The following is a 57,671-nucleotide window of genomic DNA, read 5'->3' as shown; positions in this document are numbered from 1 at the left end:
CTTTCACTGAATCCGATTCTTTGTATACCGTTTCGGCCAACGGCATTGTGTTGTCATTTAGTAAGCGAACCGGCATCTTGAAACAAGTGACCAACCGGAACGGAACGATCCCGTTCACCAACGGCCCGGTGTTGCAGGAAGGTGTCAACAATTTCAAAAATTTCACCCACCGCATGGACGGCAAAACCGTCGTCATCGAATCGACCTTTGACCGAAAAAGCAGCTACAACACGTTGCAATGGACCATTTACCCATCGGGCTGGGTCAAAATGCGGGTGCGGTATTTTCCAGATGGCTATTTTACGACGCTGGTGGGCGTCAATTTCTCGTTCCCCGAACGCGAGATGAAGGCCGTCAACTGGATGGGCAAAGGGCCGTATCGCGTCTGGAAAAACCGGATGAAAGGCGGCACATTGGGCGTCTGGAACAAGGCGTATAACAACACCGAAACCGGTGAATCGCCGGTGGTATACCCCGAATTCAAAGGCTATCACGCCAACCTGTACTGGTGCCGGTTTGAAACCACTGGCCAGCCTTTTACGGTGGCGACGGAAAACGAAGATGTTTTTTTCCGGCTGTTCACCCCCGCCTGGAAAACCGATCAATGGCACAATTACGAACCCCTCTTCCCGACGGGCGATCTGTCGTTCATGCAGGGCATCAGCAGCATTGGCAGCAAAACGCAGCGCAACGAAACCACCGGCCCAATGGGCATGAAGCATATTTTTTATGACTACGAAAAGGAACCCGCGCGCGCCAAAGAGCTGACGTTGTATTTTGATTTTTCCGGGAAATGAAAAAGAACGCCCCTAAATCCCGATCGTCGGCCCGGCCTAAAGGGGACTTCAAGCATCTGGATGTTTCGGCGTCCAAGTCCCCTTTAGGCCGGGCCGACGATCGGGATTTAGGGGCAATTGGCTTTATGAAACGACTCATAAACCTATTCATCCTCTCCCTGCTACCGAACTTCATTTTCGCGCAGCAAGCTGAAATCTGGGTGTCGCCAAATGGCTCGGATTTGAATGCGGGAACGAACGAAAAACCGGTAGCCAGTTTGCAACTGGCGCTTCGGAAGGTGCGGGAATTGCGTCGATTATCGGACCCGAGCGTGGCGAAAGGCGCGCATATTTATCTAAAAAGTGGCGTTTATGCGTTAAACGAGCCGGTTTTCATTCGACCGGAGGATTCGGGGACGCCAGCGAGTCCGACGGTGATTGAAGCGGCTCCGAATGCGAAACCGGTTTTGAGCGGTGGCGTTTCGATAAGCGGTTGGCAGAAGTTGAAAAATAGCGTTGCCGGTTTGACCAAAGAAGCCGTCGGAAAAGTCTGGGTGGCCGATGCGCCGAAAGTCGGTGGGCGGCTGGTTGAATTCCGGCAATTGTGGGTGAACGGCGAAAAAGCGACCCGCGCCAAAGATACGCCGTATCCGCTGATGAACCGGATTCTGTCGTGGAACAAAGCCGAGCAAACCTGCTGGATTCCGACCCCAAAGTTTGGCGATTTATCAAAAGCCGCCGGTCTGGAAATGCTGATTCACCAGTGGTGGGCGATTGCCAATCTGCGCGTAAAACACATTGACGTACAGGGCGATAGTGCCAAATTATCCTTTCACCAGCCCGAAAGTCGCATTCAATCGGAACATCCCTGGCCCGCACCCTGGATTTCGAAAGAAACCGGCAACTCGGCATTTTACCTGACCAACGCCGTTCAGTTCCTGAATCAACCCGGAGAGTGGTTTCTGGACACCAAAGCCGAAAAAATCTACTACATCCCGCGACCGACCGAAAATCTGGCCACGGCACAGGTCATCGCGCCATCGCTCGAAACGCTGGTACGAATGATCGGAACCGCCGACAGCCCGGTTTCAAACGTCCTGTTCAAGGGGATTTCGTTCCAGCATACGGGTTGGCTCCGCCCGTCGCAGCAGGGTCACGTGCCGCACCAGGCCGGGTTGTTTATGCTCGATGCCTACAAACTGAAAATACCGGGGACGCCCGACAAAAAAACACTCGAAAATCAGGCGTGGGTCGGCCGTCCGGCTGCGGCTGTGGAGGTGTCGTTTGCCCAGCAGACCGGTTTTGAGAATTGCCGGTTTGAGCATCTGGCGGCCACCGGACTGGATTACCACAAAGGCGGAAGTAACAATGTGATCCGGGGCAATCTGTTCAAAGACATCGGCGGAACGGGCATTCTGGCGGGTGTTTTTTCCGACGAAGCCACGGAAATTCACCGGCCCTATAATCCGGACGACGAACGGGAGATTTGCAGTAACCTACTCATCAGCAATAATTTGATTACCAACGTCACGAACGAAGACTGGGGATGTGTAGGCATTGGCGCGGGCTACGTTCGGGGCATCCGAATCGAGCACAACGAAATCAACGAGGTGTCGTATAGCGGTATTAGTCTGGGTTGGGGCTGGACGCCAACGATCAACGCGATGCGGAACAATGCGGTGGTTGCCAACAGGATTCACCATTTTGCCAAGCACCTGTACGATGCCGCGGCCATTTACACGCTGTCGGCGCAACCGGGTTCGCTGATCGCCGAAAATGCCATCGACAGTGTATACAAAGCCCCCTACGCGCACCTGCCTCACCACTGGTTTTACCTCTACACCGACGAAGGATCGTCGTATTTCACGATTAAAAACAACTGGACGCCGTCCGAAAAATTTCTGCAAAATGCCAACGGGCCGAACAACGTCTGGGAACACAACGGGTCGCAGGTTTCGGACAGCATTCGAACGAAAGCGGGGATTCAGAAACCGTATTGGTATCTGCTCAACGACAACGTGCAACCAGACTCCAACTGGCTGATTACCAAAGAAATGCCAGCACTTGTCGAGATAGTTAGCAACGACAGCAAACCGGTCGATGCACAACGTCTGAAGGCGGTTTTGATTCGTACGAAAATCCGGCCGGAAGCGCTGTACCAATGGCAAAACCGTTCGGTTATTTTCGACAAGATACAGGACGTTTCGGTGTTGACCGGGCGGCTCAAGTCGGCATTTCCAACAGCGACGATCAGGACGTACTACGATCTGGTCTACGAGTTCAACCGAACCCGTTGCGATGCCGGCCCGACGGCTGGCGAGTGGGATCATACGATTCTGACGGCCAATCTGGTGGCTGATGAAACGCTTCAGAAAGAATACATCGCCGACCATGCCACGCAGTTTGAGAAGTGGCCTGAGGTAGCGAAAGGCTTCTGTAACGCCGGTTTTCAGCAACTGCTGGTGTTTAAAAACGGGCGGCAATTGATGCTGGTTATCAGCATTCCCAAAGGCGAAAGTCTCGACAAACTCAACCCCAAAACCACCGAAAACAACCCGCGCGTCGATGCCTGGAACGCCCGCATGAAACGCTATCAGGAAGGCATTCCCGGCACAAAACCGGGCGAAGTCTGGGTCAATTTTCAGAAACCGTAAACCATGCTACGATTAGGAATTTTAGGATTAGGCGAAGGACGCAGCACCATGTCGGCGGCTTTATCGAGCCCGAACTACGAACTGGTAAACGTCTGCGATCAGAAACTGGAACTGTGCCAGCAACGGGCCAAAGAATTTGATTTTCAGCACTATACGACCAACTACCAGGATTTACTCGACGATCCGGCGATTGACGTCATCGCGATTTACACGCCCGATAAGTTCCACGCCGAACACACCAAACAGGCACTCCTGCACGGCAAGCACGTGGTCTGCACCAAACCGTTCATCGATGATTTGTCGAAAGCCAAAGCGTTGATCGACCTCAGCGAGCAAACCGGCAAAAAAGTGTTCGTTGGGCAGAGTTCCCGGTTTTTCGAACCGATGAAAAAGCAGCGGGCGGATTTTGAAGCGGGTCTGATCGGCGAATTAATCACCATCGAAGGCTATTACCACGCCGACCACCGCTGGTTTCTGGCCAAAGGCTGGTCGCTCGAAAATACCTTCAAATGGCTGTATGGCGGTCTCAGCCATCCGGTCGATTTCATCCGCTGGTATTTGCCCGACATTGAGGAAGTGATGGGCTACGGTATGCTCAGCGCCAACGGCCGGAAGGGCGGTTTGAAAAACGACGACACGATGCACTTCATTTTCAAAGCCACCGACGGACGCATCGCCCGCGTGAGTGGCGCCTACACCGGCCCTGTTCAACCCGTTGTGCGTGACTCCGAAATGAGCTGCATCCTGCGCGGTACGGAAGGCTGTAGTCAGGCCGACTACATGGATTTGCGCTACGCGATCACGACCAACACCGGCGACGAAATCGTGCAGACCTGGGAACACAAGCTGAAACACTATTTCCGGTTTGAGGGCAAAAGCCACCACGCGGGTGAGTACCAGAATTACCTCGATTATTTCGCGACCTGCCTCGAATCCGGGCAAACGGCCTACCCCGACATCCGCGAAGGCATCGGCACAGTGGCCCTGCTTCAGGCCATGGATAAATCATTGCAAACCGGAAAACCGGTGAAAATACGGGACATTTTGAGCGAATATGGGTTGTAGGTCTGCTATTTAGGCAGTTTGTCTACCCGTGTTTTTAAGCTGTAACACTCGTTTTTTTCGCTTGGCATTTCGAGTCTTAATCTGTTGCATGATTTCCCGAAATTCCACAAGTTCCTGCTCCGTCCACGGTTCAGACTTGGTTGACAGATCAATATCTATTGGTTCTTTTATCAGTCCCATCGTCTTAACTTTTAAAATAGTGTGCAATAAGTCTCAAGGCTGCGCTAGTTTCTATGAACATTCGTAATCCACGAAAATGAGTAGCCAGAAGCGATTCCTGATAGTGTTTGATTAAAGCGGACTTCGCATCAAAAGCAACAAAGCCTTCATAGCCTTTGTCAACTGAAACTTTACAGGCATAAGCAACGAGATTTCCCGGAACCCCAAAATAAACTTTGTTTTTCCCTTTATTGAATTTGGAACTCTCAATCAAATGCATGAAAACATGGTCTTGCTTGTCTTCAATACTAACAAGCCCCTGAATGATGGTAGGATTATTTACGGTCGTTAGTTTATAAACTTCTTTAGCCTTATCCCTAAGCTCTTTATGCCAATTAAAAAGCCAGTCCGCCCGCTTAATCTGTCTTGTATCCTTGTCAGTCAGCCTACTAATTTATGTATCGAAAACCTCGCCAGTCAGGGTGTTTTCAATCGAATTTGTTAGTCTGTCTATTTCAAAATCAAGGCCTGATCTGCGTTGTTTTTTCACTTATACGAATTTAAGAATTCCAAAGGTCTTTTCAAATGTATTGGTACCGTTTGGACTTTCCTAACATCTTTCCTCCCCATGACCTCCCTCATCGACCGCCTGACCTTCCTGGATTATTGCATCGTTTTGGCCTACCTGCTGATTCTGGCGGTGATTGGGTACCGCGCCAGTGTGCCGAAAAACAAAGGCGAAGACGAGACGCTGTTTCTGGCGAACAAATCGCTGGGCTGGGCCAGTATTGGCTTCAACATGTGGGGGACCAACGTGGGGCCTTCGATGCTGCTGGCGTTTGCAAGCATCGGCTACAGCACGGGCATTGTCGCCATCAATTTCGATTGGTACGCGTTCGTGTTTTTATTCCTGCTCGCCATCGTTTTTGCCCCGAAGTACCTGGGCGCCAACGTCTCGACCATGCCCGAGTTTATGGGGAAACGCTACGGCGAATCGACGCAAACCATTCTGGCGTGGTATGCCCTGATCAAAATCCTGATTTCGTGGCTATCGCTGGGCCTGTTCGCGGGCGGTTTTCTGGTGCGGCAGATTCTGGGCATTCCCATGGTGCAGTCGGTTACAGTGCTGGTGCTGTTTGCGGGACTTTTCGCCTATTCGGGTGGCCTGAAAGCCATTGCCCGCGTGAATATCTTCCAGATGATTCTGCTCATCGGCGTTTCGTTGACGCTCACGATTCTCGGCGTCAACAAAGTCGGCGGACTCGCTGCGGTTTTTCAGAAAGCACCCGCTTCGTACTGGAGTCTGATTCACCCGGCCAGCGATCCGAGCTATCCCTGGCCCGCTATTTTGCTGGGGTATCCGGTGGCCGCCATCGCCTTTTTCTGCACCGATCAGGCGATGGTGCAATCGGTGTTGGGAGCCAAAAATCTGGAGCAGGGGCAGTTGGGCGTCAACTTCATCGGCTGGCTCAAAATCCTGTCGCTGCCGCTGTTCATTCTGCCCGGCATTCTCTGTTTCATTCTGTTTCCGAACCTGAAAGACCCCGCCGAAGCCTACATGACGATGGTCACGAACCTGTTTCCGCCCGGCCTGAACGGGCTGGTGATTGTGGTGCTGATTGCGGTTCTGGTCGGCACGATTGGCTCGTCGCTCAATTCGCTGAGTACGGTTTTCACGATGGACGTTTACCGGAAGAAAATCAACCCCAACGCCAGCACGCAGCAACTGATCAAAGTCGGGCGACTGACCGTGGTGGTGGGTTGCGGGTTTGCCGTTCTGATGGCCCTGGCGATCGACAGCATCAAGGGACTGAATCTGTTCGACGTGTTTCAGTCGGTGCTGGGGTTTATTGCCCCGCCCCTGTCGGTGGTTTTTCTGCTAACGGTTTTCTGGAAACGCACTACGCGCACCGCCGTCAACGCCATTTTGTCAGTCGGTTCAGCGTTCAGTCTGGTCGTTGGTGTTCTGTATTTGTGGGTGTTACCGCCCGACCAATACCCTTTCTGGCCCCACTATTTGTTGGTTTCCTTTTCTATTTTTGCGGTATTATTGCTCACAGCCACTCTGATTTCAGTATTCGATAAAAATCCGTCCATCTACGTACCCCTCGCTGCCGAGATCCGGGTCAAACCGACCCGACGCGTCTGGATTGCCTGGATTTCACTGATGATCACGATGGGGATTCTATATCTTGTTTTTCACTAGCGGTCAACCGTTCCAGTTATGAAAAAAACCGCCTTCTTATTCCTTTTAGCTATTTGTTTTTCACGAACAACTCAGGCTCAGCAATCTAGTCCACAACCGCTTACGCTCTGGTATAAACAACCCGCCAGTCAGTGGGTGGAAGCCCTGCCCATCGGCAACGGACGATTGGGCGGTATGGTGTTCGGGGGCGTTGAAACCGACCATATCCAGTTCAACGAAGAAACGCTCTGGACCGGCGAACCGCGGGAATACCAGCGCGAAGGAGCATCCCAATACCTAACCCGGATTCGTCAATTACTCGCTGATGGCAAACAGGCCGAAGCCGAAAAACTGGCGCAGGAACAGTTCATGGGGCGTCAGAGCAACGAATCGGATTATGCGCCGAAGAAAACCGCCTGGCTCGCCAACGTCCGCAAGCTGACTGGTGCGCAACATCCGGCATCGGCTTCCTTTGATGACCGTTCCTGGAAAACCATGTCCGTTCCCACTCCGGAAGGCTGGGAACGGGCCGGACTGGAGGGCCTGGATGGCGCAGTCTGGTTTCGCACCTCGTTCGATTTGCCCGACGCCTGGGCGGGCAAGGACGTGATTCTGGATCTGGGCCGCATCCGTGATCAGGATTTTACGTATCTGAACGGCGAACTGGTCGGTTCAGACGAAGGCATTGCCAAAAACCGGCGGTATACAATTCCGGCGGCAAAACTGCGAAAAGGCAAAAATCAACTGGCGATTCAGGTCATCAACTGGTTCGACAAAGGCGGTTTTATCGGTGTCAAAACCGCTCAACCCACGTTTGTCGTTTATCCCGAAGGCTCGCAACCGGCCGACGGTGTTGCCCTTTCCAGACCGTTCAAATACTGGGTTCAGGATGACGCGCCCCCGGCATCACCCCGCTATCAGGCCGATTATCAACCCTTTGGCGACCTGTGGCTCCATTTTAAAGGCTCCGAAAAACCGGTCAACTACCGCCGGGAACTGGATCTAAAAACCGCCCTCTCCCGCGTTAGCTATTCGGCCAAGGGCGTAACGTTTACCCGTGAATACCTCGCCAGCGCCCCCGATCAGGTCATCGCCGTTCAGTTAACCGCCAGCCAGCCGGGGAAAATCAGTTTTGAAGCCACACTCACTAGTCCGCACAAAGGCGCAGCGGTTCGTACGATTGATAACCAGACCCTTGCGTTGTCGGTTCAGGTACAAAATGGGGCTTTGAAAGGCGAAAGTTTACTCCATGTTCAGACGAAAAAAGGCCAAATCACCGTATCGGGTAACAAACTTGTCATTTCGGGAGCCGACGAAGCCACGCTGTTGCTGACGGCGGGGACCAACTTCAAGAACTTCAAAGACGTTTCCGGCGACCCGGCAACCCTGAGCCAGAAACCGCTGCAAACCGCCCGTACCAAGCCATTTGCCGCGTTGAAAACCGCTCATACCCAGGACTACCAATCCTATTTCAACACCCTCTCGCTGGATCTGGGCCACACCGTCAGCGAACAACTCCCGACCGACGAACGATTGCAACGCTTCGAGAAAGCCGCCGATCCGGCGCTGATCGCGCTTTACGTGCAATACGGGCGGTATTTGCTGCTTTCGAGTTCCCGCCCCGGCACCCGCCCGGCCAATTTGCAGGGCATCTGGAACGATTTGCTCACCCCGCCCTGGGGCAGCAAATACACGACGAACATCAACTTCGAGATGAACTACTGGCCCGCCGAAATGCTGAACCTGTCGACTTGCCACGAACCGATGTTTGCGGCCATTGATGAGTTGGTGGAATCGGGTCGCAAAACCGCCAAAGCACACTACAACGCCCGGGGTTGGGTGCTCCACCACAACACCGACCTCTGGCGCGGAACGGCCCCCATCAACGCGTCGAACCACGGCATCTGGGTGAGTGGCGGAGCCTGGGTGTCGCGGCACCTCTGGGAGCATTACCGCTACACGCAGGACCGGGATTTTCTGCAAAACCGGGGCTATCCGATTCTAAAAGAAGCGGCTCAGTTTTTTGTGGATTTTCTGGTCAAAGATCCGAAAACCGGCTGGCTCATCAGCACACCTTCCAACTCGCCCGAACACCTCGGCCTGGTCGCCGGACCGACGATGGACCACCAGATTATCCGCGACCTGTTCAAAAACTGCATAGCCGCCAGCGAAATCCTCGGCACCGATGCGACTTTTCGCGACACGCTCAAAACGATGTATGGGCAAATTGCTCCCAACCAGATTGGCAAGCGCGGCCAGTTGCAGGAATGGCTGTCGGACATCGACGATCCGAACGACCACCACCGGCACGTGTCGCACCTCTGGGGCGTTCACCCCGGCACCGACATCACCTGGGACGAAACGCCCGGGCTGATGAAAGCCGCCCGGCAGTCGCTGCTGGAGCGGGGCGACGAAGGAACGGGCTGGAGTCTGGCCTGGAAAGTCAATTTCTGGGCGCGGTTCCGCGATGGCAATCACGCGTATACCATGCTCAAACTGCTGTTTCGCCCCGCCATTTCGCCCGAAGGGGTTACGGGTGGCGGCTCCTACCCCAACCTGTTCGACGCGCATCCACCGTTTCAGATCGACGGGAATTTTGGGGGTGCCAGCGGCATTGGCGAAATGATCCTGCAAAGTCAGGGTAAAACGATCGATCTGCTCCCGGCCCTGCCAACTAACTTTTCAACGGGCTACATCAATGGCATTTGCGCACAAGGCGGTTTTGTGCTGAACATCCGCTGGCAAAATGGGCAACTGAGCGGGGTTGACATTACTTCCAAAGCCGGACAGCCCTGTGTGCTTCGATATGGCGATAAACAGGTGCAACTGACTACCGGGAAAGGGAAAACGTATCGGTTGAATGGCGAGTTGAAGATAATTTGAAACAAAAAAATCAGACGATTGAAAAAATAGCCCCGGATTTTAATCCGGGGAAACGGGAAAACATCCTAAAATTGGTGAGAACCGTTTCAACGGTTTCAGGATGCCAAAACCGTTGAAACAGTTTGTGAAAATTGGAAAATTGCTTTGAACCCACGGTTTCAACCGTGGGCTGCTATTTTCATTCTATCCTTGTTTTCTTCTACGATAAATGTTCGGGAAAACCGGTTTTAATCAATCTTCAAACTCTCCGGTTTTCCTTCCTTCAACACCGGCGTTTTCACATGCCGGAAGTTGTTGCCGCTGACGGTGATGTCCCGGTTTTGCACCCCGGTCAATTTCAGAAACACCTCGGTACCCGCTTTCGGGAAGCAGTTGTGGACGAAAGCATCTTCCACATTGATCAGTTCCACCACCGGCGTACCGGGATGCAGATTGGCGGTTTTTAGCCCATCCAGTTCAAGCGTTTTTACCTTCTCGGCAATCATTGCGGAGCCACTCTTCGTGCTGACGGAGACGTTATGAAATTCGATGTTGCGGGCTTCCCTGATCAAGAAGCCGGTTTCGGATGTCACATTGAGGTCGGTAAACGTAATGTTGTCGATCGGCATTTCTTCCAGGCCACTCAGATACCCCGCCTGTTTGGCTTCGGCGGTGATGTTACTGAAATGGATGTTTCGAAATGCGGGTGTCCGTTCGGAAACGGGTTCCGGTTGCGTTTTGGCGTAGTGCATGTCGAGAACGATGGCCTGTTCCCGAATGTTCTTCATGATGACGTTATCGACGCGGATTTCTTCGACTACACCCCCGCGTCCCCGGGCGGTTTTGATGCGAATGCCGCGATCCGTACCGTCGAAAATGCAGTTGGAAATGCTGATTTTGCGAACACCTCCTGACATTTCGCTGCCGATGACCACACCCCCGTGTCCGGAGAGCATGGTGCAATTCGTAATGGTGTAGTTTTCGGCTGGCACATTCATTTTCCGGCCGGCCCGGTCCTTCCCTGACTTGATGGTGATGCAGTCGTCGCCCACGCTGATGTGGCAGTTGGAAATGTGTACGTACCGGCAGGATTCGGGGTTGATGCCGTCGGTATTGGGTGAAGGCGGGTTGGTAATCGTGACTCCGGTGACCGTCACGTTTTCGCAAAACTCGGGGTTAACGGTCCAGAACGGTGAATTCCGAATGGTAATGCCTTCGATCAGTACATTTTTGCAGTGCATGGGCTGAATGAACGGGGGCCGCAGAAAACCGCGTTCCACCCAACCCGGCAAGTCGGGACGCAGAATGTCTTTGTTCAGTCGATGAAATTCGTCCTGCCATTTTGACCCCGGCGAGATTTTCACCGTCACTTCCGAATACTTCCACCATTTTTTGCCGTGTCCGTCGATGAGCCCCCGCCCCCGGATGGCAATATTCTCGGCTTTATAGGCGTAGAAAAGCGGGGAGAAATTGGTCACATCCGTCCCTTCCCAACGTGAAGAAACCATCGGCAGGTAGTCATCGAAATTGTCGCTGAAATGGAGTTCGGCCCCGGCATCGATCAAAATGGTGATGTTGCTTTTGAGATGAATCGGACCTGTTTTGTATTTGCCGGGCGGGAAATAAATCGTCCCTCCTCCCCCTTTCACCGCCGTATCGATGGCTTTCTTAATGGCCGTTGTCGCGAGTTGGCTGCTGTCATTTTTCGCGCCGTAGGCCATCACATTGTGGTAAATTCCTGACTCAGCCAACGTACCGATGGCGGTGAAAACCGTCAGACAAATGCTTAGGAACAGGCGTTTTTTTCTCATTGAAATTTCATCAAACTCATTTTCCTGCTTTACGATCACCGCCGACTGGGGCTTCGGCCCCGGTCGGCGGTTGTTACTTCAACGGATCAAACGCCCCGCCCCAGGTGGTGTTCTGAATCAGTTTGGGGTTGTTGTCGATGGCCGACTGTGGAATGGCGAAGAAGTAATATTCCGGTTTCCAGTTGATAGCATATTTCGTATCCAACGGCTTGAATTCCAGCGTGAAATAGTTCGTGTAGGCCAGATCCAGGTTGATGTTGTCGCGGGTGGTGGCGAAATCTGCCGGAACGCCCGTCGTTTTCAGGCTGATCGTCACGCCCGTCCGCCGGGTGCCGTTCAGGGTTTTCTCGATCAGTTTCCACCGACGCAAATCCCAGAACCGCTTGCCTTCAAACGCAAACTCGATCTGCCGCTCGTCCAGAATCGCGCTGAACAATTCGGCCCGGGTCATGTTGGCTTTCAACCCGTATAAACCGTCGGTACCGGCTTCGATGCCCGCCCGTTTCCGAATGGCTTTCAATTGCGTATACGCTTCGTCCAGTTTATTGATGCCAACGGCACTTTCGGCCAGATTCAGCAACACCTCCGCAAACCGGATTTCGATCCAGTCGGTGCCTGAAAACTGCACGTCGCCAATCGCCGGGGTGGGGTTGACGGCCTTGCGGGTATAAAAACCGGTGTTTGTTGCCCTCGGCTCCACGGTTTTTCCGCCCGCAAAATACGTCCAGAGTTTATACGAATTGTTGCCGTTCAGGGGCCAGTTAACGCCGTTGTAGGCGATGGTTTTGTTGAACCGCGGATCCCGGTTTTTGTAGAACAACTGGTCGGTATACGCGTATTTCGTCGATTCACCCGGTTTTTTTCCGTCCAGCATCGGGAAGGCTTTCACCATCTCCCACGACGGCTGGTTAGACCCGCCACTTGTGCCGGTATAGGACGGGCGCGTCGCGTTGTCATAACCGTTGTTCTTCCGGGTCTGATCGCCCGTCGACGTATTGAAACCCGTCACAAAAACCGCTTCCGGGTTATTCACTTCCTGAAACCACAACTGATCGAACGACGCGTGCAGGCCGTAGCCGTTGGCCGTCAGCAGATCGAATGCCTGTTTGTTGGCGTCATACGCCGTCTGCCATTTCGCCACCGCATCCCCCGGATTGAACTGCGGGCTGGCGGCCGTCAGCAACACCCGCCCCTTCAGAGCCGCTGCCGTTCCCTTCGTAATCCGGCCCCAGTCGGCCGACGAGCTCCAGCGCCCCGGCACCGACGCAATGGTGGAATCCAGGTCTTTCACAATGGAAGCGAAGGATTCGGTCGTGCTGTTGCGGGGTAAAAACGCTTTGTCGCGCGCTTCGACGCCCACAGCCGCCAGGGGCGTCAGCACCAGCGGAACACCCCCATACAACCGCACCAGGTCGAAATACCGCCAGGCCCGGAAAAATTGCGCCTGCGCCCGGAGTTTGTTTTTTGTGTATTGCGGCAAACTTCCGGCGTTGACATCGCTCAGAAACATGTTGATGACCCGGATTTTGCCGTAGTTGTTGGTCGCACTCAGCGCCGTTCCAAAATCCCCCACTTCATTGATAAGCAGCGAGCCTTCCAGCAGTTTGCTTTCGCCAAACGACTCATCCGACAGGGTCGTAACGCTCGGATTCCCCGGCCCCAGGGTCGCAATACCGGTGGGTAAATTCTGGTCATAGACGAAATCGAGGTTCATCTGGGTGAGCGTCGAATCGTTGAAGATCAACGCCCCGCTGGTCGAACCCAGGTCGGTTTTATCGAGTACCTCCATGCAACTGGTCAGCACCAGCGACGAACAGCAAACGGCAACAATTTTAGGAAAGAGTTTCATGGTGTCGAAGGTTACAAGCCAAGATTGAGACCTAATGAGAAAGAACGCAGCACCGGATAGGCGTCGTAATTGCCCGCATACGTTTTGTAATCGAACGGATTGTACAGATTGAGCGGGTTGGTCGCCACCAGATAGACCCGGACATTGCTCAGACCCAGCCGACTGGTAAAACCGGTCGGCAAGCCATACGAAATATTGACGTTACGCACCGAAACCTGCGTGGAACTCCGGAACCAGAAGTCGGACTCAACGTTGTAATTATCCCGATAATAGGGACTGGGGTAGGCGGCATTTGGATTTTCGGGCGTCCAGTGGTTTGCCCAGAACTGCGGACGGTTGGCGGTGGGCGTGGCCTGTGAGCGGGCCGACGATTCGACCGAACTCTGGCCACCAAATGACCCACTGATGACAGCAGCCACCGAAAGTCCTTTGTACGAAGTACTGAAGTTAAACCCGAAACCGTAGTGGTTATTGGCTTTTTTCGTCAGAAACTGCATATCGGCATCGGTGATTTTCCCATCGGGAGCCGTGAACTGCCCCGATGCATCTTTGGGGCCGCGCACGTCTTCGTAATACAACATGCCCGGTCTGGGAACCGCGCCGAAAATGGTGTAGCCCGGGTATTTTTCCAGATACGAGTCCACATCCTGCTGGGTTCGGAACATGCCCAGGTAGTTGTAGGCCTTGAAGCCCATGTCCGACGACTTGCCGAGGGGGTCTTCGAAGGTGCCGATTTTGCCTCTATCGACATCGATTTTGATCTGTTTATTGTCGCTCCAGGTGAAAAACCCGTTGACTTTGTACGACCAGTCGCTGCCAATTTTATCACTCCAGCCCAATGAAATTTCCGTCCCGAAACCGTCGACGGTCGCGTAGTTTTCAGACGGCAACGTTGCTCCGACCAGCAGCGGAACCGACGAGGTCAGCGAGGTCAGCATATTGTAGCGGTGGTCGTAGAATGCATCCAGACCGAGCGACAGGCGGTTTTTCAGGAATTGCGCATCAATCCCGATGTTGTACTTCGTGTTATCGTCCCAGCGAGCCTGGCGGTTGGCCATCGCGTTGTTGGGCGCTACGATCAGCGGACGGTCGGCATTTCCACCAAAAACCGCCCCTTTTCCCGTCTGGATCGAGTAGCTGGTCAGCCAGTTATACGGTTTGGTGGCATCTCCGCCCAGAAAGCCCAGCGAGCCGCGCAGTTTCAGGAAATCGACCCAGCGAACGCCATCCCGAAAGAAAGGCTCCTCCGAAATGACCCAGCCAGCCGAGAACGACGGGAAAAGTCCCCAACGGTATTCGGGTGCAAATTTGGTGGACGCATCGTACCGGATGGCGGTTTCAAACAGGTATTTGTTGGCGTAATTGTAGTTGATCCGACCGGCGTAAGACAGAAAACCGACTTCCGACTGCGTTTCCGTCGTGGTCTGCGTGCCGGTGGCGTAGCGCATGTTGTCCAGCCCGCCGATGATGACGCCCTCGGCCATGGCCGCAATGTTGTCGGCGTGGGTTTCCGACTGCTCGAAGAAAGCAATAGCCGAAATCTGGTGTTTCCCGAACTGCCGGTCGTAATTCAGATACCCGTTGAGCTGGTAGGTATCCGTATAACCAGGATTGGCCCGCACGCGGTCGCCGTTGTTCAGCGTAACGATTTTGAGGACATCGCCCCCGTAAATGTGCTTGTGGTCGCCCAGCATCGAGAAGTTGTAGACATTGTATTTTGTTCCGTATTGCTTCCCGAAGCTGTTATCGACGGTTCGGCTATACAGCACCCGGGCTTTCAGCCCTTTCACAAACGGAATGGAATAATCCAGGTTGGCGGTGATGTTCAGGCCACTGCTGCGGGTCTGGGTGTAGTTGTTGGATTTCTGAATCTCGAAAAAGTGAAAAGCGCCAAAATCGTTGGAACCGCCGTTCGACAGCAAAACCGGCAGGCCGTTCACATACGGCGGAGCAAACTGGGGCGTATACAACAGGCTGCGCATGTCGTTTTCCGCGTTTTCGCCCCCCTGTTTCAGGTAATACATTTTCTTGTCCGACAGATCCCCGCTCAACGACAGGGCGGCTTTCAGATTTTTGGTCACCTGCATATCGGCACTCGCCCGGAACGTCCACTTGCCCGAATTGATGTTGTCGAAATTGGCATTCTGGGCGTTGTAGGAAGCACCCGCGAAATACGTCGCTTTCTCATTGCCACCGCTCACATTCAGGGCGTGGCGCTGAACGGTCGACGGTTTCCAGGCCTGCCGCAGCCAGTCGGTGTTGTTGCTTTTGAAATGCGCCAGTTCGTCGGGCGTATAAATGAGCGGGTCGGTCGGGAGTCGGCCAGCGGCATAATTGACGTCGTTCAGGTAGGTCGCGTGCTCAAATCCGTTCATCATGGTCGGCAGTTGGGCATCCGAAATACCGGTCGAACCGCTGTAACTGAATTTGGGCGTCCCGGCTTTTCCGCGCTTGGTCGACACCACCACCACGCCCTGATTCGAACGCGCCCCGTAAATGGCCGCAGCCGCGTCTTTCAATACCGAAATGGCCTCGACCTCCGACACGTCCAGGGCGTTGAAATCATCCTCCGAGCGCACCACGTTGTCGATAACATACAAAGGCCGCAGCGTTCCGCCGTCTTTCGATAAAACGATCGGATTCCGAACGGTAATCTGCGCATTCTCACCCGGCCGGCTGGTTCCACCCGAAACGCCCACGCCCGGCAATTGGCCCACCAGCGCGGCCGACAAACTATTAACGGGCAGATCCTGAACACTTTTCATATCGATGGTGGCAACGGCTCCCGTCAGACTGACCTTCTTCTGAACGCCGTAGCCAACCACCACGACTTCGCTCAACGCGGCCGCATCTTCTTCCAGTTGCACCGCAAACGTCGTGCGCCCTCTGACCGGAACCTCCTGCGTTTTGAAACCGATGTAACTGAAAATCAATGTTTCGTCGCCCTTCGGCAGATTGAGCCGAAACGTTCCTTTAATGTCCGAAACCGTACCGGTTTTGGTGCCTTTGATCAGGACGTTCACGCCCGGCAGCGGTTCGCCTTTGGCGTCTTTCACAACACCCGTAATGTTTTCCAGGGGAGACGCCGGTTTGAAAGCCGCCATCGCAACATTTCCTCCGGTGTTTGCGGCATAACAAACCGCATCAGAGAGCCATCCCAGCGTCAGCACGCAGAGCAACCTGCCGGTGTGCAGGAGGATTGTTTTCGTTCGTAAAACCGATGTCATAGGGTTGAAAGGATGGGAAGGTGCAGAGAACCTCCCGGTTGGTTGGAAAGGATTGACTTGGTTACTGTTTCCGGGCCTTTTCGGCCTCGCTCGCAATGCGTTCTTCCCAGGCTTTGCCCGCCTGTTTCAGGTCGATTCCGGCCGCCGACAGGTAGTTGTTGATCCGCCCTTTGTATTTGCCAAACATGGCGTGTTTTTCTTTCGATGTCCCTTCGTCCATCGCCCGCTCCCGGGCTTCGGTCAACCAGGCCAGAATTTGCTTTTTCTGCGCTTCCGTTAAATCAGGCAACATAGCCTGATATCCCTTGTAGGTTATCGGCAGGACGCCGTACGTCATACCGTCTTTTACCTGATCGATTTGCTGGCTGTTTAAATCAGCGGCTAAACGGGCCAGAAAATCCGTATGCAGTGTTTTTAATTCGCCAGTTATTTCACCTTCCAGTTTCTCTTTTTCGGCAAGTTTAGTCGCTGTCGGTGCCATTTCAACCCGATTTTTTATCGCTTCTTTCCGCCGTTCATGAATTGCGTTCAGATCCCGGTATTGCTGCGCGATACGTTCCTGAACCCGAGCCGATTTTGCAGGCTCGCTCAGGTTCAGCGTGGCCACAATCTTCGCAGCCCGTTCGGTAACCACCCGGTTATACGCGGTGTCGACACTGGCCGGAGCCGAAGCTTGCCCCAGGGTCGAAAGAGCGCCCATTAGCACAATCAAGCCACTGAAAAGAAAGGTTTTTGGTGTCATGGCAGTCGGAAATTAACAACGCAACAGGATGATTATGGACTCGGATTCACTGATTCTCGTCTGAGTAGCTTGTGTCTGCCATTTTCTTCGAAACCAGACACTAAAAGAAGACTAAATCAGGATTTTACAATACTATTCTACAACTGATTACAAAAATATAGTACATTTCAGGGGCATAGCTGCATTTTTTTGCCAAATTATTATAGGAAGTTATCATCGAATAAATATAAATAATTGGAGTTATTTCGTTTATTTTTGTATATCGGTTACCGAAACACATAGAATGAAAACAAAATGAACCGGAAACGAACGGTGTGGCCCGAACGGTTTCCGTCCTGATCCGGCGGAATGAGTGAACCCCGCACCAATTCAGTAGATCAGCCGGGATTCTTCTTTATAAAGAAGAGGGGTCAGCCTACCGACCCGGTCCGAATTCAGTAGACACGTTAGTACGCAATACGTATGAAGCCATTATTTCGAAAAGTGACGGATAAGCTGGAAAACTCCTACATTGTCCGGCACGATATTCTACCGCATTTCAAGAACATCTGGCACTATCATCCCGAGCTTGAATTGCATTATATTATTAAGGGCGAAGGGGTACGGTTTATTGGCGACAAAATCGCTAACTTTTCGCCGGGAGAGATTGTATTAGTCGGCGAAAACCTACCGCATACCTGGCGCAGTGGGAAAGAATATTACAGCAATGATCCGGATTTAACCATCGAAGTTATTGTTATTCAATTTCTGCCTGATTGCCTGGGCGACGATCTTTTAAAATTGCCGGAAGCGTATTTAATTCCCCGGCTGTTCGAAAAAGCAAAAAGTGGTATGGTCATCACCGGCCAAGCCAATGCCAGACTCGCGAACCTGATGCACCGGGCGCTCGACGCCACCAATCTCGACAAAATCATCATCCTGCTCTCCATCCTGCAAACCCTCGCGGAAACGGAAGAATATGAGCTGATTGTCAATGGCCGGGCGGTTTTTTACCAATCCGACGAAACCGATACCCAGCGGCTGAATACGGTTTGCAACTACACGCTCGCAAACTACAAAAAAGAGATTTCGCTGGAAGAGATTTCAGCCATCAGCAACCTGAGCGTAACGTCGTTTTGCCGGTATTTTAAACTGATGACCAACAAAACCTACTACGATTTTCTGATCGAGATCCGGATCAGCCACGCCTGTCGGGCCTTGATCGAGGGCAAAACCCTCACCGAAGTGATCTGCTTCGACTGCGGTTTTAACAACGTATCGAATTTTTACCGCCATTTCAAAAAAGTCACCGGCGTCACCCCTCTGGAATACAAACGCCAGTATCTCAACAAGTCGAAATCGCTGCTGAGCAAGGCGACTGTTTGAAATCCAATTGAAATAACGAAGTGTTGCCCCTAAATCTCCTGAAGGGGACTTGGACGCGAACCTTCCGGATGCAAAAAGTCCCCTTCAGGGGATTTAGGGGCAACACTTCAATATTCGTTATTTTCCAAGATTAAAACTTCCCCGTCACCGGCCCCACTTTTCCCGCCCGGATCACTTCCTTTCCATTCGAAAATACCCGAAACCCTTTGCCTTTGCCGTAGCGTTTTCCGGATTTGTCGTACAAAATCGTCAGGATTTTTCCGTGGTATTGCACATTGTCCAGACAAAACCACTCCCAGTGGTCGGGAATCAGCGGATGAATCTCCAGCAGGTGATCAGCGCGGGGTTTCAGCCCAACCAGGTCGCTGATGATCAAATCCGCAAAACCGGAGTGGTTATAAAATTTGCTGCGGGGATTATCGCCTTTTAGCCATTCACCGGTTTTTTCATCCTGGTATTCACCCAGATAAATCGTTCCGTTCATCGTGTGCGACCGGGCGTATTTCTGCAATTCATCGTAAAAAACCGCCTTCGTCATGCGCCCCTGATTTTTGTACTTCGTCAGCAAATTCGACAGCCCTTTCAGCGTTTGCGTCGTCGCGAACGGCCAGACCGCGCCATCCCATTCGCAGCCATGACCGGAACCGTGGGTCCGGAAAAGCGGGTGGCGACGTTCCGCTGTGGTCAGCCCCCAGGGTGCCGAAAAACCGGTCGTATCGGTCAACTGATCCCATTGTTGGGCATAGGCCGGAGTGTCGTTGGGCAGGTCAAAATACCAGGGAATGAAACCGATGGCTTCGCGGGCGTTGGCAAAACCGCCTTTTGCGGATTTCACCTCAAAAAACCGATCCTCCGCGTTCCACAGGCTATCCAGCGTCAGTTTTTTCAGCGACGCAGCCAGTTGCCGGTAGCGGTTTTGGAGCGTATCGTTGTTGACCAGAGCCGCCATGTTGGCCAGGGCTTTGGCATTGCCATACATGTAACTGTTGATGGTCGGACGCCGGTTTTTATCTTTCCGTGAACCACTGATCGATTCTTCCATCGCGTCCCGAACGTCAAATTGCCAGAACAAACCGCTGGCTAACTGCTTCTCCTGCTGCCACTTGCGGTAATCAACATCCAGCGCCAGCAGGTTCTTTTGAATAAAGGGTTTATCCAGATTGACCAGATACCGGTTGTAAACGGCGTCATCGACCCAGCTACTGAACGCGTGAAACCGGGGGGCGGTGTGTTTCGGATCGACGTAGAGCCAGAACGAAATGTAGTCATCGATGTACTGCGGATCATGCAGCCAGCGCCCCTCGTAAATGTGATGGCCCAACGCGCTGCTGATGGCGTTGTATTTGCCGGCGTGGTTCATTTTCGTGATGAACTCCGTAAAAATATAGCCTTCCGGCGTTTGCTTCAGGTGTTTCCGAAATGACCACCAGCGGTAATAATACACAGTTTGAAGCGTCGAATCCGGGCAGTCAAAAAGCGGAATGTTCCGGGAAAGCCAGTCGAACGACTGCGCATTCGGAACGTGGTTTATGACCGCTTCGTCATCGATGGAATTAAAGGAAGTTACGTAGTTTTTCAGCTTCTCCGTCGATAGCACGGTGGCCGACTGCGCGAGGCACCCAACGGTTTGCAACAACCCGATCAACCACACCACTCCGATCGTATTTCTGTATTTTATCATTAGCCGTTTTATGCCCGTTGCTTCACAAATATACTCTGTAAATTTGCTCGGTATCTCTACAATTTTCTCCCATAATTATACCATATTAGCTTTGCGTCAGCCAACAATCTGCCTTTCCAAAAACCGGCCATTAGCCGTTACACTACTGATTAACCTGCTGTTTTTTAGCGCGTTGACCAATGTATTTGCACAAAAAACCGGTATAAATCAATACAACACGGTTTGGACTAGTCAAAGCAAAAATTCTTCGGAATCGATGCCGTGTGGCGGGGGCGATGTGGGACTGAACGTCTGGGTCGAAAATGGTGATCTTCTCTTTTATGTGGCCCGAAGCGGGACCTTCGACCACAACAATACGGTGTTGAAACTGGGTCGGATTCGCCTGAAACTGGCCCCCAATCCGTTTTCCGAAGGAGCAACTTTTAAACAGGAATTGGTGCTGGACAAAGGGCAGGTGGAGATCACCGGCACCCGAGCCGGGCTGTCGGCAAAAATCACGGTTTGGGTCGATGTGTTCCGGCCGGTTATTCACATAGCGGTTTCCAGTAACCAGGCCGTCAAAGCCGAAGCGGCTTTCGAAAGCTGGCGGCATGTGGACCGGATTACGAAAGGCAAGGAAAACAACGCTAATTCGTACAAATGGGCACCCCAGGGCGAAGTCAAAACGTTGAAGGACTCGATTCAATTTACCGACGATGCGGTGTTATTTTATCATCGGAACGGGGCTGAACGCTCGGTGTTTGACGTTACCGTTCAGCAACAGGGGCTGGATAGCGTTAAAAATCAATTGTTTAACCCATTGGCGAACCTAACCTTCGGCGGACGCTTCTCGGGAAAAGGCTTAAAACCAGCCGGGACCTACCGGGGCAAGTACCTTGATACGGATTTTCAGGGCTGGAAGCTGGTCAGTCAAACCGCATCCCGCCAACACGAACTGGTTCTGCACCTGCATACGGATCAAGCCGTCAGCGTGGTAGACTGGCACCAGGGTCTTGAGGCTGAAATAAAAGAAGCCGCGACCTCGGCAAAAACCGCCCAGCACCAGACTGAAAACTGGTGGAACGACTACTGGCAAAAAAGCTACATCTACATCGATGCTCCGGCTGATTCGCCCGAATGGCAGGTCGCCCGGAATTACCAACTGTTCCGCTACATGCTGGGTTGCAATGCGTTCGGAAAGTACCCGACCAAATTCAACGGCGGACTGTTCACCTTCGACCCCTCGCTCACCGACTCTACCATGAAGTTTACGCCCGATTTCCGCAATTGGGGGGGCGGTATTCACACGGCCCAGAACCAGCGGCTGGTCTACTGGCCGATGCTGAAAAGTGGCGACTGGGACTTGATGAAACCGCAGTTTGATTTTTACCGAAACCTGCTGAAAACCGCCGAGTTGCGAACCGCCGTCTACTGGCAGCACAAAGGCGCGAGCTTTACGGAGCAGATTGAAAACTTCGGCCTGCCTAACTCCGCCGAATACGGCTGGAAACGGCCCGTTGGCTATGATAAAGGCATGGAATACAACGCCTGGCTGGAGTATGAGTGGGACACGGTTCTGGAGTTTTGCCTGATGATGCTGGAAACCGAACGTTACGCCGGAAAGGATATAACCGGCGATATTCCCTTCATCGAAAGTTGCCTGACGTTCTTCAACGAGCATTATCAGCATCTGGCGAAACGCCGGGGCAGTAAGGCGTTCGACGGCGAAAACAAGCTGGTTCTGTATCCGGGATCAGCCGCCGAAACCTACAAAATGACGTATAATGCCACCTCGACGGTTTCGGCTTTGCGAACGGTTTTGACGCGTTTGCTGGAATTGCCGGGCGGGTATTTGACCTCCGAAAAACGGGCGGCCTGGAAGCAGATGCTCGACCGGATTCCGCCGATTAGTTTCCGGGATTTTGACGGCCACCCGACGATTGCACCCGCCAAATTGTGGGAGCGAATCAACAACGTCGAAACGCCCCAACTCTACTCGGTTTTTCCGTGGGGAATCTACGGAATCGGGAAACCGGGTCTGGATACGGCCATCAACACCTACCGCTACGACAAAGACGCCCTGAAATTCCGCAGCCACGTGGGCTGGAAGCAGGACAATATTTTTGCCGCCCGACTGGGCCTGACCGACGAAGCCGCCCGGCTCACGCTCCTGAAACTGGCCAACGCCGGCCGGCGGTTTCCGGCGTTCTGGGGGCCCGGTTTCGACTGGACGCCCGACCACAACTGGGGCGGTTCGGGGATGATTGGCCTTCAGGAAATGCTGCTGCAAGCCGATGGCAAAAAAATATACCTGTTTCCGGCCTGGCCCAAAACCTGGGATGTCCACGTTAAACTCCACGCGCCCTACAACACAACCGTCGAAGCGGTTTTGAAAAATGGGAAACTGGAATCGTTGATTGTGACGCCGGAATCGCGCCGGGGTGACGTGGTGAATTTGTTACCCCCAACCCCCTGAAGGGGGCTTAAAGCATCCGGATTTTGAGCCCCCTTCAGGGGGTTGGGGGCAATTTTCACCGAATCAACGGAATCCAGACGGCCATTTCGGAACGGCCCCGGTTGCTCCAGGCATAATACGGAATCAGGCGAATGGTTTTGGCAACCGGTGCTTTTTCCGACACCTCCCGGTACAATTGATTCGTCCAGGATCGGTTTTCCGTCTGTTGCGCCGTACCTTCCAACGCCATCAGTTCGGTGTTTTCAAGGGTCATCACCTTCGGTTTCAGGTCGTTTTTGGCGGAAAGAGCCAGAGTGGTCAGTTTGGTACCCGGATTATCGACCGATTCCAGACAATACACCACCGGCCCGCGTTTCACGGCCACCTGATTGCGGGTTTCCTCTACCAGCGGGTTTGCTTCCATCAATTTCACCGGCATCGGCAGGTTGATTTCGACCTTGTCGCCCGTTTTCCAGGAGCGGTTCAGTTCGGCGTATTCGCCGGATCGGATCACGGCCGAAACCGCCACACCATTCACCTTGATCGTCGCGCCCTGACACCAGCCCGGAATGCGGACAAAGACCGAAAACGGTTTCGCCGGAGCCTGTTGCAACCGGAGTTTGATCAGGCCGTCCCACGGATAAGCGGTTTCCTGCGTCAGCCGAATCGCCGAGCCATCTTTCAGCGTCGTCGCCAGTTGATTGGCACCGAACAGATTCAGCCACAACCCTTTATCCGACACGCTATACGCATAGCTGCTCACTTCGGCCAGCGTTCGCACTGTATTGGGCGGACAGCAGTTCGACTTGCTGATGTACCGCTGGCGACCACCCATCCACCGCAGGGCATACGGATAATCGTCGGACGCGCTCAAGGGGTTGGTATAGAAAAACTTGGTTCCGTCCAGGCTGATGCCCGACAGGATGCCGTTGTACAATTCCAGTTCCATCACGTCGGCGTATTTGGCCTGTCCGGTAATTTGCAGCATCCGGTAATTCCAGAGCAGATTGCCAATGTTGGCGCAGGTCTCGTTGTGGGCCGAATGGTTCGGCAACTGGTAGGCTTTGCCGTAGGATTGGTGGACTTTCTGTACCGTATCGGGTTTGTAGGAAGTGCCTTCGGGCGACACGCCATCGTACAAAGCCCCGCAACCACCAGTGACGTACATTTTGTGGTTGATCACGTCGTCCCACATCAGATCCAGGGTCGACAACAGCGTGCTGTCGCCGGTTTCGGCAAAGACGTCGGCGGCTCCGGCAAAGAGGTAATTGGCCCGAACGGCGTGACCGATCACCTTGGTCATTTTCCGGAACGGCACCCGGTCGGAATTGTCATCCGTTCCTTCCGACAGTCCACGAATGTCGATGAGTTTTTGCGCCAGGGCAAGATAGGCGGGTTCGCGGGTGGTGCGATACATCTCGATGATGCCCATGTAATGCGAGGGACAAATGGCGTTTCGGGCCTGCTCGGGGCTGGCGTTGTTGTAAAAACCGATCAGGAAATTCGTCGCTTTTTGGGCGATGTCGAGCAGCGTTGTTTTGCCCGTGGCGCGGTAATGCACGCAAGCCGCCGTCATCAGGTGTCCGAAGTTGTAAGCCTCAAAACTCAGCTTATCATCAAACATCTTTTTCTCACCGTTTTTTTTCTGCTGGATGATGGCTTTGGTGTAAATATACCCGTCGGGCGTTTGCGCCTTGCCGATGACCGCAATGGCCTCATCCATCAACGCATCGAGCTTTTTGTCCCTGGTAATCGCGTACATGCCCGCCAGCGATTCCAGCGTTTTGTAGAAATCCCCATCGTGAAACGACGGCCCTTTGAAATTCCCCGACGCCAGTCCTGCGGCTATTCTGAAGTTCTCGTAGGAATGGCTGAGGTTCGGATCGGTATAGGTTTTCCAGAGTTGCGGCACCATCGAGTCTCGGCATACCTGAAAGCGGTCGGCCCAGAAGCCCGTTGTCCAGCTCACTTCGTTCAGGTTGACGCCCTGTAAGCGAACAAACCGGCTTTGTGCCGTATTGACCAGGGCTTTGGGTTGAGCGTGGGCGGTGAGGCTAATGAGTGCGACCGTGAAGCAAGTGAATATTCGGATTAAAAAAAATCGAGTTAATTTCATCGGGTTTATAATTTCAAAATTAAAAACACAAACGGGTTAAAACCCATCGCTACAAAATCGGTCATCCCTACGGGATTATAGCCTCCTTGTCTATCTACACCCCGGTTTCAACCGGGGCTACAAAATCGATCATCCCTACGGGATTCTGGGACATTCGATCTTCCCCGAATTTCGGCGGGTTAAAACCCACCGCTACAAAATGGAGCGCATCCGGCATTGCGATTTCTCAGTCATTTCGGACATTCAAAACAAGACCGTCTTTCCCGTTGATCTCTCGTTAGCCATCGCCGTTTTAGCATCCCGCCAGCCGCTGTACAAAAGGTTTTTATCCAGGGTCGGTTTCGGAAAAAACAGGCTGGCGATGTACCCGACACCAATCACAATCAGATGACTGTAGACGCCCAGCATCAGTTTATGGTGCGTAAAATTGTAGCTTCCCAAGTCGAGTAAAAGCGTTTTGTCGTCGCCGTAACCGATTTTGGTGGAGGTCAGAAAGGCATACGCCGTGAACAGAATACACACCACAATGGCGATGTTGACGCCCTGCCGGTTGGCGCGCGCACTGAAAATCCCCAGCAGAAAAATACCGACAATGCCGCCCGAAAAAATGGCGTAGAGCGTGAAGACAATGCCCAGAACGCCCTCATTCCCAGCCCTCAGGTAGAAGGCACCAATCAGAATGGCAGTCAGGCCCGAAGCCACCACAATGGCTTTGCTAACGGTCAGGTATTCGGCGTCGGGCCGGGCCGGGCGTGATTTTTTGTAGAAATCTTCCAGGCCGACGGCCGCCAGTGAGTTCAGATCGGCGCTGAGGCTGCAAATGGCGGCCGAAATCATGGCGGCCAGAATGAACCCCACCACACCCGTCGGAAATTGGGTCATGATGAAATACGGGAAAACCGCATCGGGGCGGATGGACGCGGGCAAAGGTTGCTGTTTATAATACACAAACAGAGCGGTTCCGATGAACATGAACAGCGCCCAGACCGGCACCGTGAGCGAGATGCCAAGAATGGATGCTTTGATGGCGGCTTTATCGGTTTTGGCTGTCAGGTAACGCTGCACAACGGTTTGGTCAGTGCCGTATTTCTGGATCGCGTAGAACATGCCGTTGATGACCATGACAAAAAACGTCAGCTTCGTCAGATCCAGATCATACGGGCCAAAACCGGTTCGACCGTTGGCGGAGGCCACGTCGATGACTTCAGAAAAACCGCCTTTAACGGAAAAAATAATCACCGTAACGCAGAGAATACCACTGGCAAACAGCATGAAGCCCTGAAACACATCCAGCCAGATTACTGCTTCGATGCCCCCCAGCAGATTGACAGCAATGATGATCAGTCCGACGACGATGATGATGTAGAACGTGTCGACGCCGGTCATGTTGGTCAGCGCGACCGCCAGCAGGAAAAAAACCGTTCCCATTGACGAAAACTGCCGGAGAACGAAGGCGATGGAACTGTAATAGCGGGCAAAGGTACCGAAGCGTTTTTCGAAATATTCGTAGGTGCTGAGGCCGATCACTTTGCGGTACAGCGGCACGATGAACCAGATGGTTCCGAGCAATACGATGGGCACCATCAGGCCCTGCACCAGCAAAATCCAGTTCGACGAAAAGCCTTCACTCGGGTAACCCAGAAACGTCACGCTGCTGATGAGCGTCGCCAGCAACGACATTCCGATGGCCCAGGCGGGAACCCGGCCTTTGGCGGCAAAATAGGTTTCTGTCGTCCGCTGATTCCGGGCATACCGCAATCCGAAATACAGATTGATCAGCAATACTGCAATGATGATCAGGTAATCGATTACGCTTAAGGTCGGGTTTGGCATTCGGTTCAGGAATTTATTAAAATAGGCCCAATTCCGGGGGCCAGCGATAGCTTCCCGGTTTTACGGTAACATGCAACTGTGGTATTTCAATGGCTTTGCTGCGAACCACGCCCGTCGCCAGTTCATGAACCGGAGCCAGCCGACTAACGCCGATTTCCCGCAAAACCGCCGACGCTGTAGAACCGCCTTCGATGATCAGTTCGTCAATGTGCGTCCGGTTCAGCACGTCCCGGACGGTTTTTGCCAGGTCGGTTCGCAACTGAATCGTCGTGCTGGTTTCAACTGCGGTGGGGTCGATGGCCATAATGACCGGCTTCCGCCGTTGCAGACGTTCCGCGATTTTGGTTGCCCACGTAGTTCGGTTCGATTCGTCCAACGCACCGGATTTCAGCCGTGCTTTGGGCATATACTGCACGGAATGTACGGCTTTCTTCACCCAATCCACGCTCTCTTTAAACGCACTGCCGCAGACGTACAGGCGGGTGTTACCCGGCGCAACCAGCGTCGCGGTTTTCTGTTTTGGCGGAAACCGCGAATCCAGAAGGGCCGTAAAAAACCCGAAACCACCCCCCAGTAGAGTCTGGTGGTCAATCCGTTCGACCCAGGCTTGTAGATCCGTCCATTTTTCAACGTTCCCAAAAACAACGCCCCGATCCGGTAACGCATCCGAAGGATTGCGAACAAAAACCGGTTCCGTCGTGATCTTGAACCGCTTCAGGACGTCGGAATCCGTCACCGGAAATTCCGGATCATGGGCGAAATGCGTCTGGTGGAGCGGTTTTCCATCAACGAAATACTGACCACCGACCAACGTTCGTCCCAGCGCCGGATTGGCCGGAACGAGCAGCGCCTTCGTCAAACCCAGCACGGTCAACTGTGCGCGAGTTTCCGCCAGAATATGCCCGCGCAGCACCGAATCGATCTTTTTGTAAATCAGTAGCGGTTTCAATTCCCGCAAAGCCCGGCTGACTTCGGTCATTTCCCGCACCGCTTCCGGCTCCGAAACCGAGCGGGCGTCGGTAGCAATAACGAGCAAATCGGCTTTCGATTGCGGATTGACCGACACCGAAAGTTCGACCTCCAACCCATATGCCAGGCCAATTCCGCCCAGTTCGGCGGCTCCCGTTAAATCATCGGCAATGACGGCGATCATCTTACGCGGGCAGCAAACTCTTGCGCCGGTTTTTCGCCAGTTGCACCGCCGACTCAATCGCCAGCACCATCGCATCCGGACTCGCCACGCCTTTTCCGGCAATTTCAAACGCCGTTCCGTGATCCACCGAGGTGCGAATAATGGGTAATCCCATCGTAATGTTCACGCCTTTGACGCTATCCATCTGTTGTTTAGCCGCATTCCACTGAAAACCGGTCAGTTTGAACGGAATGTGGCCCTGATCGTGGTACATCGCAACAACGCCCCCGTAATAGCCCGTGGCCGCTTTGGAAAACAGCGTGTCGGCCGGCACCGGGCCTTCCACGTCGAAACCGCGTCGTCGGGCTTCCTCAACGGCCGGCAAAATCTCCTCGTCGTCCTCCGTTCCGAACAGGCCCGAATCACCGGCGTGGGGATTCAGACCCGCAACGCCCAGTTTCAGATTCGTTTCGCCCAGCGAAATCAGGCCGTTGTGTAACAGTTCGATGACTTCCAGAATCCGGTCTTTCTTGACCAGATCGCAGGCCTGCCGCAGCGACACGTGCGTCGAGACGTGAATCACTTTCAGGTTGTCTTCGACCAGCAACATGCCGTATTTCTTGGTGTTGGTAAAATGCGCGTAGATTTCGGTATGCCCCGCAAAGTGGTGCCCGGCTTCGTTGATCGACTTTTTGTTGATGGGGCCGGTCACCGTCGCGTCGATTTCGTCGGCCAGCGCCAGATCGATTACGGTTTTCACCGAAGCAAAGGCCGCTTCCCCCGCCATCGCCGAAATTTCGCCGAATCGCAGGGTCGCCAGATCCACATTCGCCAGGTCATAGACATCAATCGTCCCCAACCGGAATTTGGCGTCCTGAACGGAGGCAACCGGATGAATAACCGCATTCAGCTTTAACCGGGATGTGATGTCTTCAAAAACCCGGGCGTCACCCACCAGAATAGGACGGCAGATGTCGTACATAACCGGGTTCAACAGCGCCTTGACCGCAATTTCGGGGCCAATACTCGCCGGATCGCCCATCGTAATGCCGATGATTGGTTTGTGTTCGTTCTTCATTTGTAGAAGTTTACGGTTAAAGCTGTATCTCCTCTTTCACCAGCACCTCGGCCAGCGCGGCTTTCAACCGGTTTTCTTCGGCTTCGGAAAGAGCTTGCAACGGCGGCATCACGGTGGTTCCGCACAAACCGTATTCCTGCATCAGCACTTTCAGTGCCCACAACGACTCGCCCAGCGTGCGACCACCCTGGTAAAGATGGCCGAACACATCGGATTGGTTCTGGTAATACTGCGCTTTTTCCGCATCACCTGCCTGAACAGCTTTCAGCATGTCGCGATAAATGCCCGGCAACAGATTGCCCGTGCTCGGCACCAGTCCATCACTGCCCGCCAGCAAAGCGTCGGCCGACCGGGCTGCCCAGCCCATGAAATGGCTAAAATCCGGACGACCAGTCCACAACGCCAGGGATTCGGCCAGGCGATCGGCATTCCGCTCCGAATCCTTGATGCCGACTATATTCGGGTGGTAGCTCAATTCATCAATGACCGCAACCGGAATAGACATCCGGGTGGTAGCCAGGATGTTATACATGATCAGCGGCCCGTTCAACTGGTCAGCCAACTGCTCGAAATACCGCTTCATCTGGTCGTCGGTCAAGGTGTAATAGCAGGGCAGCGTAGCGGCCACCGCATCGACGCCCAGATCGAAACAATAGTTGGCAAAATCGACCGATTCCTCCAGGCAATTGGACGAAATCCCCGCGTACAAAACCGTATCCGATGTTTTCAACCGGGCCGCAGCCTTGACGTAGGCTTTTTTCACCGATGCTGCCAGGGAAGTCGCTTCACCCGTGGTTCCCAGCACAAACGGCATGGAGGCATGGGTTCGCAGGTTCGCCAGCATTTTCTCGACAGCCGCTTCATCCAGTCGATAGGCTTCGGTCAGGGGCGTCACCAGCGGAACCACCACGCCCCGGTATTTCTTTTTCATGCTCATAGCTAGTAAGCGGCTGTATAGATCGCAATCGCATCCGCGCGGGTGATCTCCCGCGGGTTATTTTTCAGTAAGCGGGTAATTTTCAGCGCATCATGCGCCAGTTGCGGAAGGGCTTCTTTCGGAATACCGACGTCCCGCAACCGGGCCGGAATCCCGCATTCCCGGATCAATTCTTTTATTTTCTGAACCCCGTTCGCGGCCGTTTCGGCCTCATCCCGCCCCCGCTCGCACCCCAGTGCCACGGCCACCTGCGCGTATCGCGAAACCGCAGCCGGGCTGTTAAACGCCATGACGTAGGGCAGCAAAAGCGCGTTGGAAAGGCCGTGGGCCAAATGAAACTGACTCCCCAGCGGATAACTCAGCGCATGAACACCCGCCGTATTCACCGGTCCCAGGCAAAAACCGCCCAGCAAACTGCCCATCGCCACCTGCGTCCGGGCTTCTTCGTCCGCGCCGTTTTTCACGGCCTGCACGATGTTGGCGGCAATCAGGCGCATCCCTTCAAACGCGTAGAGGTCGATGAACGGCTGGGCAAATTTGTTCGTATAGGCTTCCAGGCAGTGCGTCAACGCGTCGATGCCCGTAGCCGCCGTGATGGCCGGGGGAACACTTAGCGTCAGCAACGGATCGACGTACACGATGTCCGGCACCAGAAACGGGCTGATGATGCCTTTTTTCTGGTTATCCGCATCGTCCACCAAAATCGCATTCGGCGACACCTCGCTGCCTGTTCCCGAAGTCGCCGGAACACAAATCAGTTTCTTCCGTCGTCCGCTCAGGTTGCCGATACCCAGCATATCCGGGAGCGTCTGATCATTTTCCAGTTGAGCCGCCACCAGTTTGGCCACATCCAGCACGCTGCCGCCACCAATGCCCAGCACCACATCGGGATTGAACGGCGATGCGGTTTTCATCAGCATCTCAAAATCTGCAAACGACGGTTCCTGCACAATGCTGGCATCAATTTTCACGGCTATCTGGCTTGATTCCAGCGTTTCCACCAGATTTTTCAGCGCACCCAACAGCGGGGCAATCGTGATCAGTAACACATTGCGGGGTGACAACCGGATCACCTCACCGGCCAGATTCCCCAGCGAACCTCTGCCAAAAACCAGTTTTCCCGGAAAGTGTATGGTTAATTCCTGCGTCATTCGTTCCAGGTTGCTACTCTTTCGTATTCTCTTTTGCGACGGGTGCGGCATACCCCTCCAGCGCGGGCCAGACGCCATTTTCAATCGGTATTGCTTTCATTTTGGCCGGATCGATCACCGCGTGTTTGATTTTCTGCCGACGCCAGGTGTAAATGACATGGAGCAGGCCGTCGCTCGTCTGAATCACCGACGGATACGAATACTGGCTGATGGGTGAATCTTCCAGAATCACGACGGCCGACCAGCTTTTGCCGTCTTTCGAAACCGCCAAATTCAATGGCGTGCGGGGGCCTTTGGCCAGATCGCCGGGTGGCAGGACGTGGTTATACACCAACACCTGCCGACCGTCTTTCAGCGTGACGGCGTCGGTGCCCGAGTTGTTGTTGGGCAGGGCCGTTTTGGCCAAAGGTGACCAGGTTTCGCCGTTATCGGTCGACCAGGATTCCACCAGAGCGCGGTCTTTGCTACGCGCCAGAATCTGAAGTTTACCATTGCCGTAGACCAGGATGCTGGGCTGGATCGCGTTCAGGGTTCTGCCATCGCTGATCGGCCCGACTTTGCGCCAGGTTTTGCCAAAATCCGGGGTGACTTCGAAGTGCAGTTTCCAGCCGTCGCCTTCGGTGCTGGTCGGGCAAAACAGGTTGCCGTTGGCGAGCAAAACCGGCTTGTTTTTGACCGGACCAATAAAACCGTCGGGCAGCGGTTTTGCAGTTGACCACGTACGGCCACCGTCGGATGAGGTTTTCAGCCAGCCTTTCCACCTGGACGGGCTGGGACCGATTTTGTAGAACAGCAGCAGATCGCCTTTCGGAATCTGGTACAAAACCGGGTTCCAACAGGCATACCGGAGCGAGTCGTTCAGGATGCCGTTGGCCACGTTCTGCGGAGCCAGCCACTTGCCTTTTTCCTGCCGACTCACCCAGATGCACACATCCGGGTTCCGCTCTTTGGTGCCGCCAAACCAGGCCGACACCAAACCGGTCGGCGTTTCGGCAATGGTGGCCGCGTGGCTTTCCGGGAAAGGCGGTTTTTCAACCACAAATTCATCGACCAGCAAACCCGACTGCCATTTGGCTACTTGCGCATCCGCCGGACTGAACAAGGTCAGAGTGGCCAGCAGGATGGGATATAAGCTCTTTTTGATCATTTTAAAATTACGTCTATTTGCCCCTAAATCCCCTAAAGGGGACTTGGACGCAGCAACATCCAGATTCAGAAAGTCCCCTTTAGGGGAACGGGGCAAATATTAGGGGCAATAATCGGATGTTTTACAGCAAATCCCGACCAGCATTACACCAGCCGTTTACTTCTTCCCGGCGGCTTTTTGGGCTTTCAGCACGGCGGTATAGTTGTTGTACATTTCCCGCCAGTTTCGGCCGTTGGCATTGAGATACTGCTCGGACTTGGTTTTGTAGATCTCGAAAATGGCCGAGATTTCCTTCATGCTTTTGTAATCCACGGCCTGTTCGCGGGCCTGTTCCATGAATCCCAGCAGCGTTGCCTCTTCCTTTTCGGTGATGTTCGGCACGATGGCCCGGTATCCTTTCATCGTAAAGGCCACTTTTCCAATCGTGTATTTATCCAGAATAGCCGCTACCTGATTCTTGTCCAGGTCCTTTTGCAAACCGCTCATCAGGTTCTGGTGAACCGTTGCGGGCATGGCCGAATCCGCGATAAGCTGGCGGTCGAGTTCGGTCAGCGGATTTCCGGTTACCGGATTGATGCCCGCCGGAACCGTGCTGAACGGATGCTCATTGTGCCAGTCGCGGACGGCTTTTAAATGAGTTGCCACGACCTTGGTCAGCCGGTTTTCTTTTTCCGCATCGTTCAGGTTCAGGGACGCAACCCAGTCAGTAGCTTTCTTTTCCTGCTCAGCGTCGGCTTTCGCCTTTGCTTCGGCCACGGAAACCGCTGGTTTGGCGGGTTGTTCCTGGCAGAACGCTTGGACTGTAGCGGTAATAGCAACGGCCAGAAAAAAGCGTTTTAGCATTTTATTCATTTTGTTTTTTGGTTAATTCCAGGCAGTAGAAACTGTTGAAACGGTATTTTCCGGTCATTCACTCCGGCTTTGCAATACACTCGTTTTAAAGGTTTTGAGTATAAAAACAGCTTCCGGGTCCAGCTCGCCCGCTTTGGGTACATCGAAATTCTGATCGGTCGGCGTGTCGGCATCCGGGAAACGACGCACCCCGCCGGTTCGGAAAACGACCCGCTGAAACGAAGCGACCGGCGCAAAAAACAGGCGGATTCCTTTCGGCTGACCGTTGACAAAGGCCACGAACATCCGCTTGTCGCGGTCCAGTTCGATGCGCACCGCCACCGGTTTTCCGGCTTCGTATTTCTGAATCTGCGAATCGCGGTAGCCGACTTTGGCTTTGAAAAAACCGTCGGCATCGAACAGCAAACGGACGGCGGCATTCCCCTTCCCATCCTGAAATTCAATCTGCAAACTGCCTTGATCAGCCTGTTGCGGAACAATCGTAAACTCGACCGCCAGCTTCTTCGATTCAGGAATCACGCGCTCGGCTTTGGCATAATCGAAAGGATCTTTATCCCGCAACACCAGCGCTTTACTTCCGTCCACGGATTCTATTTTAGCCGAAGCGAAAACCGGGCTGTAGATATTCCAGAATTTCAGTTCGTCACCGGCCGGCAATTGGGCGAAGATTTCATTGGGGTGCGTTGTCACCTGGTCGGTGATTGGCACCGGTATTTTCGATACCCAGATGTCTTCCTTGTTCATGCTGTAGGTCACCCACAGATGGCCGTCGGGCGGGGTGCCATTGCCTTCCTCGATGCCCCGAACGTACTGCGGCCCGTACGACTTGTAGGCTCCGCCGTAACGCATGGTCGATATTTCGCCGTTCACCAGCAGCAGATTGGTGTAGTTCAGCCCGTCTTTACTGGTCGAAACCGCCAGCGGCCAGCGAAATTCCGAGGGATTGTAGACCGTCGCGTATTGCCCATCCGTCGTTTTCTGCCCCCAGATTTTGGCGTTGCTGTTCACAAAACCGGGTGCCCGCAGCGGGTTATACAACCAGGTTTGCCCCTCGTCCGGGCTGATGGTGGTCAGGGCGTGTTTCCACAATCCCACGACGCGCTTGTCCGGCAAATGGTAATAACTGAAGGCTTTCACTTCTTTTTTGAGCGTAACCAACGGGTCATTGCGGTCGGCTTCTTCAACCCATTGCTGCATCATCAGCGTGTTGGCCAGCAGCTCGTTACAGGCTTCCACAAAGCCTTTGTCTTTCGAGCTGGTATAGAACGGATACCCTGACTTGGTTTGGTCCCAGGATGCATTATTCCGGATGAAATAAATCGGGCCAAATTTTCCATCGGCGTAGATTTCCCGAACCACGCGACCAATACCGTTGCCATCGTTCGGATCGTCTTTCGGCCCCATCACAATGCCGTAAAAAGCCAGGGTCAGCAGCCGTTTGTTTTTCGCCACGAAGAAGCCCATGCGCTGGTGCATCACCGCGTACAAGTCTTTCGCCACCTCGGGGCGACCCGGTTTTCTCCAGCCATCCGGCAGTTTATACGGCGGAAAAAGAACCGTGGGTTTCGTCCAGTTGGAACCGTCTTTCGAGGTCAGCAGCAGCGTTTGGCCCGGCGGTTCGTGTTCGCCCACCGGATTGCTGAGGTATTGCAGGTAAAACGTGTTGTTCCAATAGGCCAGCATGGGCGCGTGGTTGTACGTCCAGGGGGTGCCACCGGCCAGCTCCGGATGCTCGCGGTTGGCCCGAAACACTTGAATATTATGCACGCCCACCGCCGGACTCAACTGTCCGTGGTGGTAATCGACATTGGTAAGCGTTTGCCCCACGTAGCGCACCGTGTCCTGCGCGTGAACATGGGTGAGAAAAAGCAAAATAGCCCCCAACCATGCGATGGTCCGACCCCTAAAGGGGTCTTTAAAAAAGCCGGATTTTGTAACCCCCTTTAGGGGTCGGACCGTCGCACGGATGGGGGCTATTTTACTTTTCATAATCCCTTGCTCTTTTTAACCCAGATCACTTCCGCGCCTTCCATCATTTTACTCAGACTAACCACACTCCCACCCTTGATGCCCTCTTTTGATTTCACGATCTGACCGGTTTTCGGGTGGATGGAATGTACGGAAAAAGAACCGGCGGCTTTGGTCAGATCAAGCTGAACCGCCCCCGCCGATTCGGTATAGAGGATATAGCCGGTTTTTTCGTTGCCCATCGCCCACTGACTGGCCGGTTTCTGCGGTACGTCAACGGGTTGCATCTGAGCGACATCCGCCAGAAACTGCGGGTCGGCCACCGCTGGCAGATTCGGCATGGAGCCGCCCGCCAGCAAAACCGCCCAGGCCAGAGCATCGGCATTGTCAGCCGCGTAGGTAACGGCTTTTTCCGGAAATTTCCGGCGGTAGTCCCGCACCGCCCGGTAGACCTGTTCGAACGAACTTTTTTTCGGATGTAGCAAGCGGGCGTGTTGCCGGGGGGCCAGATTCTGACTGCCAGCGGGGGCGTAAACCGTTCCGTCGGCCTGGTAATGCCAGTACCGGATGTCCACCAGATCAATCACCGACGCCCGTTTGGCATCCGCCAGAATCGCATCCTGAACGTCTTTGGTCGTGCTCAAACCGACAACGGCTTTCTGGCCGGTTTCCTTTTCCCATTCGCTGATGGTATCGATCCAGAACTGCACAAACGACAACGGCCCGGTAAATTCGGCCCCGATGAGCTGAATGACTCCCGAATGGCCCACAAAATTGGCGAGGCATTGGCGAATATAGGCCCGGTGCAATGCCCGCCGAACGGGGTGTGAGACGTCGTAAAACTGCTCCGCCATAAAAATCCGTTTGTCTCCCGCATAAGGAGCCGGTTCCGGAAAACCGGTCTGGTTGATGTTGTTGACAGGTCGCCAGGGAAAATCGGCGTAGTGAGCGCCCGCTTCGATGATGTTGTGCTGGAAATAGTTCTCGTGAATCAGCGTCAACCCTTTCTGATCGGCCAGATCGGCAAACTGCTTCAATCGGCTCCAGTACCAGTGGTTGTATTTCGTCAAATCGTATTGGCTGAGTCCGTCCCAGGCGGTTTTCCGGCCGCTGCGGGCAAACGGCAGTTCGTAGAAAGGCGGCCACACCTCGCCGTCCATCCGCCGAATGCGTTCGTGATCGTCGCGCCGGCGGTCGTACCAAAGCCCGTAATTGTGGTCGATGGCCACGGTATTTTCGGCCTTCATGGAATCCGTCATAACCGCCAGATCATCCGTCAGACCACGGCCCGTCATGCCCGGCACAAAGCGGGTGATGTGCGGTTTAGCATTCGCCAGTCCGTGGGGCCGCGCGCTGCCGTTCCACCAGGGCACTTCCTGCCGCCGACCAGCTACCAACGTACTTCCGCGAAGCAGTTTTCCCTGCTGAATCTGCATCGGCTCGGCTTTGGCAATCGCGGTTTCTTTCGGTATACCAATCGCATCGATGGACTTCACATTCGTAGCCGTCGGAATGGGTTGCCGTTGACTGGCTGCCGTGATAAAATCGTACAATGTCGGAGCCGGATTCACGGCTTGTTTGGTTAGGGCTGCGGCCACTTCCACCTTTGGGCTACTGGAGGCTTCGGATTCGACCGGCAATAGAATGATTCGGGCCAAAATGCCGTCACCCAGCCGGTCTTTGAGTTGGGCGTAGTACAGACTCCGGGGCTGAATGTGCTCGTTCGACATGTCCCAAAAACCGTCTCCGGCAAACTGCGCCCAGGTGCCAAACGCCCAGTTTTGGGCCGTGGGCGGCTGGTAACAATCGACCCGCGCGGCTGTGCATTGCCAGAAAACGCTGTTGGCGGTATTCCAGCCCGCACCCTGTCCGTCCTGCCCCAGATTGGCAAACCGCAAGGCATTGCCATCAATATTGACGAGGTCGAATAACACACCCGATGACCAGCTATCGACGCTGCCGCTAAAACTGAACGGCAAATGCGACTCACATTGCACAAACGCATTCGGCCCGGCACTGCAATAGCCGACGGCAAAATCATGGTAGCCGTGTTCGGCATAAAGCCGCTGGCACAGAACCTGTTGCCCCCTAACCAGGAACGTATTGCGCCGTTCGCCCCCGATTTCCGAAACCGGTTCCAGCGACTGGCAATCTTCCACCGTAATGCGTTTGGCGGTTTCCTGAACGAAGACGGCGGAACCGGCAAAATGCCGAAAAACCACCTGCCGCACCCAGGCATCCTGTACATTTTCGAGAACAATCGCCATCCAGCGGTGGTCCTCGTCTTTCAGATTCGCTTTGTCGTAAGCAGAGATGAATTGCAGGTTTTCGACACCCGAGTGCGCAATCCGTCCGGGCCAGGTGTAGCGGGTGATCGTTCCTCCGCCAAACGCCGAATCCAGCGCGGTGGTCAGGGGCGCATCGAGGGTGATTTCGGAACCGTTGACTGCCGTAATCTGCCGGTCCCAAAACAGATCGCGTTGGCCGGGTTTCCAGCCCAGCGACGTAATTCCACCCCCGAAATGGTCCGTTCCGAGTTGCTGAATCCACGCTTTGGTGGACGGCCGTCGAATCTGCACAAAGTCGCCGACCTTAAAAACCGCCGGTTTTTCAACGTTCATTTTCTGTGCGTTGACCGGTACGTAGCGGTCCGTAACAGGCACGGCTTCGGCGGTTTTGCGATCGTTTTTCCCGGAAATCGTCAGCAGGTTATCGCGACTGAAACCCGTTCCCAAAATCGTCGTTCCACCGGTTCCCATGCCGCTGCCGCGCAGCACAACGCCCGAAGCGGTTATTTTCAAATGGCCCGACACTTCATGAACGCCTTTATCAAGCAAAACCGCCCCGCGAAAACCGTTCGCATTGATCGGCAATGTGCTTACATAATCAATGGCAGCCTGGATTCGCCGGGTAGCATCGCCTTTTCGGAAAGGTACGGCGACTTTTGTTTCAACGTTTGGAATAGCCTGTTCGCCAGCCTGATACCCACAATACGAGAAATCAGGAAGGCGGTTGCCGCGTTTGTCAGCCTCGTAAACCAACCGCCCTTGTGGTCCCGGTGCAACCGGCTGTTTTTTGACCGGTTTCGAACCCTGCGCCCACACCGCCCCGATTCGCCCAAAGGCGAAGAGAAGGGAAAGAAGAGCGATGAAAAGGCTGGGTTTATACACGGTATTGGAATTTTGCCCCCAACCCCCTAAAGGGGGCTATATAAATCCGGATTCTCAAAGCCCCCTTTAGGGGGTTGGGGGCATTCTTTACGTTCTTGGCCGTACCTGCTGCACCGGAACGACGCTATTCAAATAGTCTTCGATGCTCGTATAACCGTCCTTGTTTTTGTCCAGGCTGGCATCCGACGCGTCTTTCGGGTTCAGGCCGTTTTTGGTTTCCCATTCGTCCGGCATACCGTCTTTATCCGAATCAAGGTACGGTTTTCCGGTGTATTCGGGATAGCCGCCTACCTGACTAATGTCGGTAATGATGCCATTTTTATAGGAATCGATGGGCAGACGACGGTGTTTGAACTGCGTTTCGGGAAGTTTCACGCCTTCTTTGTACGTAATTTTCCCGGTTCTGACCTGTTCCACCACCCGAACATCGACGGGGTCGCGTTTGGGCAAGGTTGCTCCGGCGTTGGCCAGCACGTAGTCGTAGGCTTTCGCCGTCGGCAAAATGGTGATTTCCGGCATGGGAAGCGGTTTGTCCCATTTCATACTGGCGGTGTATTTTCCGGCATTCGCCAGGTCTTCCACCTGAACCCCGCCGTCCCAGTTGTCTTTCGTGACTTTGTCGTTTCCTTCCACAATATTTCCGTTGACATACGCCCGGCCAAAGGTCAGATAACCCAGTTTGCTCCGCCCCGCTTCGGGTTTCAAAATCCGGTGGGCGATGGGCGAATCCTTCGGCGTTTGCGGGCCGGGTTTGTAGTAGTTGTTGATCATGTTGTACATCGCGCGGTAGTCGCCCCCGTCGGTGGAACGATGCACCCAGTTGAAGATCACGTTGTTGGCAAAGTTGAAGATTCCATACCAGCCAATCGACGGATTCCGGCCCGCATTATCGGCCCAGAGGTTGCGCATGAACGTACAATTTTCGCCCCCGAGCGTGCTGCCAAACGAGTGGTTCCAGGTGTCGAGGGCTTCGGAGAAAATCGAGTTCTGAATGGTGATGTTGACCGTCGGCAGCTTGTCTTCTGCCGCTTTTCCGGTGCTGTCGTTGTACATATGGCGGTACATCGACATGTTTTCGTCCAGCCCCCAACTGGCCGAAACGTGGTCGATCATGATGTTTCCGATCGGGTTGCCGCCAATGGAATCGTCGCGACGCCCCACGTAGGTTTCGCCCCGGCGGAAGCGCATGTACCGAATGACGACATCGTGCGTGTTGATCCAGACCGATTCACCGGCCACGCAAATCCCGTCGCCCGGAGCCGTCTGTCCCGCAATCGTAATATACGGCGCTCTGATAATCAGGGGTGTTTTCAGTTTAATAATCCCGGCAACGTTAAAAACGATGGTTCGCGCTCCCCCCTGCTCGCAGGCTTCCCGCAGCGTGCCGGGGCCCTGGTCATCCAGGCTGGTCACCACGTACACCTTGCCGCCCCGTCCGCCAAACGTGAAAGCTCCTCCGCCCTCGGCACCCGGAAAAGCCGGGATACTGGCCTGGGGCAAATCGACGGGTCGGGCCGCCCAGGGAATATACGGTTTTCCCTCTTTGGCCTCTTTCTCAATAATCGGCAGGGCTTTCTGCCAGGCAATATTGGATTGCCGGTTGGCTTCCTTAAGCAATTCGTCACTTTGCTTTTGAACATCCGCCGGAATGGTGGGATATTGGGCAAATACCAGTGACTGTCTGAAAAACAGCGCACCTAAAACAATTACCGGAATCAGTCGTTTTTTCATGGAAAAGGGTTTCTTTCAGGTCGTTATCGTATTCAAATACAGAACATTGACTGTAATTTGACTACGCTATGACTAAATTCTATACCTATTCCCAAAATAAGGCTAAAAAAACCAGCCATCCCTATATCATTTTCTCGGCAATGTATAGGATATTATCATCCCCAAAAAAGACCAAACGACGCTTTGCAAGACCGCCGTTTAATCAGAACAGAAAACTTCGCATCCGTGGTCGAACCGTTTGAAAACCGTCCGGGAGCCTGCGGTTTTTCTTACAGGAGTTTATCCGGCGTAATCGGCAGTTCCCGGATGCGTTTGCCGGTGGCGTTGAAAACCGCATTGGCCACGGCCGCAGCCACGCCAACAATACCGACCTCGCCAATTCCCTTCACGCCCAGTGCATTGGAAACCCGGTCGTCTTCCCGAATAAAAATCGCTTCCATCGCCCCAATGTCCAGATTAGCCGGAACGTGATAATCCCCGAACGAGCGGGTGACAAAATTCCCCCAGCGCGGATCAACCACCGACTCTTCGGTTAGCGCCATCCCGATGCCCCAAACATTACCGCCAATGATCTGGGAGCGGGCGGTTTTGGGGTTCAGGATTTTACCGGCACCGGTTACGGCCAGAAACCGCGTCACCCGCACCATGCCGGTCGCAATGTCGACCCGCACTTCGGCAAAATTGGCATTGAAGCTGTGGGAAGAATATTGATCGGCATTGGCGGGCGGTTTGGCATCGACCCGGGTCTGATAATCAGCTACGTTTTCGGACACCATCAATTGCGCAGCCGTTGGGCGGACAAAAAACTGTTTGCCGGATTTGGCAATCAGTTCATCCGTTAGTTTTACGCAGACATCATGCACGGCATTGGCATAACTCGACGCGCCCACCGAACCCACCGAACCGGCGGCTGGCGGCAAATCCGAGTCGCCCAGCTTTACGGTAATTTGATTCAGCGGCAAACCCAGCGCATCGGCCGCCGTTTGGGCCAGAATCGTGTGCGTTCCCGTGCCCAGATCCGCAGCCGCCAGTTCAACGCGGGCCGTGATGGCATTGCCCTTGCGGTTTAGCGATACCCGCGCCGAACTCGGCCGTTGGTGGGCCGGGTAGGTGCCACAGGCGACGCCGTGTCCCATCAGGAAATTGCCCTGCTGGTTCTGGCGGGGTTCGGCCTTGCGTTTTTCCCAACCAAAAGCTTTGGCTCCTTCCTGCAAACACTGCACTGTCGTGCGCGACGACCAGGGCTTGCCATTGGACGGATCGCGCGTCGGCTCGTTTTTGAGCCGCAATTCAATGGGGTCCATTTTGAGCTGATACGCCAGTTCGTCCACCGCCGACTCCAGCGCAAAACTCCCCGTGGATTTCCCCGGACCGCGCGTATAGGTCGGCAGAATCAGATTCATCGGAACCACCCGGTAGGTAATCAACGAGTTGGGAACCTCATACATAATTTTCGAGCAGTCGCCACACGGTTCCACAAACTCGTTTTCGATGGCGCAATGGGTGGTGGTTTCGTGGGCGAGTGCCGTCAGCTTACCGTCTTTGGTGGCGGCCAGACTCACTTTCTGGTGGTTTTGTTGCCGCAAGCCCACCGAGTTCACCATTTGCTGGCGGGTCAGCGCGAGTTTGACGGGGCGGTTCACCACTTTGGCCGCCACCGCCGTCAGCACCAGATTCGCCCATTGACCACCCTTCGATCCAAATCCACCACCGATGTACGGCGAAACGATCCGGACATTTTCCGTTTTAATATTAAGCGTGGCCGCAGCCGCATTTTGGGCACCGTTTACGATTTGCGAACTGTTATACAGAATCACCTTCTCACCCTGCCATTCGGCAATGGTGGAATGGGGTTCCAGCGGGTGGTGGTGTTCGATCGGCGTTCCATAGACCGCTTCCACTTTGAATTCCGCGTTCTGCAAAGCCGCTTTGGCATCGCCCCGTTTTGCGTCGGCCTTCTCTTTGTCCTCCGGTAATACGGCTTCTTTTGAAAGCTTCTCAAAATCAACCTTTGCTTCGCTTTTGTCGTACTCCACCTTCACCAGGCGGGCCGCGTGCCGGGCCTGTTCGTAGGTTTCCGCCACCACCAGTCCAATGTGCTGTCCATGAAACTCAATTTTTGGGCTTTGCAGTAACGCTCCGCCCCGAATACCGCCATCGGTTTTGAGCTTTGGCGCATTCTTATGGGTAATCACCGCCAGCACACCGGGCGATTTTTCCGCCGGACCGGTGTCGATCGAGCGAATTGTTCCGGCGGCAATGGTGCTTTTAAAAAGGACAGCGTAGGCGATGTTCTTCACCGGGTAATCGGTCGCATACGCGGCTTTTCCCGTCACTTTCAAAATCCCGTCGATGCGACTGACCGGCGTACCGGTCACTTTGTTTTTTTCCTGCATGAAATTGATTCAGTATACGATCAGGACCGGTTTCCGGTGAAGGCCACTTGCAACGCCCGGACGATGCTTCGTTTTCCAAGTTCAACCTTAAACGCATTGTGTTCCAGCGGTTTGGCATCCGCCATTTCGGCTTCGGCGGCCCGTTTAAAATTCACTTCGGTGGCTTCCTGACCCACCAGGAGTTGTTCGGCTTTCAACGCCCGCCAGGGTTTGTGAGCCACCCCGCCCAACGCAATCCGGGCCTGCACGATCCGGTTGCCGTCCAGTTCCAGCGCGGCTGCCACCGAAATTAGGGCAAAAGCATACGAAGACCGGTCCCGGACTTTCAGGTAATAAGACTTTTCGGCAAAGCGGTTTTTGGGCAGTTCAATGGCCGTGATCAGTTCGCCCGGCCGGAGGTTCGTGTCGATTTCGGGCCGGTCTTCCGGTAGGCGGTGAAAATCCGCCAACGCAATGATCCGCTCCGGTCCGCTGGCACTCCGGACTTTGACGACAGCATCGAGCGCGGCCAGCGCAACGGCCATGTCCGACGGATGAACGGCAACGCATTTTTCGGACCAGCCGAAGATGGCGTGCATCCGGTTGATGCCTTCGCGGGCACCACAGCCCGGCTGTTCGCCCGGCTCGCGTTTGTTGCAGGGCATGGCCACATCGTAGAAATACGGACAGCGGGTTCGTTGCAGGAGGTTACCGCCGTTGGTGGCCATGTTCCGAATCTGCCCGGATGCCCCCGCCAGAATGGCCTGAGCGAGCAGCGGGTAATTTTGGCGAATCAGCGGATGATTGGCCGCGTTGGTGTTTTTTCCCAGCGCTCCGATGGAAATACCGCCTTTATTCGCGCCCTCGGTGAGCGGTTTGATCTGGATGAGGCTGAGCCGGGTAATGTCAATCAGCTCTTCGGGCCGCTCCACATCCTCCTTCATCAGATCCAGCAGGTTGGTGCCGCCCGCCAGAAACCGGGCGTTGGGTTTTCCGGCCACACTTTTGGTTGCCGAAGAAATATCAGAAACAGTCGTAAATTTAAAAGGTCTCATGGGTACGGGGTTTGTCCAATTAGCCGATCAACTGCCAGGTTTGTTCCACCGGTTTTCCGCTGTGTACTTCCTGAATTGCAGCCACAATGTTGGGGTACGCTCCGCAACGGCACAGATTCCCCGACATCCGCTCCCGGATTTCTTCGTTGGAAAGCTGGACCGGCCCCGGTTTCGAACGAATCGATTCCGTGACATAACTGGCCTCTCCCTTTTTGGCTTCATCGAGCAGGGCCACCGCCGAGCAAATTTGCCCCGGCGTACAGAAACCGCACTGAAAACCGTCGTGTTTGAGAAAAGCAGTCTGCATCGGGTGGAGACGATCCGGCGCTCCCGCGGTTCCGTTGGCCAGTCCTTCGATGGTTTGCACCGACCGGCCTTCGCAGGTTGCGGCCAGGGTCAGGCAGGCCAACACCCGGCGTCCGTCCACGATCACCGTGCAGGCACCGCATTGGCCGTGGTCACAGCCCTTTTTAGAACCGGTAAGTTCCAGCCGTTCGCGGAGCGTATCGAGCAGCGTCATGCGGGAATCCACCGTCAGTTTTCGGGCCGTCCCGTTGACTTTGAACGACACCGCAACACCGTTTTCGATGGTTGCCGACGAAAGTTCATCCGGCAGTGGCCCGCTCGGAGATCGGGTAAAAACCTGCTCGGCAGCGGCTGACTGCCAGGCCAGAATGCCGCCACCAGCCAGCCCCATCAGTTTCAAAAAATGACGCCGGTTGACGCCGGTATCGAGGATTTCGTCCAGATCTTCCGGCATCAGATCTTCGAACAGTTTCTTTTCGTCCTCGGTCAGATCCGGGGCGTTGTGGTCTTCCATCATGCAACGTTCTGGAAACAAAGATTCCCTATACACTCCTAACCCGGAAAACGGTTGAAAGTTTATAGGGAATCCGGGAAAACATTGAACGTTCCGAACCAGCCGGGCAGGAGCGGTTTATGCCAGAAATCCGACCAGATTTTCCACCATCACCGGCGACCCGATGTAGAGCGGGGTACGCTGGTGAAAACTATCCGGTTTAATATCGAGAATGGATTGCTGTCCGGTGGTGGCGACGCAACCGGTCATTTCGGCCAGAAAAGCCAGTGGAAAGGCTTCGTACAACAGCCGGAGTTTGCCAAACGTTCCGAACCAGCCGGGCAGGAGCGGTTTATGCCAGAAATCCGACCAGATTTTCCACCATCACCGGCGACCCGATGTAGAGCGGGGTACGCTGGTGAAAACTATCCGGTTTAATATCGAGAATGGATTGCTGTCCGGTGGTGGCGACGCAACCGGTCATTTCGGCCAGAAAAGCCAGTGGAAAGGCTTCGTACAACAGCCGGAGTTTGCCATCGGGGTTCTTTTTGGTCGGCGGGTAGAGGTAAATACCACCTTTGAGGAGATTCCGGTGGAAATCGGCCACGAGCGAACCGATGTAGCGGGCGGTGTATTTTTTCCGGCGGCACGCGCTCAGGTAGGCTTGCACACCCGGTTCATAGTCGTCCAGATTGCCGTCGTTGCAGGAATAAATCTGTCCATCGGCCGGGCATTGAATATCGGGATGCGACAAAATGAATTCGCCCAGCGACGCGTCGTAGGTGAATCCGTTGGCGTTATGTCCGGTGCTGTAGACCAGAATTGTTGAAGAACCGTAGAGAATGTAGCCGGCCGCCACCTGCCGGCGACCGCCCTGCAAAAAATCCGCCATCGTGGGCTGCGTGCCGATGGGCGTTACGCGCCGGTAAATGGAAAAGATGGTGCCGATGGACACGTTGACGTCGATGTTGGAGGAGCCGTCGAGGGGGTCCATGGCCACGACGTATTTGGCGTGGTTGTTCCCGGTATAAATAATCTCTTCTTCTTCCTCCGAAATGATCGCGCAGGCTTCACCCCCGTTTTTCAGCGCGCGGCTGAACCGGATGTTGGCAATCATGTCGAGTTTCTGCTGACTTTCGCCCTGTACGTTCTGAATGCCCATGCCGCCGGTGAGGTCGATCAAACCTGCCCGGTTGACTTCACGATGGATGATTTTACCGGCCAGTGCAATGTCGCGTAACAATTGCGAGAGTTCACCGGTTGCGTACGGGAAAGCCGTTTGCCGGTGCATGATGTACCGATCCAGGGTTACGCCAACGGGCAACGCCAACGGGTGCGAGGCCGTTATTTCCATCTGCTGAACATTCATAATCGTCGAGAATCGTTATAGGTGAATAGATTGTTTACAGAGAAAATCGGTTGTTGGCCGACGTAGCCCGCGCAAAACAAAAATTAGCTTTTTCGCAGAATGGAAGCAACCGGGGAAATAGCCTGAACGGTTCGGTTATTACGATAAGATTAGGCAGGATGTTTTTTATTTTAAAATTTTACCGCATATTTATTCACGCAATCGTTACCGGGAACGTTGCCAGAAATTAAATTCTTCGGAGAAGGGCTGGGTTATTTTTTGAATTTTACCAATAATGCACCTTGGACACCATAACCATCAAAGATATTGCCCGCGCCTTAAATCTCTCGACCTCGACGGTATCCCGGGCGTTGCGGGACAGCTATGAAATCAACACCGAAACCAAGCGGCTGGTTGTCGAATACGCCGAACGGCTTCAGTACCGACCCAATCCGATTGCGCTGAGCCTGAAAGAAAACCGCAGCCGGGTCATCGGTGTGGTGGTTCCCCAGATTGCCAATCTCTTTTTCTCGCAGGTCATCAATGGCATCGAAGCCGTCGCCTACAACCGGGGTTATCACGTTAGCATTTTTCAAAGTCACGAATCCTACGAACGGGAACTGGCCACGGTGCAGCAGGTGGTGGCCCGGAAGGCCGACGGCCTGCTCATCTCGCTCTCGAGCAACACCTGCAACGTCGCCTATCTGCGTCAGCTTCAGGAGAAAAAACTACCAATTGTGTTGTTCGACCGCGTGTCGAAAGACCTGGAGGTGCCGAGCGTAACGGCGGATAATTTTGCGGGAGCCTTTGCCGCCACGGAACATTTGATCCAGACGGGACGCCGGCGGATTGCGCACGTCGCCATTCCGGCCACGATCTCCATTGCCCAGGAACGGCTGGCGGGTTACCGGGCAGCATTGGAACAGTACGGCATTCCGTATGAAGAGAAGTTGGTGCGACACGCCGGTTTCGGCCCGAACGAGGTGGACCCTATTGTCGATGATCTGCTCCAACAAAAACCAGACGCGTTTTTTGCGGCCAGTGACCGGCTGGCCATCGGTTGTCTGACGGCACTGAAGAAACGAAACATTCTGATTCCAAGACAAATAGCCCTGATCGGTTTTACCAACATCACCGTAGCCGATTTGCTGGACCCACCGATGACGACCGTCGAGCAACCGGCCCTGGAAATTGGTCAGGTGGCCGCCGGGCGACTGATCGATCTGATTGAAGGAAAACAAAATGCGGTCACGACCGACTCCTTGAAAATCCCCACCCGGCTGGTGATCCGGGCATCAACAAAAGCGGGGGCTTGAGCCATTTCGCCCCGTTCCCCTAAAGGGGACTTTTTGAATCCGGATTAAGCTACGTCCAATGTCCCCTTTAGGGGAACGGGGCAAACAAATCAATTATTCCCCGGACGGCCACCGCCGGGGAACCGCCCCCCTCCTCCGCCACCATTCCGCCAGTTCTGGCCGTCGGGCCGGTCGGTGCCGCGCGCCGGAGAGGCTGAAGCTTTAAACTGGCGCAGGTTGTAGGTGAACGTCAGCATAAAATACCGTTGCAGCACCTGCGCCCGGCTGTTTTCCACGTACGTATCGGTTTGGGTCACATTCAGGCTGTTGTTCTGCTTCAGCAAGTCAAAAACCGACAACCGGAGTTCGCCCCGCTGGTCTTTCAGGAATTTCTTGCCAACGGCCGCATTCCAGAGCGTATACTGCTGGTTGACACTGCCGTTGAAACCGGTATACTTCTGGTTCGAAATGTCGGACTGCAACACCAGACCCGGCCCGAATATCCAGTTGATGCGGCCACTCAGCACCTGAAAATAATACTTGTTGTTGTTCTGTTCCTGAAGCGAATATTTCACATCGTTGAAGTTACCCGAATACGAAAACGAAAAGTCCAGCTTCTGGCTGATGTTGCTGCTCAGGCTGACGCCCTGCGACCAGGTGGTTGTGTTGGCGTTGTTGATCTGGTTGTTGATCAGACTCGGCGACGTTCCGTAGCTGTTTCCGGCGTTGATGCTGATGTTACTCTTGATGAATTTGAGCGGGGTGCTGTAGGTAACAAACGTGCGGAGGTTCCACAAACCGCTCAGGTTGACCGGGCGGGTCAACTGAACGCCCTGCCCCAGCGTCGTGCCGTCGGGCAGGGTGGCGGTTCCGTTGCTGATGACGGTAGACGTTCCGATGTAGTCATTGGTCGAACCCATGTTGACAAACACAAACAGGCTGCGGCCTTTGACCGGTTTGGTGAGTTGATACCGAACCGACACGTTGTGGCTATACGACTGCTTCAAATCCGGATTTCCGGTGGTCAGAAACAGCGGATTGGAGTTATCGAGCACATTCTGGAGCTGCGTGACCCCCGGTGCCTGTGTATTGGTGCGGTAAAATAACCGAACGCGGCTGTCGGTCGACAGTTTCAGATCCAGCATCGCCGATGGCAGCAGGTTGTTGAAATGCGCCTGAACGTCGTTGTTGATCGGGAATGTCTGGTCGCTGAGCAGATCCGCCCGCTGGTAGTTCAGGTTGACGTTCAGCCCCATTTTCGGTGACCGGTAATTGTAGCCCACGCCCGCCTGGTTGGTAAAATAATCATTCTGAAACGTGTTCGACAACAGCGAATCCAGTTGATCGTAGCGCTGCGTGGCCGGATTGTAGCGGTTCGTCCGCCGGGTCGCGTCGCTATAGCGGTAGGTCGTCGTATAATTGATTTGCAACTGACTCAGCTTGCTCAGCGGTTCCGTAAAAGCCGCATTGAGCGAATACTGGTAGCTCGGCGTATTGGTATTGGTTTCCTGCTGAATGCGCTGATCCGGCGTTGCTCCCGTAAAATATTCATTCAGCGACAACTGCGAATTGTCCCGGTCCTGCGTGCTGATCTGGGTGCCAAAATTCAGGGAGAGCGACCGTCCGCGTTTGGCAAACCGGTGCCGGAACAGAATGTTGTTGCTGAAGTTGAAAGCCTTGGTTCGGCTGATGTTGTCGGTATTGCTCCGGTTCAGCAGCAGGCTGTCGGGTGGCAAAACCGGGTTGAAGTTGTTGCCCAGCGTCTGGTTTTGGGAGGTGCTGTCGCCAGCCAGGTACGTAATCCCTTGCGTGCTGCTCGAAGAACTGTTGTTTTGCCACCGCAGCCGGGGCGTAATCAACAGCGAGTTGTTGGAATTGATCGTGTATTCGAGCCGAAAATCCAGCCGGTGGTTGTAGTTTTCGCTGCGGGTGTTGCTATTTTCCAGGTAATTCTGGCTGGCATTTTCGGTCAGCGTATACCGGCGAAAAACCGTCTGGGAATTGGCGTTGTTGCTGTTGTTGAAAAAATAGCTCCCCCGAATGGTAACGTGCTTGCCCCAGTCGTCGGAAAAGTTGAGCCCGATGGAGTTCGTTTTGTTGATCCCGCTCTGCTGACCCACCAGGAAGCTGTCGTTGCCACCTCCTCCACCACCGCGGTTGCCACCCCCGCCCCGGTTTCCACCCCGGCCACCGCCACCACCACCTCCGCCACTGTTGCTGCTGGCGACGCCGGTTAAATCCTGCGAGGAGAAGTTTTGCTGGTTGATGTTGTTGCTCAGCCCAACGATCGAAAACCGCCGGGCGCCGTTGAAGAAATTGACATTTCCCCCCGCCGAATACGTATCGTCCGTTCCATAACCGGCATAAATCCGGCCAAAGACGCCGTTTTGCCGGTCGCCCCGCGTCACGATGTTGATGGTTTTTGAGGTTTGCCCGTCATTAAAACCGGTAAACTGCGACTGGTCGCTCATGCGGTCGAAAATCTCGATTTTATCGACCACTTCGGCGGGTAGGTTGCGGAGGGCAATGCTCGGATCGTCGCCAAAAAAGATTTTCCCATCCACCAGCACCTGCTGCACATCCTCGCCCTGGGCTTTCACGGTTCCGTTTTCCACCGTAATCCCCGGCATCTTCTTGATCAAGTCTTCGGTGGTCGCATCACGGGTGACTTTAAACGCTTCGGCATTCAACTGGAGCGTATCGCCTTTCTGCTGGGCGGGCGGTATTTGCCCCTTGATCACGACTTCCTTGAGCGTTTTGGCGTCTTCGGTCAGCGTGATGGTGCCCAGATTCTGGACCGATTCGGTAATTGTGATCACTTTATCATAATCCGTAAAACCCAGGTAGGTGGCTTTCAGCCGGTAGGCTGCCGGATTGAGGTTCATGAAGGTAAAGACGCCACTTGTATCAGTAACGGTGTATTGAACCTGGGTCGTATCCTGCTGCGACGTCAGAATAATGGGTACCCCGATCAGAACGCCGTTGTTGACATCGGCAAATTTTCCGGTCAACTGGTTGGTTTGGGCGAACAGCGATGTTCCCGAAATCAGCAACAAAGCCAAAACCGGAAGCAAACGAAAAAAACGTAGAAAATTTACCTTCATGGTGCAAGTGCGTAAGTGCGGATTTTCACAGATTTGTCACCGCACGGGAATCCCGGGACGGTGACAAATACTGCGAACGACTGAACTGAAAATTTGATGAAGTGTAATCCCGAGACCGGATTACCACAACGACACGTTGTTCTGACTATTTGTTTGAAATTTACCGGTTTCCACCCCGACGACCGCGCATGGCCCGTTCTTCCTTGAACGTTCCCTTGGCGTCGAAGACCACAATTTTCCGGGTGGTATCGGCCGCCACGACCACATTATAGTTGTCTTCTTTGTCTTTCATGATCCGCCGAACCGTCATGCCAGGGTATTTATCTTTCACATACGCCATCACTGGTGCGGGCAGTGCGCTTTCTTCCACCTGCGTCATTCCCTGCATCTGACCGCGTCCGCCCCCCTGTCCGTTCTGCGCGTTACTTTCGAAAACCGTCATCCCGGCCAGCAGCAGGGCAATGAACATTCCTTTTTTCATGATCGATTGCTGTTTAGTTGTAGTGCTTAGATGTCAATGGCCCGGAAACCCTGCGGGCTGCGGACCAAAAAAGAATTTATTTTTCGGAACGGTCCCGGCGGCTGGAATCCGAGCGGTGTTTTCCCGACCAGCCCGATCCACTGAAAGAACCAAAACCAGGCCGTTCGGCCAGAACTTTCTGTAATTTCTGCCGCTGTTCGGGCGTACACAGGGCGCTCACCTGCTGAAAATGCCGCAAGGTCAGCACGTCCAGCCGAACGCTGTATTCTTCCAGTTGCCGGGCCTGTTGCGTCAACTGCACATCGGTCTGCGTCGAATCATTGACCTGCCGGAAAAACCGCTGGCGTTCCTGCCGCATCGAATCCAGCAGGGGCCGGATGGTTTTGAAATGGCTTTGCCGCATGGCCCGGTATTGGGTGCGTTGTTCTTCCGAAAAACCGAGGGTTTTGGAGAGATACGACCGACCGTCACCCTCCCGGTGGTGCCGCTGGGAACCCAGCCACATCCAGGTCAGCAAACCGGCGTTGAGCAGCACCAGCGCGATGATGATGCCGATCAGCATTCGAACTCGATTCCGGTCATTCATCGGCGTAAACAGTTTGGTGGTCCAGTTGATAATCCTGTACAAAAGCTTCGTAGGTTCCGGCATCGGGTTCCGGCATGGACGGGCTGGGGCGGGTTTGCCAGAGCGCCACCGACACATTGAGTGCCACCAGCATGCCGAGCGTTCCGAGGGCATAGGCCGGGCGTTGCAACCACCACGGCAGACTGCCCGCTCCTTCCAACTGGTCCAGGCGGTTTTTCAACCGGCCCTCCAGTCGGGTATAAAAGAAAGGCCGGGGCTGGGCGGGCTTTAGGTGTCCCAACTTCCGAAACCGGTCTTCCCACTGTTGATCTTCTTCGTTCGTGTTCATGCTTGTCACGGGTTATTTCTTTCTTTATAATACGGGCCCAACAGTTTCCGAAGATTCTGTTTCGCCCGGTGCAGCAGCGACTCGACCGCCGACACGCTGACCTGCATCACCTCCGCAATTTCGCGGTGGCTTTGTTCGTCGATGTAATGTAAAATGAATGCTACTTTTTGCGTATCAGCCAGTTGGTCAATGGCTTTAAACAGGGTGCGCATCTCCTCCTGCTGCTCCAGCGAAACCCCCGGATGGTGGAAATCCGGCGGATCGTGCAGCACTTCGTTGTTCAGCCCAAACAAGCTGGTCAGGACCGAAAACCGCTTTTGTGCCTTCCGTTTCCGGTGGTGCGCCAGGGCTTTGGTGGTCGTAATGCGATACAACCAGGTCGTCAGTTTGGCTTCTTCCCGAAAATTCTGAATGGTTTGGTACACTTCAATGAATACCTCCTGGGCAATATCCTCCGATTCTTCGGGATGCTGCACAATCGCCAGCGCCAGGTTGTAGACCTTGTCCTGATGCCGTTCGACCAGCATCCGAAAAGCCGACGCACGGCCTGCTTTCAGCTCAGCAATCAGTTCGGATTCCTGCAAACGGGCGGTATCGTTAAAAGTGAACACAAGGGATTAGGTACGAAAGATTGAAAAAACCTGCGGGAATGGGGTAACTTTTTTCGGCTAACCAAAAAAAGCACCACGCCGGTTTGGGATGATGCTTTAAGATTATAGAATGAAGCTCTACTCTTGGGTTATGATTACAGGACCAGCGGGCAGGGTGTCCGGATTTAAAAGAGGCTTAATTTTGGATGATAACGTAGTCAGTACCGTATACGTGTTAATTTCTGCGTGCAGTACAAATACTGTCAGAGTGTATTTCACAAAGTTCTGTTGATGTTGCAGATTCTTATCAAAAGTCAGCAGAGCATGAAATCCATCAGCAATCATCAACTTCAGTAATTCACCATTTTTGATCCCCTGCCAGCCTTTGTCACGAACCGTAAAAACGTCATGATCGGGAAAGTCCAATTTTAATCGTTTGGGCAGATTTTCGTCAAGCAACAGCCGCATAAAACTGGTTTACGTTCCGTGAAGTCAACAACCGGTTTGCCAGATCAAGAATGGCAACGGCTTGCTCTTTTGTCACGGTGGGAAAGTCGTCTAAAAATTCGTCCAATGAAACCCCTGCTTCTAAGTGATCAAAAAGCGATTCCACCGGAACCCGGGTTCCGGTGAAGACAGGTTGTCCTCCCAAAATATCGGCGTCTACGGTTATCAGTTCCTTGATGTCCATGCCCTAAAGATAATCATTTTTCACTACCCACGAATTCTTTGCCGAACCCATTTATTTCACCACTGGAAACTGGAAAATCCGCAAACTCTTGCAGCCATACGGCACCAGCGTAATTTCTTTTTTCAGTTCGGACTGGCTTCCAATTGATACATAACGCTCTGCTCGTGGAAGCCATTCAACTTACCGCCAAGATGCCCTGTCCGTTACCTGAAGCTGGGGCTATTCTTTGGCGGATGATACCTTCCTCATCAGTTCAATTTATTTTATATATTTGGTGGACATTCACACCAATTCAAAACTCCCATGAATTCACTATTAGCTGCTTTCCCAGGGTTCGGCTCCACCGAATTGTTGTTAATCCTGCTTTCCTTCGTTTTTTTGGGAGTTGTGATTGGATCAGTAGTGGACATTATATCTAACCGGAATCTGAATGATCTTGCTAAAATTATCTGGATCATCATTATCGTCTGTGCTCCAGTATTGGGCACCTTGGTTTACCTGTATTATAGTCGCAATCGTCCCTACTCGGTAAAATAGAATTCGACAAGTGCTTGCCTGATTCTAAAGCATCTCATAAACCGCTACCCGTTATAAAACTAAAAACACCTTTTCTACCCCATCAGCCCATTAAATCGACAGTTTAGCAATTGTCTTAGAACTGAAACCATTTTCCTCACTTGAATTCTGAAGCACTCTTTTGGCTTTTTTATTATCCTTTAAATAAGCATCAAAAAAAGATAATGTATAGTGGCATACGGCCCGGTAACTATCCGTTTGGTAATTGGTAGTCGGCTTGATGGAAGCGTAGAAAGACCAATAGGCCGTAAATTCCGCATGTTCTAGCTTCTTAAGCCGATATAAATGCTTGGTGGTGTTGGCTAACGAACGAAAGAAAGGGAAAGTAGACCAGTCTTCATTTTGATTGCAAAGATACAGGTAAGGCCCTGTTAATTGGGCCGGGTTGTAGCCGCTAACGGTTTTGATCAGATCATAATCCTGGTACTCGGTGCTACCATCCCAGCAGGCCAACGCTTTTACGTTCGGGTTCCGCATCTGATAAATGACAGTAGCCATACTTCCCCAACTGAATCCAAACGTACCTACTCTGGACGTATCCACAGCAGGGAGTTGGTAAGCCTGAGCCATGATGTATTCCAAGTCCCTAACCTGAGCCATAATACCCGCCGTATCTTTGGTCATTGTTTGCCCATGTTTCCCGGCTGACGCGGCTGAAATGACTACATAGCCGTGGCTGGCTAAGTACTCACAGGCCATATGGTTCTGATTGGCTGGTTTGCTCAATGAAGGTGCATAGAGGATCACCGGAAACTTTCTATGAACCGGCGCTGCGTTATAAACCGCCTTCGTCGGTGCCAGTAGAATGTCATCTACGCTCACGGTGAGATTTTTCATAAAGGTGGTGGCGTATTGGCGATATCCCCCCACTAGATTGGTACAAAACGCACGAACCTGGTTAGAATCGGTAGTGACAAACCCTTCCCGTTGCGTTTCCAGCCCAATATACGTTCTGTAAGGCATCAGATTCTCCGTTGATGCTTTCCGGGCAGGGTACCAAATATGAATAGACAATGGTCGGTACGGTATGCCCCTGTCCGGTTGATAGCTCCGGGTGCTGTCAACCTGTTGCTCAGTCCTGAATCCAACCTGATAGAATCCGTAACTCAATGGCTTTGTTTGCAGTTCAATGGGGCTATAGATTGACCAGTAGGTTAGTAGACAGAAACCGATGTATAACGCCTTTCCCATATAAAGTTCGTTTTTCAACGCAAAATAACTAATAAATTAGTTATAAAATTAACTTTATAGTTACCAATGACATAAATAGCTGGAAAAGTTGTAGAAGTCATGACTCTATACGGCTTCGGTTTTCAGGAGAAACTACCGGCAAAAACAGTAAAAACAGTTTTTACTGCCCTAATACACTCTTGCCCAAGTCTTTAGAAGTAGCTACGGCAATGACGCGCCCCTGGTCGCCAACGGCATTGTAGAAATGATAAACGACACCTTTCCATTTGATGACCCACGGTTTGTGGGCGTAAGTTTTGTCGTACGGTTCCGAGGGTGCAATCAGATCGTCCCCCTGCCAGTCGGTCCAGTTGACGAGGTCGTAGGAACACGCAAACCGCTCGAAAGCGCCCGGTTTCCAGAACGCACCGAAGTAAAACATCACGTACAGATCGCCGATTTTAGCGATCTGTGCATCACCACAGATGCCGGTTTTCCGGGTAATCAACGGCTCCTGCCCGTGGCGTTTCCAGTGCGTCATGTCGTTGGAAACCGCCATCGCAATGTTTTCAAAACCGGCTCCTCTGGCGTCCGGTTTTTCGCCTTTGGCGTTGTAATACATCACAAACGGATACCCGGTTTTCTTCGCCTTGTCCCGAATTATCAGACTCTTGTAGATGGTTTGGTTATCGTACCAGCGCACATCTTGATCCACCGCCGACAGCACCGGTTTCGACAACCGGGTGACTTCCTCCGGTTTAGACAAATCGTTTGCGCTCGCGATGCCCACCCCCAAACGGCCCGCTTCGTAGCCTTTTTCGGAGCCGCCCAAATACGACAACCAGTAACGGTTCCTGTATTTTTCGGGTTCGTAGGAACCGCCCCAGTCCGTGTCGATCAAAGCAACATAGCCGGCTTTCTGCGTGGCATCCCAGTCTTTATCGGTAAATGACATCAGTTTTCCCAGGGTGTTCCAGTGCAGCAGATCGACGCTTTTTGCCAGCCAGGTTTCGTAGCCTTTGCCATCAAAAATGATGTAGGTCATGTACCAGGTGTCGCCTTTACGAAAAATCGTGGGGCTGTCGACCATCCGGCCTTTGTCGGGTTGGGGCAGCACAATCCCGTATTTATAAGGCGTTTTCACCTCCTCAAAAACCGCCCGCATCTTTTCATCCGGGACGGTTGCCGCCGGATCTTTCGGCTGGGCAAAACCCGTTACGGCCATGACTACCAAAAAAGCACCGGCAATCCATTTTTTCATTTTAATTGACCGAAAAGGTAAAACGATCCCATTCCCCAACTTCCTGTTCGTGGACCAGTCCATGATCCCGTAGGGATCCAACAGCGCAGCGTCGGTAGGAGGAAGTCCGGTTATCTCCACATCTGCGTGCCGTCAGGTACGCGACCGTTGGATTTCTGCGATTCGTTGCATACCTGACGGCACGCGGAAGCATGATATACCCATTCGTTTTCTACCGACGCTGCGCTGTTGAATCCCTACGGGATGGTATCCTGAACTGGGGATGATTTGATTCACGGCATGGTTAATCCATATGAAAAACGCGCTCCAATGGAACCGCGACCGGCGACTGATCCGGATTGGTGTCCATTAAATCGGCCATATACGCCCACCAGCGTTTCATCACGGGCAAACCCGGCAACTGATCGGCCGTATGATTCTCCTCGCGCTTCTGCACACCGAACAGAATCCCGCTCGAACGGTCGAGGAAAATGGAATAATCCCGGATACCGGCGTCGGTCAGTGCCTGCGACAATTCCGGCCATATTTCATCGTGACGGCGTTGGTACTCAGCCTCCACGCCGGGTTTGAGTTTCATGGTAAAAGCAACTTCCTGCATTTTAATTGGGGTTAGAAAAGTCCTGGTTTTGCGTTTGCGGCCCCTGGTTGACTTGAAATTCGTTTGCGTTATGCTATTTTGCTAATCGCATTATTCCTTTGACCAACTGCACCAACACCACCGGTGCCAGACCGGCTGCAGCAATAAGCCAGAGTTCGGTGCTGGTCATGGGCTGAATGCTGAGCACCTGGTTTAAAAATGGCACGTAATAGGTCAGAACCAGAATCACCAGACACAACAGCAAGGCGTACCAAATATACCGGTTTCGCGTAATTTCGTTGACAAAAAACGAATGGCCGGACCGCAGATTGAAAACGTGCAGCAATTGCGCAAACGACAGCGCATAGAACGTCAGGTTGTTGCCTTCCTTTGCCGTCAGACCTAATTCGCGCGTGCCGAGCCAGTAGGCTCCCAGCACCGAAACCGTCATGGCCAGGGCGTAAAAAACCACCATGCGCCAGTCTCGCATATCCATAATCGGCGTTTTCGGGTCGCGGGGCGGCTGGTGCATCAGGCTCGTATTCTCGCGGCCCACCCCCAGCGCCAGAGCCGGAAAAACGTCGGTGACGATGTTGATGAACAGAATCTGCAACGGCAACAGCGGGTTGCCAACATTCAGGAATCCCGCAAACGTCACCACGAAAATCTCGCTCAGGTTACATGACAGCAGGAAGAGGACGAACTTGCGGATGTTCTCGAAAATGACGCGCCCCTGGGCAATGGCGGCCACAATGGACGCAAACGAGTCGTCTTTCAGCACCATGTCGGCGGTTTCGGCGGCCACCTGCGTGCCGCGCAATCCCATCGCAATGCCGATGTCCGACTTCTTCAGCGCGGGCGCATCGTTGACACCGTCGCCGGTCATGCCGACAATGTCGCCCTGCTGTTGATACAGATCGATCATATCCAGCTTCTGCGCCGGGCTGACCCGCGCAAACACCCGGCACGCCAGCAGCTTCTTTTTGTCGGTTTCGGTCAGTTGATCGAGCGGTTTGAGGTCTTTGCCCGTCAGGACAACTTCTTCGCCGGGTTCGATCAGATGCACTTTGGACGCAATCGTGAGGGCGGTGGCCGGGTGGTCGCCGGTCACCATGATGACCTTGATGCCGGCGGCCCGGCAGGCTTTGAGCGCGGGTGTTACCTCAGTGCGGGGTGGATCGAGAAAACCGATCAGGCCGACATACGTCAAATCACCGTCAATAAAATCGTCACCCGGTTTTTCGCGGGTTTCCCGAAACGCAAACGCCAGCGTTCGCAAACCGTCAACGGCCATTTTCTCGGAAATGTCATAATAGGCTTTTCGATCTTGTTCATTGAGCGACCGGCAACGTTCCAGCACTTCCTCTGCCGCGCCTTTCACCGCTACGAAAAAGCCGCCGTCGTGGGCGTGGAGCGTGCCCATAATCCGGGTGTCCGAGCTAAAGGCCTGTTCGGCTTTGCGCGGAAAGTTCTGGTTGATGCGGTCGGGATTGTGACCGGCGGCAATCGC

At 53.7% G+C, this 57,671-nt stretch carries 42 protein-coding genes (2 of these 42 running past the window's edge); 9 read left to right on the top strand and 33 right to left on the bottom strand.

All coding sequences use genetic code 11. From position 1 onward, the window contains the following. The 3 genes from DUE52_RS08990 to DUE52_RS08980 form a co-directional block, all read left to right on the top strand. Positions 1-797, top strand: partial view of a glycoside hydrolase family 2 TIM barrel-domain containing protein gene (locus tag DUE52_RS08990; RefSeq protein ID WP_229312117.1) — the end only. 1,987 nt of this gene lie to the left of the window's left edge; 797 of the gene's 2,784 nt are visible here — the last part of the coding sequence; its start codon lies beyond the left edge, outside the window; the stop codon is at positions 795-797. A gap of 125 nt (positions 798-922) precedes the next feature. After that, the gene (locus DUE52_RS08985; RefSeq protein WP_114405773.1) at positions 923-3,430 is read left to right on the top strand and encodes an L-rhamnose mutarotase; all 2,508 of its coding nucleotides are present in this window, start codon (positions 923-925) and stop codon (positions 3,428-3,430) included. Positions 3,431-3,433: 3 nt separating this feature from the next. After that, positions 3,434-4,495, top strand: a complete 1,062-nt coding sequence (locus tag DUE52_RS08980) for a Gfo/Idh/MocA family protein (RefSeq protein WP_114405653.1) — start codon at positions 3,434-3,436, stop codon at positions 4,493-4,495. 184 nt (positions 4,496-4,679) lie between these two features. On the opposite strand, the gene DUE52_RS32770 is transcribed toward DUE52_RS08980, so the two are convergent. Further along, positions 4,680-4,934 carry a hypothetical protein gene (locus DUE52_RS32770; protein ID WP_229312116.1) on the bottom strand — a complete coding sequence of 85 codons (255 nt, stop codon included), beginning with the start codon at positions 4,932-4,934 and terminating at the stop codon, positions 4,680-4,682. 348 nt (positions 4,935-5,282) lie between these two features. Here DUE52_RS32770 and DUE52_RS08970 point away from each other — a divergent pair, with 348 nt between their 5' ends. Both DUE52_RS08970 and DUE52_RS08965 read left to right on the top strand, forming a co-directional pair. Continuing rightward, a complete protein-coding gene (locus DUE52_RS08970; RefSeq protein ID WP_114405652.1) occupies positions 5,283-6,860 on the top strand; it encodes a sodium:solute symporter family transporter in 1,578 nt (525 codons plus the stop codon). Between the two features lie 18 nt (positions 6,861-6,878). After that, the gene (locus DUE52_RS08965) at positions 6,879-9,722 is read left to right on the top strand and encodes a glycoside hydrolase family 95 protein (RefSeq protein ID WP_114405651.1); all 2,844 of its coding nucleotides are present in this window, start codon (positions 6,879-6,881) and stop codon (positions 9,720-9,722) included. 227 nt (positions 9,723-9,949) lie between these two features. On the opposite strand, the gene DUE52_RS08960 is transcribed toward DUE52_RS08965, so the two are convergent. From DUE52_RS08960 to DUE52_RS08945, 4 genes are all read right to left on the bottom strand, one after another. Further along, complete coding sequence (locus DUE52_RS08960; protein ID WP_114405772.1) at positions 9,950-11,512, bottom strand: glycoside hydrolase family 28 protein; 1,563 nt, start codon at positions 11,510-11,512, stop codon at positions 9,950-9,952. A 73-nt stretch (positions 11,513-11,585) separates the two neighbouring features. After that, complete coding sequence (locus DUE52_RS08955; protein WP_114405650.1) at positions 11,586-13,361, bottom strand: RagB/SusD family nutrient uptake outer membrane protein; 1,776 nt, start codon at positions 13,359-13,361, stop codon at positions 11,586-11,588. A gap of 11 nt (positions 13,362-13,372) precedes the next feature. Beyond that, positions 13,373-16,588 (bottom strand): SusC/RagA family TonB-linked outer membrane protein, encoded by a 3,216-nt coding sequence (locus DUE52_RS08950; protein WP_229312115.1) that lies wholly within the window; start codon positions 16,586-16,588, stop codon positions 13,373-13,375. 61 nt (positions 16,589-16,649) lie between these two features. Next, on the bottom strand, positions 16,650-17,330 hold the full coding sequence (locus tag DUE52_RS08945; protein ID WP_114405648.1) for a DUF3826 domain-containing protein: 681 nt from the start codon (positions 17,328-17,330) through the stop codon (positions 16,650-16,652). A gap of 462 nt (positions 17,331-17,792) precedes the next feature. Between DUE52_RS08945 and DUE52_RS08940 the strand changes: the two genes are divergently transcribed. Further along, positions 17,793-18,695 carry an AraC family transcriptional regulator gene (locus DUE52_RS08940; protein ID WP_114405647.1) on the top strand — a complete coding sequence of 301 codons (903 nt, stop codon included), beginning with the start codon at positions 17,793-17,795 and terminating at the stop codon, positions 18,693-18,695. A gap of 130 nt (positions 18,696-18,825) precedes the next feature. Here DUE52_RS08940 and DUE52_RS08935 read toward each other — a convergent pair whose 3' ends face one another. After that, positions 18,826-20,376 (bottom strand): MGH1-like glycoside hydrolase domain-containing protein, encoded by a 1,551-nt coding sequence (locus DUE52_RS08935; RefSeq protein WP_114405646.1) that lies wholly within the window; start codon positions 20,374-20,376, stop codon positions 18,826-18,828. 91 nt (positions 20,377-20,467) lie between these two features. Between DUE52_RS08935 and DUE52_RS08930 the strand changes: the two genes are divergently transcribed. After that, entirely contained in the window at positions 20,468-22,831 is a 2,364-nt protein-coding gene (locus tag DUE52_RS08930; RefSeq protein WP_229312114.1) for a DUF5703 domain-containing protein, read from the top strand. Between the two features lie 55 nt (positions 22,832-22,886). Here the strand turns inward: DUE52_RS08930 and DUE52_RS08925 are convergent, their stop codons facing one another. The 16 genes from DUE52_RS08925 to fbp form a co-directional block, all read right to left on the bottom strand. After that, complete coding sequence (locus tag DUE52_RS08925; RefSeq protein ID WP_114405645.1) at positions 22,887-24,926, bottom strand: aceric acid hydrolase; 2,040 nt, start codon at positions 24,924-24,926, stop codon at positions 22,887-22,889. A gap of 243 nt (positions 24,927-25,169) precedes the next feature. Beyond that, on the bottom strand, positions 25,170-26,759 hold the full coding sequence (locus DUE52_RS08920; RefSeq protein WP_114405644.1) for a sodium:solute symporter family protein: 1,590 nt from the start codon (positions 26,757-26,759) through the stop codon (positions 25,170-25,172). Between the two features lie 16 nt (positions 26,760-26,775). Beyond that, positions 26,776-27,912, bottom strand: coding sequence for a four-carbon acid sugar kinase family protein (locus DUE52_RS08915; protein WP_165840903.1), 1,137 nt, complete (start codon positions 27,910-27,912; stop codon positions 26,776-26,778). A gap of 1 nt (position 27,913) precedes the next feature. Continuing rightward, positions 27,914-28,969: a 4-hydroxythreonine-4-phosphate dehydrogenase PdxA gene (gene pdxA / locus DUE52_RS08910; RefSeq protein ID WP_114405642.1), complete on the bottom strand. Its 1,056-nt coding sequence runs from the start codon at positions 28,967-28,969 to the stop codon at positions 27,914-27,916. A gap of 16 nt (positions 28,970-28,985) precedes the next feature. Then, complete coding sequence (locus DUE52_RS08905; RefSeq protein ID WP_222930264.1) at positions 28,986-29,900, bottom strand: dihydrodipicolinate synthase family protein; 915 nt, start codon at positions 29,898-29,900, stop codon at positions 28,986-28,988. Between the two features lie 8 nt (positions 29,901-29,908). Continuing rightward, complete coding sequence (locus DUE52_RS08900) at positions 29,909-31,057, bottom strand: iron-containing alcohol dehydrogenase (RefSeq protein WP_114405640.1); 1,149 nt, start codon at positions 31,055-31,057, stop codon at positions 29,909-29,911. A 13-nt stretch (positions 31,058-31,070) separates the two neighbouring features. Then, entirely contained in the window at positions 31,071-32,204 is a 1,134-nt protein-coding gene (locus DUE52_RS08895; RefSeq protein WP_114405639.1) for a sialidase family protein, read from the bottom strand. A gap of 156 nt (positions 32,205-32,360) precedes the next feature. Next, positions 32,361-33,056 (bottom strand): DUF3826 domain-containing protein, encoded by a 696-nt coding sequence (locus tag DUE52_RS08890; RefSeq protein WP_165840902.1) that lies wholly within the window; start codon positions 33,054-33,056, stop codon positions 32,361-32,363. A 54-nt stretch (positions 33,057-33,110) separates the two neighbouring features. Continuing rightward, entirely contained in the window at positions 33,111-34,928 is a 1,818-nt protein-coding gene (locus tag DUE52_RS08885) for a sialidase/neuraminidase family protein (protein ID WP_229312113.1), read from the bottom strand. 113 nt (positions 34,929-35,041) lie between these two features. After that, a complete protein-coding gene (locus DUE52_RS08880) occupies positions 35,042-38,194 on the bottom strand; it encodes a DUF6298 domain-containing protein (protein WP_133299796.1) in 3,153 nt (1,050 codons plus the stop codon). Between the two features lie 87 nt (positions 38,195-38,281). Next, positions 38,282-39,925 carry a pectate lyase family protein gene (locus DUE52_RS08875; RefSeq protein ID WP_114405636.1) on the bottom strand — a complete coding sequence of 548 codons (1,644 nt, stop codon included), beginning with the start codon at positions 39,923-39,925 and terminating at the stop codon, positions 38,282-38,284. Between the two features lie 269 nt (positions 39,926-40,194). Then, positions 40,195-42,321, bottom strand: a complete 2,127-nt coding sequence (locus DUE52_RS08870; protein ID WP_114405635.1) for a xanthine dehydrogenase family protein molybdopterin-binding subunit — start codon at positions 42,319-42,321, stop codon at positions 40,195-40,197. A 20-nt stretch (positions 42,322-42,341) separates the two neighbouring features. After that, a complete protein-coding gene (locus tag DUE52_RS08865) occupies positions 42,342-43,355 on the bottom strand; it encodes an FAD binding domain-containing protein (RefSeq protein WP_114405634.1) in 1,014 nt (337 codons plus the stop codon). Between the two features lie 19 nt (positions 43,356-43,374). Next, positions 43,375-44,175, bottom strand: coding sequence for a 2Fe-2S iron-sulfur cluster-binding protein (locus tag DUE52_RS08860; RefSeq protein WP_114405769.1), 801 nt, complete (start codon positions 44,173-44,175; stop codon positions 43,375-43,377). 117 nt (positions 44,176-44,292) lie between these two features. After that, positions 44,293-44,463 carry a hypothetical protein gene (locus tag DUE52_RS08855; protein ID WP_374755893.1) on the bottom strand — a complete coding sequence of 57 codons (171 nt, stop codon included), beginning with the start codon at positions 44,461-44,463 and terminating at the stop codon, positions 44,293-44,295. 43 nt (positions 44,464-44,506) lie between these two features. Continuing rightward, positions 44,507-45,508 carry a class 1 fructose-bisphosphatase gene (gene fbp / locus DUE52_RS08850; RefSeq protein ID WP_114405768.1) on the bottom strand — a complete coding sequence of 334 codons (1,002 nt, stop codon included), beginning with the start codon at positions 45,506-45,508 and terminating at the stop codon, positions 44,507-44,509. 296 nt (positions 45,509-45,804) lie between these two features. Here fbp and DUE52_RS08845 point away from each other — a divergent pair, with 296 nt between their 5' ends. Then, positions 45,805-46,818 carry a LacI family DNA-binding transcriptional regulator gene (locus DUE52_RS08845; RefSeq protein ID WP_114405633.1) on the top strand — a complete coding sequence of 338 codons (1,014 nt, stop codon included), beginning with the start codon at positions 45,805-45,807 and terminating at the stop codon, positions 46,816-46,818. 89 nt (positions 46,819-46,907) lie between these two features. Here the strand turns inward: DUE52_RS08845 and DUE52_RS08840 are convergent, their stop codons facing one another. The 7 genes from DUE52_RS08840 to DUE52_RS08815 all read right to left on the bottom strand — a co-directional run bounded on the left by DUE52_RS08840 (position 46,908) and on the right by DUE52_RS08815 (position 52,577). After that, positions 46,908-49,901 carry an outer membrane beta-barrel protein gene (locus DUE52_RS08840; protein WP_114405632.1) on the bottom strand — a complete coding sequence of 998 codons (2,994 nt, stop codon included), beginning with the start codon at positions 49,899-49,901 and terminating at the stop codon, positions 46,908-46,910. 160 nt (positions 49,902-50,061) lie between these two features. Beyond that, positions 50,062-50,382, bottom strand: a complete 321-nt coding sequence (locus DUE52_RS08835) for a hypothetical protein (protein ID WP_114405631.1) — start codon at positions 50,380-50,382, stop codon at positions 50,062-50,064. A gap of 76 nt (positions 50,383-50,458) precedes the next feature. Beyond that, a complete protein-coding gene (locus tag DUE52_RS08830) occupies positions 50,459-50,968 on the bottom strand; it encodes a Spy/CpxP family protein refolding chaperone (RefSeq protein ID WP_165840901.1) in 510 nt (169 codons plus the stop codon). Then, complete coding sequence (locus DUE52_RS32365; RefSeq protein ID WP_165840900.1) at positions 50,961-51,296, bottom strand: hypothetical protein; 336 nt, start codon at positions 51,294-51,296, stop codon at positions 50,961-50,963. Before DUE52_RS32365 ends, DUE52_RS08830 begins: the two co-directional genes overlap by 8 nt. 5 nt (positions 51,297-51,301) lie before the next feature. Then, a complete protein-coding gene (locus tag DUE52_RS08825; protein WP_229312112.1) occupies positions 51,302-51,907 on the bottom strand; it encodes an RNA polymerase sigma factor in 606 nt (201 codons plus the stop codon). 117 nt (positions 51,908-52,024) lie between these two features. Next, complete coding sequence (locus DUE52_RS08820) at positions 52,025-52,354, bottom strand: DUF5615 family PIN-like protein (RefSeq protein WP_114405629.1); 330 nt, start codon at positions 52,352-52,354, stop codon at positions 52,025-52,027. Next, entirely contained in the window at positions 52,338-52,577 is a 240-nt protein-coding gene (locus tag DUE52_RS08815; RefSeq protein WP_114405628.1) for a DUF433 domain-containing protein, read from the bottom strand. Before DUE52_RS08815 ends, DUE52_RS08820 begins: the two co-directional genes overlap by 17 nt. A gap of 303 nt (positions 52,578-52,880) precedes the next feature. On the opposite strand from DUE52_RS08815, the gene DUE52_RS33065 reads away from it, so the two are divergent. After that, on the top strand, positions 52,881-53,114 hold the full coding sequence (locus DUE52_RS33065) for a PLDc N-terminal domain-containing protein (RefSeq protein ID WP_114405627.1): 234 nt from the start codon (positions 52,881-52,883) through the stop codon (positions 53,112-53,114). Between the two features lie 90 nt (positions 53,115-53,204). On the opposite strand, the gene DUE52_RS08805 is transcribed toward DUE52_RS33065, so the two are convergent. The 4 genes from DUE52_RS08805 to DUE52_RS08790 all read right to left on the bottom strand — a co-directional run. Beyond that, positions 53,205-53,990 carry a dienelactone hydrolase family protein gene (locus DUE52_RS08805; RefSeq protein WP_165840899.1) on the bottom strand — a complete coding sequence of 262 codons (786 nt, stop codon included), beginning with the start codon at positions 53,988-53,990 and terminating at the stop codon, positions 53,205-53,207. A gap of 514 nt (positions 53,991-54,504) precedes the next feature. Beyond that, positions 54,505-55,584, bottom strand: coding sequence for a glycoside hydrolase family protein (locus DUE52_RS08800; RefSeq protein ID WP_114405625.1), 1,080 nt, complete (start codon positions 55,582-55,584; stop codon positions 54,505-54,507). A gap of 283 nt (positions 55,585-55,867) precedes the next feature. Further along, positions 55,868-56,182 (bottom strand): L-rhamnose mutarotase, encoded by a 315-nt coding sequence (gene rhaM / locus DUE52_RS08795; RefSeq protein WP_114405624.1) that lies wholly within the window; start codon positions 56,180-56,182, stop codon positions 55,868-55,870. Positions 56,183-56,255: 73 nt separating this feature from the next. Further along, positions 56,256-57,671, bottom strand: the 3' portion of a protein-coding gene (locus DUE52_RS08790) for a cation-translocating P-type ATPase (protein WP_114405623.1). Its footprint extends 1,248 nt past the window's final position; only the last 1,416 of its 2,664 coding nucleotides appear in the window; its start codon lies off the right edge, out of view; its stop codon occupies positions 56,256-56,258.

Source organism: Larkinella punicea (assembly GCF_003334855.1).
Lineage (GTDB): Bacteria > Bacteroidota > Bacteroidia > Cytophagales > Spirosomataceae > Larkinella > Larkinella punicea.
The sequence above is the reverse complement of the archived record's forward strand: the minus strand, read 5'-3'. Positions and strand labels throughout refer to the sequence as shown.

Excerpts from the sequence above, each read along its gene's own strand:
- DUE52_RS08985 (WP_114405773.1), top strand. The coding sequence starts at position 923 with ATGAAACGACTCATAAACCTATTCATCCTCTCCCTGCTACCGAACTTC.
- DUE52_RS08980 (WP_114405653.1), top strand. The coding sequence starts at position 3,434 with ATGCTACGATTAGGAATTTTAGGATTAGGCGAAGGACGCAGCACCATG.
- DUE52_RS32770 (WP_229312116.1), bottom strand. The coding sequence starts at position 4,934 with ATGCATTTGATTGAGAGTTCCAAATTCAATAAAGGGAAAAACAAAGTT.
- DUE52_RS08970 (WP_114405652.1), top strand. The coding sequence starts at position 5,283 with ATGACCTCCCTCATCGACCGCCTGACCTTCCTGGATTATTGCATCGTT.
- DUE52_RS08965 (WP_114405651.1), top strand. The coding sequence starts at position 6,879 with ATGAAAAAAACCGCCTTCTTATTCCTTTTAGCTATTTGTTTTTCACGA.
- DUE52_RS08960 (WP_114405772.1), bottom strand. The coding sequence starts at position 11,512 with ATGAGAAAAAAACGCCTGTTCCTAAGCATTTGTCTGACGGTTTTCACC.
- DUE52_RS08955 (WP_114405650.1), bottom strand. The coding sequence starts at position 13,361 with ATGAAACTCTTTCCTAAAATTGTTGCCGTTTGCTGTTCGTCGCTGGTG.
- DUE52_RS08950 (WP_229312115.1), bottom strand. The coding sequence starts at position 16,588 with ATGACATCGGTTTTACGAACGAAAACAATCCTCCTGCACACCGGCAGG.
- DUE52_RS08945 (WP_114405648.1), bottom strand. The coding sequence starts at position 17,330 with ATGACACCAAAAACCTTTCTTTTCAGTGGCTTGATTGTGCTAATGGGC.
- DUE52_RS08940 (WP_114405647.1), top strand. The coding sequence starts at position 17,793 with ATGAAGCCATTATTTCGAAAAGTGACGGATAAGCTGGAAAACTCCTAC.
- DUE52_RS08935 (WP_114405646.1), bottom strand. The coding sequence starts at position 20,376 with ATGATAAAATACAGAAATACGATCGGAGTGGTGTGGTTGATCGGGTTG.
- DUE52_RS08925 (WP_114405645.1), bottom strand. The coding sequence starts at position 24,926 with ATGAAATTAACTCGATTTTTTTTAATCCGAATATTCACTTGCTTCACG.
- DUE52_RS08920 (WP_114405644.1), bottom strand. The coding sequence starts at position 26,759 with ATGCCAAACCCGACCTTAAGCGTAATCGATTACCTGATCATCATTGCA.
- DUE52_RS08915 (WP_165840903.1), bottom strand. The coding sequence starts at position 27,912 with ATGATCGCCGTCATTGCCGATGATTTAACGGGAGCCGCCGAACTGGGC.
- pdxA (WP_114405642.1), bottom strand. The coding sequence starts at position 28,969 with ATGAAGAACGAACACAAACCAATCATCGGCATTACGATGGGCGATCCG.
- DUE52_RS08905 (WP_222930264.1), bottom strand. The coding sequence starts at position 29,900 with ATGAAAAAGAAATACCGGGGCGTGGTGGTTCCGCTGGTGACGCCCCTG.
- DUE52_RS08900 (WP_114405640.1), bottom strand. The coding sequence starts at position 31,057 with ATGACGCAGGAATTAACCATACACTTTCCGGGAAAACTGGTTTTTGGC.
- DUE52_RS08895 (WP_114405639.1), bottom strand. The coding sequence starts at position 32,204 with ATGATCAAAAAGAGCTTATATCCCATCCTGCTGGCCACTCTGACCTTG.
- DUE52_RS08890 (WP_165840902.1), bottom strand. The coding sequence starts at position 33,056 with ATGAATAAAATGCTAAAACGCTTTTTTCTGGCCGTTGCTATTACCGCT.
- DUE52_RS08875 (WP_114405636.1), bottom strand. The coding sequence starts at position 39,925 with ATGAAAAAACGACTGATTCCGGTAATTGTTTTAGGTGCGCTGTTTTTC.
- DUE52_RS08870 (WP_114405635.1), bottom strand. The coding sequence starts at position 42,321 with ATGCAGGAAAAAAACAAAGTGACCGGTACGCCGGTCAGTCGCATCGAC.
- DUE52_RS08865 (WP_114405634.1), bottom strand. The coding sequence starts at position 43,355 with ATGAGACCTTTTAAATTTACGACTGTTTCTGATATTTCTTCGGCAACC.
- DUE52_RS08860 (WP_114405769.1), bottom strand. The coding sequence starts at position 44,175 with ATGGAAGACCACAACGCCCCGGATCTGACCGAGGACGAAAAGAAACTG.
- fbp (WP_114405768.1), bottom strand. The coding sequence starts at position 45,508 with ATGGAAATAACGGCCTCGCACCCGTTGGCGTTGCCCGTTGGCGTAACC.
- DUE52_RS08840 (WP_114405632.1), bottom strand. The coding sequence starts at position 49,901 with ATGAAGGTAAATTTTCTACGTTTTTTTCGTTTGCTTCCGGTTTTGGCT.
- DUE52_RS08835 (WP_114405631.1), bottom strand. The coding sequence starts at position 50,382 with ATGAAAAAAGGAATGTTCATTGCCCTGCTGCTGGCCGGGATGACGGTT.
- DUE52_RS08830 (WP_165840901.1), bottom strand. The coding sequence starts at position 50,968 with ATGAATGACCGGAATCGAGTTCGAATGCTGATCGGCATCATCATCGCG.
- DUE52_RS32365 (WP_165840900.1), bottom strand. The coding sequence starts at position 51,296 with ATGAACACGAACGAAGAAGATCAACAGTGGGAAGACCGGTTTCGGAAG.
- DUE52_RS08820 (WP_114405629.1), bottom strand. The coding sequence starts at position 52,354 with ATGCGGCTGTTGCTTGACGAAAATCTGCCCAAACGATTAAAATTGGAC.
- DUE52_RS08815 (WP_114405628.1), bottom strand. The coding sequence starts at position 52,577 with ATGGACATCAAGGAACTGATAACCGTAGACGCCGATATTTTGGGAGGA.
- DUE52_RS33065 (WP_114405627.1), top strand. The coding sequence starts at position 52,881 with ATGAATTCACTATTAGCTGCTTTCCCAGGGTTCGGCTCCACCGAATTG.
- DUE52_RS08805 (WP_165840899.1), bottom strand. The coding sequence starts at position 53,990 with ATGAAAAATCTCACCGTGAGCGTAGATGACATTCTACTGGCACCGACG.
- DUE52_RS08800 (WP_114405625.1), bottom strand. The coding sequence starts at position 55,584 with ATGAAAAAATGGATTGCCGGTGCTTTTTTGGTAGTCATGGCCGTAACG.
- rhaM (WP_114405624.1), bottom strand. The coding sequence starts at position 56,182 with ATGCAGGAAGTTGCTTTTACCATGAAACTCAAACCCGGCGTGGAGGCT.